Source organism: Blastococcus sp. SYSU DS0510, assembly GCF_054050835.1.
Map to the genome: position 1 here is coordinate 1 of NZ_JBJHAC010000014.1, position 57,671 is coordinate 57,671.

General features: G+C 74.7%; 50 protein-coding genes and 1 pseudogene (1 of these 51 running past the window's edge). 18 read left to right on the plus strand and 33 right to left on the minus strand.

The window, feature by feature from the left end:
• Window positions 1-117 precede the first annotated feature (117 nt).
• Genes ACI79P_RS12640 through ACI79P_RS12650 form a run of 3 tightly spaced genes read right to left on the minus strand, consistent with a single transcriptional unit; the run spans window position 118 to window position 2,229 of the window.
• Window positions 118-273, minus strand: coding sequence for a hypothetical protein (locus tag ACI79P_RS12640; protein ID WP_456581403.1), 156 nt, complete (start codon window positions 271-273; stop codon window positions 118-120).
• A gap of 56 nt (window positions 274-329) precedes the next feature.
• The gene (locus ACI79P_RS12645; RefSeq protein WP_456581404.1) at window positions 330-1,793 is read right to left on the minus strand and encodes a protein adenylyltransferase SelO; all 1,464 of its coding nucleotides are present in this window, start codon (window positions 1,791-1,793) and stop codon (window positions 330-332) included.
• Between the two features lie 43 nt (window positions 1,794-1,836).
• Window positions 1,837-2,229 carry a WhiB family transcriptional regulator gene (locus ACI79P_RS12650; RefSeq protein WP_456581405.1) on the minus strand — a complete coding sequence of 131 codons (393 nt, stop codon included), beginning with the start codon at window positions 2,227-2,229 and terminating at the stop codon, window positions 1,837-1,839.
• Between the two features lie 196 nt (window positions 2,230-2,425).
• Here ACI79P_RS12650 and ACI79P_RS12655 point away from each other — a divergent pair, with 196 nt between their 5' ends.
• Window positions 2,426-3,274, plus strand: a complete 849-nt coding sequence (locus ACI79P_RS12655; RefSeq protein ID WP_456581406.1) for a mechanosensitive ion channel family protein — start codon at window positions 2,426-2,428, stop codon at window positions 3,272-3,274.
• Here the strand turns inward: ACI79P_RS12655 and ACI79P_RS12660 are convergent, their stop codons facing one another.
• The 5 genes from ACI79P_RS12660 to ACI79P_RS12680 all read right to left on the minus strand — a co-directional run bounded on the left by ACI79P_RS12660 (window position 3,275) and on the right by ACI79P_RS12680 (window position 10,026).
• Entirely contained in the window at window positions 3,275-5,134 is a 1,860-nt protein-coding gene (locus ACI79P_RS12660; RefSeq protein WP_456581407.1) for a helicase-related protein, read from the minus strand. It lies immediately after the preceding gene.
• A gap of 113 nt (window positions 5,135-5,247) precedes the next feature.
• Window positions 5,248-6,504, minus strand: a complete 1,257-nt coding sequence (locus ACI79P_RS12665) for a DUF222 domain-containing protein (protein WP_456581408.1) — start codon at window positions 6,502-6,504, stop codon at window positions 5,248-5,250.
• Window positions 6,505-6,669: 165 nt separating this feature from the next.
• A complete protein-coding gene (locus ACI79P_RS12670) occupies window positions 6,670-8,865 on the minus strand; it encodes an MMPL family transporter (protein WP_456581409.1) in 2,196 nt (731 codons plus the stop codon).
• A 6-nt stretch (window positions 8,866-8,871) separates the two neighbouring features.
• A complete protein-coding gene (locus tag ACI79P_RS12675) occupies window positions 8,872-9,471 on the minus strand; it encodes a TetR/AcrR family transcriptional regulator (RefSeq protein ID WP_456581410.1) in 600 nt (199 codons plus the stop codon).
• An 84-nt stretch (window positions 9,472-9,555) separates the two neighbouring features.
• Window positions 9,556-10,026, minus strand: coding sequence for a heme-degrading domain-containing protein (locus tag ACI79P_RS12680; RefSeq protein WP_456581411.1), 471 nt, complete (start codon window positions 10,024-10,026; stop codon window positions 9,556-9,558).
• An 89-nt stretch (window positions 10,027-10,115) separates the two neighbouring features.
• Between ACI79P_RS12680 and ACI79P_RS12685 the strand changes: the two genes are divergently transcribed.
• On the plus strand, window positions 10,116-11,186 hold the full coding sequence (locus ACI79P_RS12685; protein WP_456581412.1) for a YihY/virulence factor BrkB family protein: 1,071 nt from the start codon (window positions 10,116-10,118) through the stop codon (window positions 11,184-11,186).
• 62 nt (window positions 11,187-11,248) lie between these two features.
• On the opposite strand, the gene ACI79P_RS12690 is transcribed toward ACI79P_RS12685, so the two are convergent.
• The 3 genes and pseudogenes from ACI79P_RS12690 to ACI79P_RS12700 all read right to left on the minus strand — a co-directional run bounded on the left by ACI79P_RS12690 (window position 11,249) and on the right by ACI79P_RS12700 (window position 13,684).
• Window positions 11,249-11,929 (minus strand): DUF2252 family protein, encoded by a 681-nt coding sequence (locus ACI79P_RS12690; RefSeq protein ID WP_456581413.1) that lies wholly within the window; start codon window positions 11,927-11,929, stop codon window positions 11,249-11,251.
• 173 nt (window positions 11,930-12,102) lie between these two features.
• Window positions 12,103-12,756: pseudogene (locus ACI79P_RS12695) on the minus strand (DUF2252 family protein); the annotation flags it as partial.
• 61 nt (window positions 12,757-12,817) lie between these two features.
• Entirely contained in the window at window positions 12,818-13,684 is an 867-nt protein-coding gene (locus ACI79P_RS12700; RefSeq protein ID WP_456581414.1) for a siderophore-interacting protein, read from the minus strand.
• 285 nt (window positions 13,685-13,969) lie between these two features.
• Here ACI79P_RS12700 and ACI79P_RS12705 point away from each other — a divergent pair, with 285 nt between their 5' ends.
• The 3 genes from ACI79P_RS12705 (at window position 13,970) to ACI79P_RS12715 (ending at window position 16,740) form a co-directional block, all read left to right on the plus strand.
• A complete protein-coding gene (locus tag ACI79P_RS12705) occupies window positions 13,970-14,806 on the plus strand; it encodes an acyl-CoA thioesterase (RefSeq protein ID WP_456581415.1) in 837 nt (278 codons plus the stop codon).
• A gap of 115 nt (window positions 14,807-14,921) precedes the next feature.
• A complete protein-coding gene (locus ACI79P_RS12710; RefSeq protein ID WP_456581416.1) occupies window positions 14,922-15,950 on the plus strand; it encodes an ATP-dependent 6-phosphofructokinase in 1,029 nt (342 codons plus the stop codon).
• Between the two features lie 40 nt (window positions 15,951-15,990).
• A complete protein-coding gene (locus ACI79P_RS12715) occupies window positions 15,991-16,740 on the plus strand; it encodes an alpha/beta hydrolase family protein (RefSeq protein WP_456581417.1) in 750 nt (249 codons plus the stop codon).
• A 4-nt stretch (window positions 16,741-16,744) separates the two neighbouring features.
• On the opposite strand, the gene ACI79P_RS12720 is transcribed toward ACI79P_RS12715, so the two are convergent.
• Window positions 16,745-17,605 (minus strand): polysaccharide deacetylase family protein, encoded by an 861-nt coding sequence (locus tag ACI79P_RS12720; protein ID WP_456581418.1) that lies wholly within the window; start codon window positions 17,603-17,605, stop codon window positions 16,745-16,747.
• Window positions 17,606-17,721: 116 nt separating this feature from the next.
• Here ACI79P_RS12720 and ACI79P_RS12725 point away from each other — a divergent pair, with 116 nt between their 5' ends.
• The 3 genes from ACI79P_RS12725 to ACI79P_RS12735 all read left to right on the plus strand — a co-directional run bounded on the left by ACI79P_RS12725 (window position 17,722) and on the right by ACI79P_RS12735 (window position 21,146).
• On the plus strand, window positions 17,722-18,555 hold the full coding sequence (locus tag ACI79P_RS12725; RefSeq protein WP_456581419.1) for a TSUP family transporter: 834 nt from the start codon (window positions 17,722-17,724) through the stop codon (window positions 18,553-18,555).
• Window positions 18,556-18,641: 86 nt separating this feature from the next.
• Window positions 18,642-20,141 (plus strand): class I adenylate-forming enzyme family protein, encoded by a 1,500-nt coding sequence (locus ACI79P_RS12730; protein WP_456581420.1) that lies wholly within the window; start codon window positions 18,642-18,644, stop codon window positions 20,139-20,141.
• A gap of 24 nt (window positions 20,142-20,165) precedes the next feature.
• Window positions 20,166-21,146 (plus strand): phosphotriesterase family protein, encoded by a 981-nt coding sequence (locus ACI79P_RS12735; protein ID WP_456581421.1) that lies wholly within the window; start codon window positions 20,166-20,168, stop codon window positions 21,144-21,146.
• 10 nt (window positions 21,147-21,156) lie between these two features.
• Here ACI79P_RS12735 and ACI79P_RS12740 read toward each other — a convergent pair whose 3' ends face one another.
• The 4 genes from ACI79P_RS12740 to ACI79P_RS12755 are packed head-to-tail and all read right to left on the minus strand — an operon-like array spanning window position 21,157 to window position 24,969.
• Window positions 21,157-21,759 carry a LutC/YkgG family protein gene (locus tag ACI79P_RS12740; RefSeq protein ID WP_456581422.1) on the minus strand — a complete coding sequence of 201 codons (603 nt, stop codon included), beginning with the start codon at window positions 21,757-21,759 and terminating at the stop codon, window positions 21,157-21,159.
• Window positions 21,756-23,216 (minus strand): LutB/LldF family L-lactate oxidation iron-sulfur protein, encoded by a 1,461-nt coding sequence (locus ACI79P_RS12745; protein WP_456581423.1) that lies wholly within the window; start codon window positions 23,214-23,216, stop codon window positions 21,756-21,758. The genes ACI79P_RS12740 and ACI79P_RS12745 overlap by 4 nt, the downstream gene beginning before the upstream one ends.
• Window positions 23,213-23,956, minus strand: a complete 744-nt coding sequence (locus ACI79P_RS12750; RefSeq protein ID WP_456581424.1) for a (Fe-S)-binding protein — start codon at window positions 23,954-23,956, stop codon at window positions 23,213-23,215. Before ACI79P_RS12750 ends, ACI79P_RS12745 begins: the two co-directional genes overlap by 4 nt.
• A complete protein-coding gene (locus ACI79P_RS12755) occupies window positions 23,953-24,969 on the minus strand; it encodes a LacI family DNA-binding transcriptional regulator (protein ID WP_456581425.1) in 1,017 nt (338 codons plus the stop codon). Before ACI79P_RS12755 ends, ACI79P_RS12750 begins: the two co-directional genes overlap by 4 nt.
• 141 nt (window positions 24,970-25,110) lie before the next feature.
• Between ACI79P_RS12755 and rhaI the strand changes: the two genes are divergently transcribed.
• The 3 genes from rhaI to ACI79P_RS12770 all read left to right on the plus strand — a co-directional run bounded on the left by rhaI (window position 25,111) and on the right by ACI79P_RS12770 (window position 29,880).
• On the plus strand, window positions 25,111-26,283 hold the full coding sequence (rhaI, locus tag ACI79P_RS12760) for an L-rhamnose isomerase (protein ID WP_456581426.1): 1,173 nt from the start codon (window positions 25,111-25,113) through the stop codon (window positions 26,281-26,283).
• Between the two features lie 94 nt (window positions 26,284-26,377).
• Entirely contained in the window at window positions 26,378-28,414 is a 2,037-nt protein-coding gene (locus tag ACI79P_RS12765; RefSeq protein WP_456581427.1) for a bifunctional aldolase/short-chain dehydrogenase, read from the plus strand.
• A complete protein-coding gene (locus ACI79P_RS12770) occupies window positions 28,411-29,880 on the plus strand; it encodes a rhamnulokinase (protein ID WP_456581428.1) in 1,470 nt (489 codons plus the stop codon). The genes ACI79P_RS12765 and ACI79P_RS12770 overlap by 4 nt, the downstream gene beginning before the upstream one ends.
• A 7-nt stretch (window positions 29,881-29,887) precedes the next feature.
• Here ACI79P_RS12770 and galK read toward each other — a convergent pair whose 3' ends face one another.
• The 11 genes from galK to ACI79P_RS12825 all read right to left on the minus strand — a co-directional run bounded on the left by galK (window position 29,888) and on the right by ACI79P_RS12825 (window position 41,524).
• Window positions 29,888-31,048 carry a galactokinase gene (gene galK / locus ACI79P_RS12775; protein WP_456581429.1) on the minus strand — a complete coding sequence of 387 codons (1,161 nt, stop codon included), beginning with the start codon at window positions 31,046-31,048 and terminating at the stop codon, window positions 29,888-29,890.
• Window positions 31,045-32,055, minus strand: a complete 1,011-nt coding sequence (locus tag ACI79P_RS12780; protein WP_456581430.1) for a UDP-glucose--hexose-1-phosphate uridylyltransferase — start codon at window positions 32,053-32,055, stop codon at window positions 31,045-31,047. Before ACI79P_RS12780 ends, galK begins: the two co-directional genes overlap by 4 nt.
• Before the next feature lie 4 nt (window positions 32,056-32,059).
• Window positions 32,060-33,268, minus strand: coding sequence for a glycoside hydrolase family 1 protein (locus tag ACI79P_RS12785; RefSeq protein WP_456581431.1), 1,209 nt, complete (start codon window positions 33,266-33,268; stop codon window positions 32,060-32,062).
• Window positions 33,265-34,920: an FAD-dependent monooxygenase gene (locus ACI79P_RS12790; RefSeq protein ID WP_456581432.1), complete on the minus strand. Its 1,656-nt coding sequence runs from the start codon at window positions 34,918-34,920 to the stop codon at window positions 33,265-33,267. The genes ACI79P_RS12785 and ACI79P_RS12790 overlap by 4 nt, the downstream gene beginning before the upstream one ends.
• A 175-nt stretch (window positions 34,921-35,095) precedes the next feature.
• Window positions 35,096-36,349, minus strand: a complete 1,254-nt coding sequence (locus ACI79P_RS12795; protein WP_456581433.1) for a DUF3500 domain-containing protein — start codon at window positions 36,347-36,349, stop codon at window positions 35,096-35,098.
• Complete coding sequence (locus ACI79P_RS12800; protein ID WP_456581434.1) at window positions 36,346-37,197, minus strand: fumarylacetoacetate hydrolase family protein; 852 nt, start codon at window positions 37,195-37,197, stop codon at window positions 36,346-36,348. The genes ACI79P_RS12795 and ACI79P_RS12800 overlap by 4 nt, the downstream gene beginning before the upstream one ends.
• Window positions 37,194-38,024 carry an alpha/beta hydrolase fold domain-containing protein gene (locus tag ACI79P_RS12805; protein WP_456581435.1) on the minus strand — a complete coding sequence of 277 codons (831 nt, stop codon included), beginning with the start codon at window positions 38,022-38,024 and terminating at the stop codon, window positions 37,194-37,196. The genes ACI79P_RS12800 and ACI79P_RS12805 overlap by 4 nt, the downstream gene beginning before the upstream one ends.
• A gap of 83 nt (window positions 38,025-38,107) precedes the next feature.
• Entirely contained in the window at window positions 38,108-38,668 is a 561-nt protein-coding gene (locus tag ACI79P_RS12810; protein WP_456581436.1) for a quercetin 2,3-dioxygenase, read from the minus strand.
• 106 nt (window positions 38,669-38,774) lie between these two features.
• Window positions 38,775-39,548, minus strand: coding sequence for an SDR family NAD(P)-dependent oxidoreductase (locus ACI79P_RS12815; RefSeq protein WP_456581437.1), 774 nt, complete (start codon window positions 39,546-39,548; stop codon window positions 38,775-38,777).
• 62 nt (window positions 39,549-39,610) lie between these two features.
• Window positions 39,611-40,576, minus strand: a complete 966-nt coding sequence (locus ACI79P_RS12820; RefSeq protein ID WP_456581438.1) for an alpha/beta hydrolase — start codon at window positions 40,574-40,576, stop codon at window positions 39,611-39,613.
• A gap of 135 nt (window positions 40,577-40,711) precedes the next feature.
• Entirely contained in the window at window positions 40,712-41,524 is an 813-nt protein-coding gene (locus ACI79P_RS12825; RefSeq protein ID WP_456581439.1) for an IclR family transcriptional regulator, read from the minus strand.
• Window positions 41,525-41,706: 182 nt separating this feature from the next.
• On the opposite strand from ACI79P_RS12825, the gene ACI79P_RS12830 reads away from it, so the two are divergent.
• A complete protein-coding gene (locus tag ACI79P_RS12830; protein WP_456581440.1) occupies window positions 41,707-43,263 on the plus strand; it encodes an ABC transporter substrate-binding protein in 1,557 nt (518 codons plus the stop codon).
• Between the two features lie 271 nt (window positions 43,264-43,534).
• Here the strand turns inward: ACI79P_RS12830 and ACI79P_RS12835 are convergent, their stop codons facing one another.
• Window positions 43,535-44,194, minus strand: coding sequence for a DsbA family oxidoreductase (locus ACI79P_RS12835; RefSeq protein ID WP_456581441.1), 660 nt, complete (start codon window positions 44,192-44,194; stop codon window positions 43,535-43,537).
• Between the two features lie 138 nt (window positions 44,195-44,332).
• Between ACI79P_RS12835 and pepN the strand changes: the two genes are divergently transcribed.
• Window positions 44,333-46,882, plus strand: coding sequence for an aminopeptidase N (gene pepN, locus ACI79P_RS12840; RefSeq protein WP_456581442.1), 2,550 nt, complete (start codon window positions 44,333-44,335; stop codon window positions 46,880-46,882).
• Between the two features lie 110 nt (window positions 46,883-46,992).
• On the opposite strand, the gene ACI79P_RS12845 is transcribed toward pepN, so the two are convergent.
• From ACI79P_RS12845 to ACI79P_RS12855, 3 genes are read right to left on the minus strand one after another with little or no spacing between them, the layout of a single operon-like run.
• Complete coding sequence (locus tag ACI79P_RS12845; RefSeq protein WP_456581443.1) at window positions 46,993-47,457, minus strand: DUF5130 family protein; 465 nt, start codon at window positions 47,455-47,457, stop codon at window positions 46,993-46,995.
• 54 nt (window positions 47,458-47,511) lie between these two features.
• Window positions 47,512-47,916, minus strand: coding sequence for an aa3-type cytochrome oxidase subunit CtaJ (gene ctaJ, locus ACI79P_RS12850; RefSeq protein WP_456581444.1), 405 nt, complete (start codon window positions 47,914-47,916; stop codon window positions 47,512-47,514).
• A 30-nt stretch (window positions 47,917-47,946) separates the two neighbouring features.
• On the minus strand, window positions 47,947-49,380 hold the full coding sequence (locus ACI79P_RS12855) for an amidase (protein WP_456581445.1): 1,434 nt from the start codon (window positions 49,378-49,380) through the stop codon (window positions 47,947-47,949).
• Window positions 49,381-49,452: 72 nt separating this feature from the next.
• Here ACI79P_RS12855 and kynU point away from each other — a divergent pair, with 72 nt between their 5' ends.
• Window positions 49,453-50,718 carry a kynureninase gene (gene kynU / locus ACI79P_RS12860; protein WP_456581446.1) on the plus strand — a complete coding sequence of 422 codons (1,266 nt, stop codon included), beginning with the start codon at window positions 49,453-49,455 and terminating at the stop codon, window positions 50,716-50,718.
• Here kynU and ACI79P_RS12865 read toward each other — a convergent pair.
• A complete protein-coding gene (locus ACI79P_RS12865; protein ID WP_456581447.1) occupies window positions 50,715-51,602 on the minus strand; it encodes an SCO6745 family protein in 888 nt (295 codons plus the stop codon). The genes kynU and ACI79P_RS12865 overlap by 4 nt on opposite strands.
• 74 nt (window positions 51,603-51,676) lie before the next feature.
• Complete coding sequence (locus ACI79P_RS12870; protein WP_456581448.1) at window positions 51,677-52,204, minus strand: HNH endonuclease; 528 nt, start codon at window positions 52,202-52,204, stop codon at window positions 51,677-51,679.
• Window positions 52,205-52,424: 220 nt separating this feature from the next.
• Between ACI79P_RS12870 and ACI79P_RS12875 the strand changes: the two genes are divergently transcribed.
• From ACI79P_RS12875 to ACI79P_RS12890, 4 genes are all read left to right on the plus strand, one after another.
• Window positions 52,425-54,509, plus strand: a complete 2,085-nt coding sequence (locus tag ACI79P_RS12875) for a prolyl oligopeptidase family serine peptidase (protein ID WP_456581449.1) — start codon at window positions 52,425-52,427, stop codon at window positions 54,507-54,509.
• 152 nt (window positions 54,510-54,661) lie between these two features.
• Window positions 54,662-55,972 carry an MFS transporter gene (locus ACI79P_RS12880; RefSeq protein WP_456581450.1) on the plus strand — a complete coding sequence of 437 codons (1,311 nt, stop codon included), beginning with the start codon at window positions 54,662-54,664 and terminating at the stop codon, window positions 55,970-55,972.
• On the plus strand, window positions 55,969-56,367 hold the full coding sequence (locus ACI79P_RS12885) for a globin (protein WP_456581451.1): 399 nt from the start codon (window positions 55,969-55,971) through the stop codon (window positions 56,365-56,367). The genes ACI79P_RS12880 and ACI79P_RS12885 overlap by 4 nt, the downstream gene beginning before the upstream one ends.
• A gap of 129 nt (window positions 56,368-56,496) precedes the next feature.
• Window positions 56,497-57,671 carry the 5' portion of a glycoside hydrolase family 13 protein gene (locus ACI79P_RS12890; protein ID WP_456581452.1) on the plus strand. Its footprint extends 412 nt past the window's final position, so the window shows 1,175 of its 1,587 coding nt (coding positions 1-1,175); the start codon lies at window positions 56,497-56,499; the stop codon falls past the right edge of the window.

Here is a 57,671-nt window from a genome sequence, read left to right on the forward strand (position 1 = left end):
CCGAGCCAACCCCGACCGTCAACGCGACCGCCTGATCACCCAGCTCCGCGCCCTCGGCTACCGCGTCACCCTCGACCCCGTGGCATAGATCCGTAGGCCAGCTGCGGTCGATTTACTTCACAGCAGCCGGTCGAGGTCGTCCGGCCCGGGGGCGGTGCCGCCGGAATCGGGCAGGGGTGAGGCGTCGGGGACGTCGTCGTCGGGGGGCTCCGGGGCCACCGGCCCCTCGGCGTAGAGGGTGTCGGGGTCCCGGGGGTCCATCTCGCGCGGCACGGACGGCGACTACCCGGCGGCGGCGCGGTGAACCCGCCCGGCCCCGCGGTGACCGCTCAGGTGCCGCAGAAGGTGCGGTACGCCCCGAAGTCCTGCGGCGCGGGCCCCGCGTAGCGCTCCAGGCCGGCCCGCTCGTCGAAGGGCTGGGTCACGGCCTCCAGCAGCCGCCGGAGCGGCGCGAGGTCGCCCTCGGTCGCCTCCTCGAGGGCCTCCTCGACGAGGTGGTTCCGCGGGATGTAGACCGGGTTGACGCCGTCCATGCCGTCGGCGTCGGGGTGCAGCGCCCGCCAGCGCGCCAGCCAGCCGTCGATGCCGGCCAGGTCGAGGAAGAGCAGGCGCACGCGCTCGACGTCGCCCCGGGCCGCCGCGCCGAGCCCGCGGAACAGCGAGGTGAGGTCGACGTGGTCGCGGGCGAGCAGGGCCAGCAGCTCCTCGGCCAGCTCGCGCACCACGGCGTCGTCGGTCCCGTCGGGCAGCCCGAGCTTCGCGCGCATGCCGGCGGTCCAGGCCGCCTCGTACCGCGGGGCGAACTGGCGCAGCGACCCGACGGCGAGCGCGACCGCCTGCTCCTGGTCCTCCGACAGCAGCGGCAGGAGCGCCTCGGCCAGCCGGGCGAGGTTCCACTCCGCGACCACCGGCTGGTTGCCGTAGGCGTAGCGCCCGGAGTGGTCGATGGAGCTGTAGACGGTGGCCGGGTCGTACGCGTCGAGGAAGGCGCACGGGCCGTAGTCGATCGTCTCGCCGGAGATGGTGGTGTTGTCGGTGTTCATGACGCCGTGCACGAAGCCGACCAGCATCCAGCGGGCCACCAGCGCGGCCTGGGCGGCGACGACGGCGTCGAACAGGGCCAGGTAGGGCTGGTCGGCCTCCGCCGCCTGCGGGTGGTGCCGGGCGATGGCGTGGTCGGCCAGGCGGCGGAGCAGGTCGACGTCGCCGGTGACGGTGGCGTACTGGAAGCTGCCCACCCGCAGGTGGCTGCTGGCCACGCGGGCGAGGACGGCGCCGGGCAGCAGCGTCTCGCGGCGCACGGCGCGGCCGGTCGCGACCACGGCGAGGGCCCGCGTCGTGGGGATGCCGAGGGCGTGCATCGCCTCGCTGACCACGTACTCGCGCAGCATCGGGCCGATCGCGGCGAGGCCGTCGCCGCCGCGGGCGAAGGGCGTGCGGCCCGAGCCCTTGAGGTGCAGGTCGCGCGGGGCGCCGTCCGGGCCGGTGAGCTCGCCGAGCAGCAGGGCGCGCCCGTCGCCGAGCCGCGGGGTGAACCCGCCGAACTGGTGCCCGGCGTAGGCCTGCGCGACCGGGGTGGCGCCGTCGGGGACGAGGGTGCCGGCCAGCAGGCGGACGCCGTCGGGGGAGCGCAGGGTCGCGGCGTCCAGACCCAGTTCCGTGGCCAGCGGCTCGTTGAGGAGCAGCAGCCGGGGATCGGGGGTCTCCTCGGCGTGCCAGGGCACCGACATCTCCGGGAACTCGCGCGCGAAACGGTCGTCCAGGACAACGGTCCGTGCCGGTGCGGAGGTCACGCCCCCCAGGGTACGAGCGAACCCGAGGGTCGGCCGGGGACGATCAGGCGCTGATGGTCTCGCGGCGCTGCAGGCGGACCCGGCGGCGCTCGCGCTCGGAGAGGCCGCCCCAGATGCCGAAGCGCTCGTCGTTGGCGAGGGCGAACTCGAGGCACTCGGCGCGCACGGGGCAGCCGGTGCACACCCGCTTGGCGTCGCGGGTGGAGCCGCCCTTCTCCGGGAAGAACGCCTCGGGGTCGGTCTCGGCGCAGAGGGCGTCCAGCCGCCACGCCTCGGGGGAGGCCGCCTCGGCCGGCCAGGCCGGGGCGGTGAAGGCGTCGAAACCGGCGTCGAAACCGGTGTCGCAGCCGGTGTCGAAACCGGCGTCGGCGGGGCCGAAGTCCTGGGCGGCGGAGCCGGGAACCAGGGTGAGCACGGGGCGGGAGAAGGAAGACACGGGAAGCTCCTCGGAGGATGTGGTGCAGGCGGGGTGACGGACCGGTACGGCCTGCTTGCTACCTGTGACGTTACGGAGCCGGGGCCGCGTCGGCACTGGCAGAATCCACACGGAACCGGCTCGTCCGATTGGCAGGTCTGCGGCCGCGCGTGGACGTCGGGCGGCGGGATCCCCGGAGGCTGCCTAGCCTCCGGAGGTGGCCGGAGCGCACCTGACCAACCCGTGGACGGCGGCCGAGGACCCCGTCGACGCCGTCGTCACCGACCCGATCACCTGGCAGCAGGGCGTCCAGGCCCTGGTCGTGCTCGTCCTGGGCATCGTCCTGGCGATCGTCGTGCGCCGCGGTCTGGTGCGCGCCATCGACCGGGAGGGCAGCCGCCACGTCGGCCTGGTCGTGGGCCGCTTCGCGAGCGTGGTGATCGGCGCCGTCGCGGCCGTCTACGCCCTCGACCTGCTGGGGGTGAGCATCGGCCCGCTGGTGGGCGCCCTGGGTGTGGGCGGGATCGCGATCGCCTTCGCCGCGCAGGACATCCTGCAGAACTTCATCGCCGGCGTCCTGCTGCAGGTGCGCCGTCCGTTCCGGGTGGGGGAACAGATCGGCAGCGGCGACCACGAGGGCGTCGTGGAGGACGTCAACCTGCGCACCACGGTGCTCAACACCTACGACGGTCTGGTGGTGTACCTGCCGAACGCCGAGGTGCTCAAGCAGCCGATCGTCAACTACACCCGGACGCCGCTGAGCCGCACCTCGCTGACGGTCGGCCTGCCCTACGACGTCGACCTCGACCGGGCGCGGCAGGTGCTGCTCGCCGCCTGCCTGGAGACCGACGAGGTGCAGGCCAGCCCGCCACCGGAGGTGTGGGTGGAGGAGTTCGCGGACTCCTCGATCAACGTCGCGGTCCGCTACTGGCACGCGGCGGACATCGCCAGCCGGTGGCGGGTGCGCAGCGCGGTCGCCATCTCGGTCAAGACGGCGCTGGACGCCGCCGGGATCTCCATCCCCTTCCCGCAGCGGGTGCTCTGGTTCCCCGAGGGCCCCGGCTGATCAGCTGCGGCGGGAGCGGCCCCGCGGACCGCCCTGCCGCCCGCCGAGCGCTCGGCCGGCCGCCCGCCCCGCCGTCCGCCGACCACCGCCGACGGGCCGGCGCTCGCGCTCGCTCTCGCGCCGGCCGGCCGGGGCGCTGCAGGGCCGGCAGGTGGTGAACCAGGGAGCGATCGCGTGACCGCACTCGACGCACTTGCCGGAGCGACCCAGCGCGATGGCATCGGGGAGCAGCTCGGTGATCATCTCCGCGCACTCCTCCTCGACCCACGCGGCGTCCTCGCTGTCCAGGCCGGCGACGCCGGGGAACTGGCGCAGCAGGGTCTGGGCGTCGCGGGCGGCTGCTGCCGCCTGCTCGTACTCCTCGACGGTGCCCCCGCGCGGGACGTCGGGCAGCACGGTCTCCGGCGGGACCGGGAGACCGACGGCGTGCTGCAGGGCGGCCCGGGCGAGCACCAGCCAGCGGGTGCGGCGCGGCGGGTTGTAGTCGATCGCGAGGTTGACCAGCCGCCACACGGTGTTCAGGTCGCCGGCCGCGCCCAGGGGGCCGCGCAGCAGCGGCAGCAGGGCGTGCACCCGGAGGACGAGGCTCGTGACGTCGTCGGCGGTCATCGCCTGGTCGCGGGTCGCGGCCCGGGCCCACGCCATCCAGCGGGTCAGCGCCTCGGGGAGGTCGACCGCCTCGAAGGCGCCGAGGTCCTCCAGCTCGGGGCGCAGCCGGGGGGCGCGCTTGGGCAGGTCGCTCATCTCGTCGCCGCGGGCGACCGCGGCGCCGGCGCCGACCAGCGCCGCCAGCGGTTTGAGCCCGCTGACGCCGATCAGGATCCCGGCGGCGCCGTGGCCGGTGAGGCCGTAGCGCCCGGCCCGCCCGGCGATCTGGGCGGCCTCCCAGGTGCGCAGCGGCCGCATCTCCTGGCCGTCGAACTTGGTGGTCTCGGCGAAGAGCACGGTGCTGGCCGGGACGTTGATGCCGTGGCCGATGACGTCGGTGGTGACCAGGACGTCGAGCTCACCGCTGGTGAACCGCTCGATGACCTCCCGCCGGGTGGCCGGAGGCAGCGCGCCGTAGAGGACGCCCACCTTGCCGGGGCGGTGCTGGTCGAGTTCGGCGGCGACCGCGTAGACGGCCTTGCGGGAGAAGGCGACGACCAGGGTCTGCGGCCGGACGTTCGCCGGCCGCACCGGCGCCCGGAGGACGTCCAGCCGCGACAGCCGCTTGTGGTTGACCACCTCGACGTGCTCGGCGTCGGAGACCAGCGGCTTGAGCACGAGGTAGGCCTCGGCGGCGGAGATGAGGTGCATCTGGCGGTATTCGCCGGTGAGCAGGAGCCGCGCCCAGTGGTGCCCGCGGTCAGGGTCGGTGACCCAGTGGGCCTCGTCGAGGACCAGCATCTCGCCGCGGTCGGGGGCCTTCTCCACGGTGCAGCAGACGATGGGCGCGAAGGGGTCGATCTCCTCCTCGCCGGTCGACAGACCCACGGTGCCCTCGGGCAGCTGGGCGGAGAGCTTCGCGTAGGCCTCGTGCGCCAGCTGGCGGAGCGGTGCGGCGTAGACGCCCGACCCGGTCGCGGCCAGCGCCTGGAGGGACTCGTAGGTCTTGCCGGAGTTGGTCGGGCCGAGGTGGAAGACGACCTCCTCCGGCCGGGTGGCGCGGGCTGGCAGCTCCGGTGCGGCGCCCTCGACCCAGCTCTGCTGGGCGAGCTTCTCCTCGCGGGCGGCGGCGCGGTCGGTCTCGCGGGTGGCGGCGCTGTCGGTCTCGCGGGTGGCGCGGGTGGCGTCGTCGGTGCCGCGCGCGGCGGCCGAGCGGCTGGCGGAACGGTTCCGTCGGCGGGCGGGCGCGGGCTGGGGGTGGTGCTCGGGCAAGCGTGATCCTCGAAGTGCTCGGGGGCAGGTGCGCGCCTCTGCCGAGCCGCGTCGTCTCCAGAGCCAACACCGGACGGTGCCGAAGCATGCCCGCGGGGTCGGGAGCGGACCGCTCACCCCGTCCGTGACCGTTCGGGCGCTGTCGTGATGCGGGGGAGGATCAGGATCTCGGTGCCGTCGGGCCGGTAGGTGCGCCATCGGCCGTCGGGTTGTCGTTCGACGCGGAAGCCGTGGTGCACCTTGGTGTGGTGGCGTTCGCAGAGCAGGGCTGAGTTCTCCAGCGAGGTGTTCCCGCCGTCGGCCCAGTGCACGATGTGGTGGACGTCGCACCAGTGGGTGGGGGCGTGGCAGCCGGTGAAGACGCAGTGCCCGTCGCGGGCGTCCACGGCCTTGCGCAGGTGGGCGGGGACGACGCGGTGGGCGCGGCCGACGTCGAGGGGCTGGCCTTCGGGGCCGATGACGATGCGGGTGATGCCGCCGTCGCAGGCCAGCCAGCGGGCCCGGGCGGCGGAGATGGTGGCCCCGAAGCCGAGGGTGGCCGCGCCGGGGCCGGTGGCGGGGTCGATGAGGTCCTCCAGGTCGACCCGGACCACCACCTGGGGTTTGTGGGTGCGCAGCACCGGCAGGGTGCCCGCGGCCAGGGCGTTGTCGGCGAGCTGGACCAGGGCGTCGCCCTGCTGCTGGGCGCGGGTGCGCATGTCCCCGGCGGGCCGGTCGGCCTGCACGATGGATTCCACGGCGGCCTGCACCTTCTCCCCGCCCACGGCGTCCAGTTCGCCGCGGAAGGAGACCGACCCGTCGGCGTGCTTGACGAAGGTGAGGGAGCGTCCCTCGGTGGGATCGGGCTCGGGGCCGTCGGGGTCCAGCCGGGCCAGGTAGTGGGCCACCACCTGGCGCAGTTCGGCGTGCGGGCGGGTGGCGGCGACCTCCGCGAGCGCCGCGTCCACCCCGGCCAGGTCCACACCCTGGGCCTGGGCGGCGGCCAGGTTGGCCGGCGCGGCCACCGGGGCGAGCTCGGCCAGCGCCTCGGAGGTCACCGCCCCCGCACGAGCTGCTTCGGCCAGGGCGGGCAGCTGCTCCAGTGCCCGCCCGGAATGCACCAGCCGGGATGCGGCGGCGGACGAGTACCGGGCGTGCCCGCGCAGCCAGGAGGCCATCGTCTTCTGCCCGTCGTGCTCAGCGGCGCCGGTGAGCTCGCACTGCCGCACCGTGCGGGCGAGCTCGGTGGTCAGCCGGTTGCCGGCCACCAGCAGCGGGGCCAGCCGTTCGATCAGCTGCGGCCCGAACGCGCCCTCGAGCCGCTCGCCGGCCAGGTCGTCCAGCGCGGCGACCAACCGGTCCACCGCATCGGCCGCACCTGTCGAACACATGTACGAATACTACCGCCGGCCGACGACATCCGCAGCCCGAAAGCGCAGGCCAGGGGCCTGTCCACAGATGTCCCGGCAGGCTTGACGCGGCCGGATGACCACCTGTCGAACGGCGAACGGCCCGCCTGCACGGGCAGGCGGGCCGTCCACGAGGGGCGGCGCGGCTCAGCGCGGAGCGGCGCCGACCGTCTCCCGGTCGCGCGCGGGCTCCGACTTCTCCAGCGCGGCCCCCTCGACGTCGAGCACCGGCAGCCACTGCAGCCAGCGCGGCAGCCACCAGGCCCGGTGGCCCAGCAGCGCGAGCGCGGCGGGGACCAGCACCATGCGGACGACGAAGGCGTCGAACAAGATGCCCGCTGCGAGGGCGAACGCGATCGACTTGATCGTGGGCTCACCCGCGGGCACGAACCCGGCGAAGACCGAGAACATGATCAGCGCCGCGGCGACGACGACCGGCGCGGCCTGGCGGAACCCGGTGCGGATGGCCTCCAGCGGCGCGGCGCCGTGGCTGTGCGCCTCGTGCATCCGGGACACCAGGAAGATCTGGTAGTCCATCGCCAGCCCGAACAGGATGCCGATCACCAGGATCGGCGTCAGGCTGATCAGCGGCCCGGTCACCTCCAGGGCGACCAGGTCGGCCAGCCAGCCCCACTGGAACACCGCGACGGCGGCGCCGAGCGACGCACCGACGGTGAGCACGAAGCCCAGCACGCCGACCAGGGGCACCAGGAGCGAGCGGAAGACCAGGACGAGCAGCACCAGCGCCAGGCCGACGACCAGGAGCAGGTAGACCGGCAGGGCCTCGTTGAGGCTGTCGGCCACGTCGACGCTCACCGCGGTGGCGCCGGTGACGGAGGCCTCGACCCCCTCCAGGTCGGCGAGCTCGGCGCGCAGGTCCTCGACGAGCTGCTCGGTCTCGGCGGTGGCCGGCCCCGACGCCGGGATGACGTTGAGCAGGGCCGCGGTCCCGTCGGCGTTCGGCGTGGGCGGGGTCACCAGGGCGACGTCCTCCACGCCGGCGACCGTGGCGCCGGCTGCGGCGGCGGCCTCGGGCGCGCCCTCGCCCTCGAAGAGGATGGTCAGCGGGCCGAGGAAGCCCTCGCCGAAGCCCTCCGTCAACAGCTGATCGGCCCGCGCCGCCGTGGAGTCCTCGGCCGGCTCCTGCACCAGCGTCGTCCGCATGGAGAAGAACGGGATGGCGATCACGCCGAGCACCACCACCGCCAGCAGCAGTGAGACCACGCGGTGGCGGGTCACCGTGGCGACCCAGCCGGCGAGGAAACCGCGGCCACCGGCGTCCGCGGGCGTCATCCAGGGGAAGGCGTCGGTGTCCATGACGGCCCGGTGCCGGCGGGGGAGCGCCCGGCGGCCGAGGAAGCTCAGCGCCGCGGGCACGAGGGTGATCGCCACGAGCACCGCGACGACGATCGTCGCCGCGGCGGCGATGCCCATCTGGGTGAGGAAGGGGATGCCCACGACGGAGAGCCCGAGGAGCGCGATGACCACGGTCAGCCCCGCGGTGACCACCGCCGACCCGGCGGTGCCCACGGCGGTGGCGATCGCGGTCCCGACGGTGGAGCCGTGCCGCAGCTCCTGCCGGAACCGGGTCACGATGAACAGCGCGTAGTCGATGCCGACCGCGAGGCCCAGCATCGCCGCGAGGATCGGGGTGGTGGAGGAGAGCTCGGCGAAGCCGGTGGCGATGGTCACGCCGAGGACGCCGATGCCGACGCCGACGACGGCCGTCAGCAGGTTCATGCCGGCGGTGACGAGGGAGCCGTAGGTGACGGCCAGGACGACGAGCGCGACGACGACGCCGATGACCTCCGCGGGGCCGCCGACGTGCGGCGGCTCCTGGATCGCCTGGCCGGTCACCTCGACGGTGAGCGCGCCGTCACCGGCCTCCTCGACCGTCTCCAGGAGCGCGTCCCGCTGCTCGGGGGCGACCTCGCCGAGCCCGCTGTCGAAGGTCACCGAGCTGTAGGCGGTGGTCTGGTCGGCGTTCACCGTGGGCGCCGCGGGGTCCAGCGGGTTGCTCGCCCCCGCGACCCCGGGCAGCCCGCCCAGCTCGGCGACCAGCTGCCCGACGGCGGTCGCGTTCTCCGGCGTGGTCAGCGTCTCGCCCTCGGGCGCGGCGATCACCACCCGGGCCGACGCGCCCCCGGCGGCACCGAACTCCTCGCCGATCCGCTCGAGGGCGGTGGTCGACTCCTGGCCGGGGATGTTGAAGGCGTCGGAGGTCTCACCGGCGAGGGTGGCCGCGCCCGCGGCGCCGGCGACCAGCACCACCAGCCAGACCAGGATCACCGGGAGCCGGCGCCGGTGCGCGAGCGCACCCAGCCGGGACAGCACAACAGCCATGGGGGATCAGGCCTCCACCTGGTGGGGAACGGGAAGGGCGGCGCCGGGCAGGCGGTGCCCGAGCGCGTCGAAGCAGGTGGCGACGATCCAGGGCCGCCACCGGGTGACGTCGTCCTCCTGATGGGCAGTCAGGCTCAGCACCGCCAGCGCGGTCAGCGCGCCCAGCACCCGGATCGCCCGCTCGGAGGTGGGCGCCCCGGGGTCGACGCCGAACGCCTGCAGGGCGGCCGCGCCGGCGGCCTCGACCTCGGAGGCCGCGCAGTCCTGCTCGCCCTGGGTGATGGGGGCCAGGAGGAGCGCGACCACCCCGGGGTGGGCCAGGGCCACGTCGACGAGCACCTCGAGGGCGCGCCGGTCGCGCTCCGGCCCGGGCGGCAGCTCGCCGACGGCGGTGAGCACGCGCTGCCCGAGGACGCCGGCCTGGGCCAGCACCGCTCGGTACAGCGTCTCCTTGCTGGCGTAGTGGTGCAGCAGCCCCGCCTTGGAGAGGCCGACCGCGTCCGCGACGTCCTGGACCGACGTCTTGGCGAAGCCGCGGCGCGCGAAGAGGGCGGCGGCCTGGTCGAGGATGCCCTCGTCGATCTGCTGCCGGAACGGACGTGCCACGTCGCACAGGCTACGGGCTACCGACCGATCCGGTAGGGGGACCGACCGGATCGGTCGGTGCCGTTGGCCACACCGGGCCGGGGGTCAGCGGCCCAGGTGCTCGGCCAGCACGGTCGTCACCATCCGGTGGTCCGCCAGCTGGGGCAGGCCGGAGACGGCGACGACGCCCACGGGGCCGACGTCCCGCACGAGCAGCGGGAAGGCGCCGCCGTGCGCGGCGTAGAGCTGCGGGTCCAGCCCGAACTCCGCCTCGAAGGTCGTGCCGCGCTCGATGCTGTCCTGGCGGACGTGCAGGGAGCTGTGCCCGAACCGGTGCACGACCCGGGACTTCCGCTCGATCCAGGAGGCGTTGTCGGGCGTGGCGCCGGGGAGCGCGACGGAGAAGAGCCGCTGGCCGTTGCGCACGATCTCGATGGCGACCGGCGCGGCGTCGCGGCGCGCGGCGGCGACCAGCGCGCAGCCGAGCACCCAGGCGTCCTCGTGGGTGAAGGAGGTGAGCTGGAGCTCCTGCTCCTCCGCGGCGAGCTCGGCGACGGTGGGGAACGGCTGCGTCATGGGTCCTTCCTACCCGGCCGCCGGCTCCACGTCCCGGCGCGTGCGCGGACCGGTTCCGGGTAGCCGTGCGTCGAGGGAGGGGTGCACGCATGGCTGTCGCCGCACGGTTCGACGCGTTCCAGAGCAGGCATCCCGCGGTCGGCTTCCCGCTCGCGGTGGTCTACAAGTTCGTCGACGACCGCGGGCCGCACCTGGCCGCGCTGATCACCTACTACGGGTTCGTCTCGCTGTTCCCGCTGCTGCTGGTGCTGACCTCGGTCCTCGGCTTCCTGCTGCAGGACGACCCGGAGCTCCAGCAGCGGATCCTGGAATCGGCGCTCTCGGACTTCCCCCTGCTGGGCCCGGCGCTCGTCGAGAACATCGGCACGTTCCGGGGCAGCGGGGTGGCGCTGGTCATCGGCATCGTGGGCAGCCTGTACGGCGGCCTGGGCGTCATGCAGGCGGCGCAGGCGGCGCTCAACCGGATCTACGCCGTCCCCCGCTTCGCCCAGCCCAACCCGCTGCTCTCGCGGCTGCGCAGCCTGCTGCTGGTGCTGGTCCTCGGCGTGGGGGCGGTGGCGTCGACGGCGCTGACCGCCGGCGTCACCACGTCCTCGGACGTCCTCCCGCTACCGGGACCGCTGGTGACGGTGCTGGGGACGCTGGCCGGCCTGGCGATCAACGTGGGCATCTTCCTGGTGCTGTACCAGGTGCTCACCGCCCGCCGGCTGGACTGGCGCAACGTCGCGGTGGGCGCCGGGATCGCCGCGGTGCTCTGGGAGCTCCTGCACGTGCTGGGCACCTACTACTTCGGCACGTACGTGACGCGGGTCAGCGACGTGTACGGCGTCTTCGGGGTGATCCTCGGCCTGGTCGTCTGGATCTACCTGCAGGCGCTCGTGGTCGTCCTGGCCGCGGAGATCAACGTCGTCCGGCACCGGCGGCTCTACCCGCGGTCGCTGCTGACCCCCTTCACCGACGACGTCGAGCTGACCCGGGCAGACGTCCGTGCCTACACCGGCTACGCGCGCAGCGAGCGGTACAAGGGCTTCCAGCGGGTGGAGGCATCCTTCCGCAAGGACGCCCCGCCGGGGCCGGGTGACGTGGAGGGCTTCCCTCGGGAGGTCCCGGGGGAGCTCTCCGACGCGGAGGGGGAGGCCGGCGCCCGCCCGCCGGGGTAGCAGGCGCGCCGAGGCCGGCACCCTCCCGCGGTCGTGCGGTGCCAGCGACCGGCGAAGCCGGCTCAGCGGTAGACGACGTCCACGCTGCGGAAGGCGCCGAGCGCGTGGTCGGCGGTGAAGTAGCCGTGGTCCCGGCGCACCCGGTCGGCCGCCTCCTCGGCGAACCGCAGCACGTCGTCGACGAAGAGGTCGCGGTTGCCGATCGCGTCGAGGATCGCGGGCTCGACGTCGTAGTCGACGTTCCCGGTCTCGTCGGACATCGCGTGGGTGTGCGCCAGCACCCGGCCGCAGATGCCGGCGTACTGCTTCCACTCCCGCGGCGACAGGGAGCCCAGGCCGATGTCGTCCCGGTACGGCGCCCGCTCGCGCACCATGAAGCTCTCGCCGTCGATGTCGACGCTGCCGTAGAAGACGTCCCCGCTGACCAGGTGCACCCGCTGGGCGTGCCGGATCCGGTCGGCCTGGCCGTCCACCTCGTAGCCGGACGGCGGCACCAGCCCGGAGAGCGCCGAGCGGCGGGCGCGCTTGAACTCCAGCAGCAGGTCGTCGGTCCCGTCGTCGCGGACGCCGGCGATCAGCACGTAGTAGCGGGGCAGCCCCAGCGAGGCGGTGCCGGCGCCGCGCCGCTCGGCGACGTCCTTGACCCGCATCCCGCCGGCCCGCTCGGGCACCGGCACCTCGTTGCCGGCCACGAACCGGTCGACGATCCCCTGGAACTCGGCCCGGCGGCTGCTGACCGGCACCAGCTCCTCGTCAGTCCGGAACCCGCTCCGGGTCTCCTCCAGCAGGCCGGCCAGCCAGTCGGCGCGGCTGGTCCCCAGCGCGCCCGCGATCGCTCCGCGATCAGCGGCGGCGCGTTGTCCATCCGCAGCTGCTCGGTCTCCTCCCGCCCGTCGGCGGCGTAGGAGGCGATGCCGGCCGCGTAGCCGCGCAGGAACCGCTCGGCGATGGCGCGCTGCTTCTTCCGGCCGTACCCGGACTTCTCCGCCGCCCCGAGCAGGAAGCCGACCGTGCCGCGCTTCAGGTCCCAGGTGAAGGGGGCGTAGTAGGCGTCGTCGAAGTCGTTCACGCCGAAGATCGGCACGTTGTCCGAGCTGGGCATCACCCCGAAGTTGCCGGGGTGCACGTCGCCGAGGGCGAGCACCGTGGGCAGCCGGGCGTCCTCGCCGACCAGGTCGAGGAAGAAGTGGAAGACCGAGCCGGCGAGCTTGTCGAACTTCGCGCGCGCCTCCAGGTCACCGGTGGCGATCCGCGTCTCGTGGTCCTCGCGCACGGTCTCGCGCACGTGCACCCGCCGGTCGTTGCCGGTGAGCATGCGGGGGATGAGCACCATCTCGCCGGCCGCCCGGGCCTCGGCGAGCCGGCGGAACGCCTCGACCCGGGAGCTGATCTGCCGGCGGCCCGCCCCGGGGCGCTCGGTCTCGTGGAGCGCCGCCGGGCGTTCCGCGTCCTGCAACGCGGCGACCAGCTGGTCCTTGGCCATCCGGCTCCGCCCCGGGATGCCGCGCTCGCGGGCCAGGCGCAGGAGCTGGTCTCGGGTGGCGGTCGTCAGCTGGGTGTCGGAGGGCATGCACCCGGCCTACCCGCCGGCGCCCGGGCCAGGCACGACGATCGTGTGACGGATCCCGAGGTCAGCGGGGCGCCGTGGCGTCCTCGGCCTCGAGGGCTGCGTTCCACTCGCGCTTGCCCGACTGCCAGCGGTCCTCGGTGTCGCCCCGCCGCCAGTACCCGGAGATCGACGTCCACTCCGGGTCGAGCCCCCGCCCGGCGCGCAGGTGCCGGCGCAGCTCCCGGACGGCGTGGGCCTCGCCGTGCACGAAGACGTGCCCGCTGCCGGCCGGCAGCGGCTCCGCCCGGACGGCGTCGACCAGGAGCGTGCCCGGCTCGGCGCCGTCGCGGTGCAGCCAGCGCAGCTCGACGCCCGGGCCGACGACGAGGTCGTCCTGCTCCTCCTCGGCGCCGGCCACCTCCACGAACACGAGCGCGCGGGCCTCCGCGGGGAGCCGGTCGAGGGTCGCGGCGATCGCCGGCAGCGCGCTCTCGTCCCCGGCGAGCAGGTGCCAGTCGGCGTCCGGCCGGGGGGCGTAGGCGCCACCCGGGCCCATGAACTGGATGCGGTCGCCGGAACGCGCCGCCGCGGCCCAGGGGCCGGCGAGCCCCTCGTCGCCGTGGTGCACGAAGTCGATGGTCAGCTCACCGGCGACCGCGTCCCAGGCCCGCACGGTGTAGGTGCGGGTCACCGGCCACTGGTCGGCGGGCAGCTCGGCGCGCACCTGCTCGACGTCGTAGGGGATGGCGTAGGAGGCGTCCGCCGGCGGGAACAGCAGCTTGACGTAGCGGTCGGTGTACTCCCCGTCCGGGAAGCCGGCCAGGCCCTCGCCGCCGAGCACCACGCGGATCATGTGCGGCGTGATCCAGGAGGTCCGGAGGACCTCGCCGATCCGCGGGGTCCGCCTGCGGGGCGGTCGCCCGTCGTCGTTCCGCCGTGGCTCGCTCATCGCTGCTCCGCTCCCGGCCGCGCCGGGCGACCGCAGTACCGACCGTGCCGCCGCCCCCGGGACGCGGGGAGCGCGGGTGCTGTGCGCGCGGTGCCGTCCGGTGCCGTCCGGGTCCGTCCGGACGGCGGTCGGCGCGCGTGGACGACGCTACAGAGGCCGATGATCACCGCCGGCGGTCGGCCCGGGGGCAGCCGTACAGGTCGAGGGCGCCGAGGGCCGGGTTCCGGACGGGGACGGGCATGGAGGGCGAGCTCAGCGACGCGGCCCTGCGGCTATGTTCCCCGGGTGGGAACTGCAACCACCGGCACCGCGGCGCACCGCTCGGACGCCGGGTCGACCGTGCTGGACGTGCTGGCGCTGGAGGAGATTGACCGGGACCTCTACCGGAGCACGCTGCTGTTCACCGATCCCTTCCCGCTCTACGGCGGTCAGGTGGCGGCGCAGGCGCTGTACGCGGCCGGGCGCACGGTGGCGGCGGACCGTCTCCCGCACTCGCTGCACGGCTACTTCCTGCGCAGCGGGGACGCCGCCCGGCCGACCGTCTTCCGCGTCGACCGGGACCGCGACGGCGGCTCGTTCTCGGCCCGGCGGGTCGTCGCCATCCAGGGCGGCGAGGTCGTCTTCAGCATGGCGGCGTCCTTCCAGGTCCCGGGCCCGGGGCCGGACCTGCAGGTCCAGGAGGTCCCCGCCGTCGACCCGCCGGACGGATCGCCGGTCTTCGAGCTGCCCCGGCTGTTCTCCGTGGAGGGCCGGCGGCCGCCGCAGCCCTTCCCCGACGCGCACTGGCCCACCCGCTTCTGGGCACGGTCCACGGTGCCGCTGCCCGAGGACCGGCTGGTGCACGCCTGCGTGCTCGCCTACCTGTCCGACATCGGCACCGGCCTGTCGGCGCTCCCCGACGACGAGGCCGCCCCGGGCCCGAGCCTGGACCACGCGGTGTGGTTCCACCGGCACGCCCCGCTGGACGACTGGGTGCTCATGGACATGGTCCCGCGCACCGTGGCCGGCGGGCGCGGCTGGTACACCGGGTCGATCACCACGGCCGACGGCGTGCTGGCGGCGAGCTTCGCGCAGGAGGCGCTCTTCCGGCCCGGCCGGAACCCTTTCCGCCCGGACCGGTGACCGTCGGTCACGCCCTCGCTCCGGGACCGCGCGGACTGCGCGTCGACCCGCGGTCGTCTAGACGTCATGACGTACGGTCGGGTGGACCCGGCCCACGAGCGCGAGGAGCCAGCCGGTGCGCATCGGAATCCTGACCGGGGGCGGGGACTGCCCCGGCCTCAACGCCGTCATCCGCTCGGTGGTCCGCACCGCGGGTGCCCACTACGGCAGCGAGGTGGTCGGCTTCCGCGACGGCTGGCGCGGCCTCCTGGAGAACCGGTACACGCCGCTGGACGTGGCGGCGGTCGACGGCCTGCTCACCCGCGGTGGCACGACGCTGGGCTCGGCCCGGGTCGCGCCGGAGAAGCTGCACGCGGGCATCGACGAGATGAAGTGCACGCTCGACGAGCACGGCATCGACGTCCTCATCCCGATCGGCGGCGAGGGCACGCTCACCGCGGCGCACCTGCTGTCGGAGGCGGGTGTCCCGGTGGTCGGCATCCCCAAGACGATCGACAACGACATCGACGGCACCGACCTCACCTTCGGGTTCGACACGGCCGTCAGCATCGCGACCGAGCTCATCGACCGGCTGCACACGACGGCCGAGTCCCACCAGCGGGTGCTCCTGGTGGAGGTGATGGGTCGGCACGCCGGGTGGATCGCGCTGCACGCCGGCCTGGCCGCCGGCGCGCACCTCACCCTGGTGCCCGAGGAGCCGTTCGACGTCGACGAGGTCGTCCGCCTGGTGTGCGAGCGGTTCGCCCGTGGCGACTCCCACGTCATCGGCGTCGTCGCCGAGGGCGCGGAGCCGCTGCCGGGACAGATGGCCTTCCGGCGCGGCGGCGTCGACGAGTTCGGCCACCGCCGGTTCACCGGCGTCACCCAGCAGCTGGGCGAGGAGCTGGAGCGGCGCACCGGCAAGGAGGTGCGGGCGACCGTCCTGGGTCACGTGCAGCGCGGGGGGACGCCGACCTCGTTCGACCGGGTGCTGGCCACCCGCTTCGGCCTCCACGCCACGATCGCCGCGCACGAGGGGCACACGGGTCAGATGGTGGCGCTCCGGGGGACGGAGATCGACCTGGTCCCGCTCGCGCGGGCGGTCGCCCGGCTGAAGACGGTGACGCCGCAGCGGCTCGCCGAGATCCGGGCCTTCACCGGCTGAGCGGCTGGCCGGCGCCGGCCGGCCCGGCCCATCCTCGGGCGTGCCCCCGCACCCCGCCCCCGAGGACCGGTCGGTGCTCACCCGGCCGTCGGCGCCCCCCGACGACGTCCTCCGGTACGGCCCGGCCGCGGAGCAGGTCGCGGATGTCCGCCTCGCGGCAGCCGCCCCAAGCGACCGCCCGCTGCTCGTGGTGGTGCACGGCGGCTTCTGGCGCCCGGCCTACGACCGGGCGCACCTGGGGGCGATGACCGAGGCGCTGGCGCAGGCCGGCTGGCGGACGGTGGCCCCCGAGTACCGCCGCGTCCCCGGCCGCCCCGGCCTGGCGGTGGCGGACGTCCACGCGGCCCTGCAGGCGGTCGCCGGGCGGCCGGACCTCACCGGCGGCCGGCAGGTGCTGCTGGCCGGGCACTCGGCCGGCGGGCACCTCGCGTTGCACGCGGCCGCGACCGCCGCCGCCCCACCCGCCGGCGTGCTCGCCCTGGCGCCCGTCGCGGACCTGCGGCTGGGGCAGGCCCTCGGCCTCGACGGCGACGCGGTGGCGGCCTTCCTCGGGGAGGACGCCGACCGGCGCCCCGACCTGGACCCCGCGCGGCTGCCGGGGCCGGCCACCCCGGTGCGGATCGTGCACGGGACCGGGGACGGCGTCGTGCCGCCCGAGCTGAGCCGGTCCTACGTCCGGGCCCACCCCGCGGCCGGGCTCCACCTCGTCCCCTGCGGCCACTTCGCCCTGATCGACCCCCGCAGCGACGCCTGGCCGGAGGTGCTGGGCGCCCTGGACGCCCTGAGCTGACCGCTCAGAACGCGTCGAGCCGGGCCAGGAGCGTCGGGCCGTCCCAGGTCGGCGGAGGCATGATCCGCCGGATGGTCAGCAGGGGATGGGCCGGGTCCTGCGGGTCGGCGAGCTGGAACGCGGCCCGGTAGCCCGCCGCCGCGACCCGGGGCAGCGCCTCCGGGGACCACATGCCGTGGGGGTAGGCCATGGTCTCCACCGGGTGGCCGAGGATGCCGGCCAGCTCCTCCCGCGGCCGGTCGAGCTGGACCACCCACTGGTCGCCGCTGAGCCGGTCGACCCGCTGGTGGTCCCAGCTGTGCGCACCGATGGTCATGCCCGCCGCATCGAGCTCGCGCAGCTGGTCGGCGCTCAGCCAGTTCGGCTTGCCCAGGACGACGGTCATCGGGAAGAACGCGGCCGGGAAGCCGAGCTCCCGCAGCAGGGGGAGGGCCACCGAGTGGTGGGTCGCCGAGCCGTCGTCGAACGTCAGCAGCACCGGCCGGTCGGGCAGGGGCGCGCCGAACTGCAGGTGGTCCAGCAGCTCCGGCACGCCGATCGGGGTCCGCCCGCCGTCGCGGAGCGCCTGCAGCTGGGCCCGGAAGATCCCCGGCGGCGTGATCATCGTGCGGGCGTACGCGCTGTCCTCGGCACGGAACTCGCGCAGCTGGTGGAAGCAGAGCACCGGCACGGTGGAGCGGGCCAGCACCTCTGCCGCCGTCGCCGGGGTCGGCGGGGCGCTGGTCGGCGCGGGCTCGGTGGTGGGGGAGGGGGCCGTCGTGCGGGGGCGGGAGGTCCGCGGGGCGACCGCGGGCTCCGCGGTCGGGCTCGAGCAGGCGCTGAGCAGGGCCGTCCCGGCCGCGGCGAGGAGGGTCCGTCTGCGCACGTCCCCACCCTCGCCGCCCGGGTCGCCCGGGGCAAGCACCCCGGGCGCGGGGTGCCCGGGCCGGGGTCCTACCGTTCTCGGGGGCGTGCCCGGGCCGGGCTCGCGACGAGGAGGTCGTGGCGGCGGTGGGGGACGTGCTCCCGGTCGACCTGCTGCCCGAGGGCATCTCCGGCGGCGTGCTGCTGCTCCTGCTGGTCGCCGCGCTGACCGCCGGGTGGATCGATGCCGTCGTCGGCGGTGGCGGGCTGGTGCAGCTGCCGGCGCTGCTGCTCGTGCCGGGGATCAGCCCGGTCGAGGCGCTGGCCACCAACAAGCTGGCGTCGATCTTCGGCACCACGACCAGCGCCGTCACCTTCCAGCGCCGGGTCCGCCCCGACCTGCGCACCGCCCTGCCGATGGCCCTGGTGGCGCTGGCCGGGAGCTTCGCGGGGGCGTCGGTGGCCGCGGCGCTGCCGGCGGCGGTGTTCAAGCCGGTCATCGTCGTGGCGCTGGTCGCCATCGCCGCCTTCACCCTGCTGCGCCCCTCGCTCGGGGAGGTGACGGCGCTGCGCCATTCCGGCCGGCGACACCACGGGGTGGCCGCGGCACTCGGTGTCGCCATCGGCTTCTACGACGGCATCCTCGGCCCCGGGACCGGGTCGTTCCTCGTGTTCGCCATGGTGTCGCTGCTCGGGTACGACTTCCTGCACGCCAGCGCCAAGGCGAAGATCGTCAACGTCGCCACCAACCTGGGTGCGCTGCTCTTCTTCGCCCCGATCGGCGCGGTCTTCTGGGGTCTGGGCATCCTCATGGGTGCGGCCAACATGCTCGGCGGCTACCTCGGCTCCCGCACGGCGACCACCCGGGGGAGCGGGTTCATCCGCGTGGTCTTCCTCGTGGTGGTCACGGCGCTCATCGGCCGGCTCGGCTGGGACGTGTGGGAGGAGAACCTGAGGCCGCTGCTCGGCTGAGCCGTGGCGCCGCCGGTGGACACCGCGGGCGGCCGCCGACAGACTGCCGGGACCACGCATTCGTCGAGGTCAGCGGGAGGTCGCGGATGCCCAGCCCCTTCGACCGCAGCGGCACGGAGGTCGGGCCGGACGGCATCCGGCGCTACCCCGGCCTGCCGCGGAACCTGGTGCACCTGCTCCGCGCCGCCGTCGACGCCCATCCCGACGCCGAGGCGCTGGTCGAGCTCGGGGGAGAGCGGCTGACCTACCGGCAGCTGTGGGAGCGCGCGGCCCGGGTGGCCGGCGGGCTGCGGGCGGCGGGCGTGGGCCCGGGCGACCGGGTCGCCAACCGCCTCGGCAACGGCAACGACTGGGTGCTCGTCTTCTGGGGGACGCTGCTCGCCGGGGCCGTCGTCGTCCCGGTCAACACCCGGTTCGCCGAGCCCGAGGTCCGCTACGTCGTCGAGGACTCCGGCGCGACCCTGGTCGTCGAGCCGGGCACGCCGCTGCCCGACGGCGAGCCGCTGGTGGTCGACGACCAGGCGCACACCGACCTGGCCGGCATCTTCTACACCAGCGGCACCACCGGCTTCCCCAAGGGTGCGATGACCACCCACGAGAACTTCCTGTCCAACGTCGAGACCTGCCTGCGCTGCCTGGGGCTGCCCCGCGACGAGCGGCTCTCGACCCTGATCTCGGTGCCGCTCTTCCACGTCACCGGCTGCAACTCCCAGCTCCTGGTCGTCACCGCGGTCGCCGGGCGGGCGGTGGTCATGCCCGCGTTCGAGGTGGGCGCGTTCCTCCGCGCGATCGAGGAGGAGCGCATCTCGGTGCTGACGACGGTGCCGGCGATCTACTGGCTGGCGCTGCAGCAGCCGGGATTCGCCGACGTCGACACCTCCTCGGTGCGGGCGGTCAGCTACGGGGGCGCGCCGATCGCCCCCGACCTCGTGCACCGGATCAAGGCGGCGTTCCCGACGGCTCGGGTCGGCAACGGCTTCGGGCTGACCGAGACCTCCTCGGTCTCGACCTACCTGCCCGACGAGTACGCGGCCGAGCACGCTGACTCGGTCGGGTTCGCCGCGCCCGTCGTCGACCTGCGGGTGGACGACCCGGACCCGGCCACCGGCGTCGGCGAGCTGCTGATCCGCGGCCCCAACGTGGTGGCCGGCTACTGGCGCAAGCCCGAGCAGACCGCGGAGACCTTCGTCGACGGGTGGCTGCGCAGCGGCGACCTGGCCCGCATCGACGACGAGGGCCTGGTCTTCGTCGTCGACCGCAAGAAGGACATGATCAACCGCGGCGGCGAGAACGTGTACTGCGTCGAGGTCGAGAACGCCCTGGCCGCCCACCCCGCCGTCGGCGAGGTCGCGGTCGTCGGGGTGCCCGACCCGATGATGGGCGAGAAGGTCGGCGCCGTCGTCGTCCCGCTGCCCGGACGCGAGGTGGACCGCGACGACCTGCTGGCCTTCGCCCGGGAGCGGCTCGCCGACTTCAAGGTGCCGCAGTTCGTCGCCGTGCGCACCGATCCGCTGCCGCGCAACCCCGGCGGCAAGGTGCTCAAGCCGCCGCTGCGCGAGCAGACCGACTGGCAGACCGCCCGCTAGAACCGACCCCCTGGAGGCCCCGCAGTGCCCACCGTCGAGACCGTCCGTGGCCCGATCGACACCGCCGACCTCGGTGCGACCCTCATGCACGAGCACGTGTTCGTGCTCTCCACCGAGCATGTGCAGAACTACGGCACCGGCGACTGGTGGGACGAGGACGAGCGGGTCGCCGACGCGGTGAGCCAGCTCGACGAGCTCAAGGCGCTCGGCATCGACACGATCGTCGACCCGACCGTGTGGGGGCTGGGGCGCTACATCCCGCGGGTGCAGCGGGTCGCCGAGCAGACCGACGTCAACATCGTCGTGGCCACCGGGCTCTACACCTACGACGAGATCCCGCACCAGTACGAGCACCGCGGCCCCGGCCTGGCGTTGGACCTGCCGACCGACCCGATGGTCGACGACTTCACCCGCGACATCCGCGACGGCATCGCCGACACGGGGGTGAAGGCGGCGTTCCTCAAGTGCGTCATCGAGGCGAAGGGCCTCACGCCCGGCGTGGAGCGGACCGTGCGCGCCGTCGCGGCGACGCACAGGGAGACCGGCGCGCCGATCACCGTGCACACGTCCTCGCACAACGAGGCCGGACGGCTCGCGGTGCAGGTGTTCGGCGAGGAGGGCGTCGACCTCACCAAGGTCGTGATCGGGCACGCCGGTGACAGCAACGACCTGGACTACCTCAGCGAGCTCGCCGAGGCCGGCTGCCTGCTCGGCATGGACCGGTTCGGCCTGGACATCTACAACCCGACGTCCTCGCGGGTGGACACGATCGTGGCGCTCGCCGAGCGCGGCTACGCCGACCGAATGGTGCTGGCGCACGACGCCAGCTGCTTCATCGACTACTTCCCCGACCCGGCGGCCCGGGCCGCCTTCCGGCAGGTCCAGCCGAACTGGAACTACACGCACATCAGCAAGGACGTGCTGCCGATGCTGCGCGAGCGGGGGATGACCGAGGAGCAGATCCGGCAGATGCTGGTCGACACCCCGCGGCGCTACTTCGAGTAACCCGGACGGCTCACACCACGAGGACGACGACCAGGGTGCGGGGACCGTGCACGCCCTCCACCCGCTGGAGCTCGATGTCGCTGGTGGCCGACGGCCCGCTGATCATCGTCAGGGGCGCGGTCGGGTCCAGGCGGGCCAGCCCCTCGGGGACCCCGCCCACCACCTGCTCGGCGGTGACCACGCAGACGAGGACGTCGGGCAGCAGGGAGAGCGCCCGCCGGCCGCACGCGGGGGAGCCGTCCAGCACCAGGGTGCCGGTCTCGGCGACGGCCACGGCCACCCCCGTGACGCTCGCGGCGAACTCCGCGAGCGCCACGGCGGGGCGGTCGTCGTCCTCGGTGGCCCTGGCCGGCCGCCATTCCTGCGGCAGTCCCGGGGCGACGACGACCGGCGTCTGTCCGGCCAGCGCCCCGGTGACGGTGGCGCCCACCTCGGCGGGAGCGCAGCGGACGACCGTGGCGCGGTAGTCCTCCAGGCGGTCGGTGAGGACGTCGAGGAGCTCGGCCCGCGGGCGCGCGTCGGTGGTGCGGTAGCCGCGCGGGACGGCGACCTCGGCGCGCTCCTCGCCCAGGGCCGTGCGGATGCGCCGCAGCACCTCGTCACGGGCGCTCATCCGCCGTGCTCCCGGGCCCAGGCCTGGGTGAAGGTCTCGCTCGGCGGGGTCGGGAGATCGCGCGACCGCGTCCAGCGCGACGCCGGCGGGGGGAGCGCGGCGGGCAGCGTGGGCCTCCCGCGGGCGAGGAACCGGCCGAGGCCGGCGGCCCGCTGCGCCAGCCGCCACAGGCGAGGGTGGGACATCGCCGTCGACAACGCACGGAAGGCGAGGGCCTCGGGGGTGCGGCGCTGCCGGGCCTCCACGTGCTCGGCGCGCAGGTGCACGAGGATCGAGGGGATGTCGATCGCCACCGGGCAGACGTCGTAGCAGGCGCCGCAGAGCGACGAGGCGTACGGCAGCGAGGCGTTGTCCTCGACCCCGGTCAGCTGCGGGGAGAGCACCGCCCCGATCGGGCCCGGGTAGACCGAGCCGTAGGCGTGCCCGCCGGCCCGCTCGTACACGGGGCAGACGTTGAGGCACGCCGAGCAGCGGATGCAGTGCAGCGCCGCGCGGCCGGCCTCGTCGGCGAGCACCGCCGTCCGGCCGTTGTCGACCAGCACCAGGTGGAACTCCTGCGGGCCGTCGCCCGGGCTCACCCCGGTCCACAGCGAGGTGTAGGGGTTCATCCGCTCGCCGGTGGAGCTACGCGGGAGCAGCTGCAGGAAGACCTCGAGGTCGCGCCAGGTCGGCACCACCTTCTCGATGCCCATGACGGTGATCAGGGTCTGCGGCAGGGTGAGGCACATCCTGCCGTTGCCCTCGGACTCGACGACGGCGAGCGTGCCGGTCTCCGCCACGGCGAAGTTCGCGCCGCTGATCGCCACCCGGGCGCGCAGGAATCGCTCCCGCAGGTGCGCCCGGGCGGCCATCGCGAGCCGGCGGGGGTCGTCGGTCAGCCCGGGGTCGACGCCGGGCATGGTGCGCAGGAAGATCTCGCGGATCTCGGCCCGGTTCTTGTGGATCGCCGGCACCAGGATGTGGGAGGGCGTGTCCTCGCCCAGCTGGACGATCAGCTCGGCGAGGTCGGTCTCGTGCGCCGCGATGCCGGCGGCCTGCAGCGCCTCGTTGAGGCCGATCTCCTGGGTGGCCATCGACTTCACCTTCACCACCTCGTCGGCCCCGGTCGCCTGCACCAGGCCGGTGACGATGCGGTTGGCCTCGGCGGCGTCCCGGGCCCAGTGCACCGTGCCGCCACGGGCGGTGACCTGCTCCTCGAGTGCCAGCAGGTGCTCGTCGAGGCGCGCCATCGTGGCCGCCTTGATCGCGGCCCCCGCCTGGCGGAGGCCCTCCCAGTCGGGCACCTCGCCGACGACGGCGGCGCGCTTGCCGCGGATCGTGGCGGTCGCGTGACCGAGGTTGGCCCGCAGCTGCCCGTCGCGCAGCGACTCCCGGGCGGCGTCGGGGAAGGAGCGGTCACCGCGCAGGTGCCCCACGCCGCGGGGCGCGGTCGGTATGCCGAGGAAGACGGCGGTCACCGGGCCACCGCCTGCTCGGTGGAGGCCAGGATCTCGGCGAGGTGGACCGTCCGGGTACCCGATCGCAGCCGGGAGAGGCCGCCACCGATGTGCATCAGGCAGGAGGCGTCACCGGCGGTGCAGACCTCGGCGCCCGTCGACAGCACGTTTGCCATCTTGTCGGTGAGCATCGCCGTGGACGTCTCCGCGTTCTTGACCGCGAACGTCCCGCCGAAGCCGCAGCACTGGTCGGCGGCCGGTAGCTCGACCAGCTCCAGCCCGCGGACGGCGCGGAGCAGCCGCAGCGGCCGGTCGCCGACCCGCAGCATCCGCAGCGAGTGGCACGTCGGGTGGTAGGTGACCCGGTGCGGGTAGTAGGCGCCCACGTCGGTGACCCCGAGGACGTCGACGAGGAACTGCGACAGCTCGTGGGTGCGCTCCGCCAGGACGGCGGCGTCGTCGGCGAGCGCGTGCTCCCCGGCCCGGCGGGCGACCGCGGCCTGCTGGTGGTGGATGGAGGCGACGCAGGACCCCGACGGCGCGACGATCGCCTCCGCGCCGGCGAAGGCCCGCACGTGGTTGGCGACGATCGGCACCGCCTCGCGCCGGTAGCCGGTGTTGACGTGCATCTGCCCGCAGCAGCTCTGGCCCGGCGGGACGACGACCTCGTGGCCCAGGCGCTCGAGCAGGCGGGCGGTGGCCATGGCGACCTGCGGCACCATCGTGTCGACCAGGCAGGTGGCGAAGAGCGCGACCTTCATGACGCCCCTTCTCGACGGACCATGCTGGACTCGCGCACCACCAGCACCGGTTCGAACACCGGTTGCTCGTGCACGTGGCCCTCGTGCCCCTCGTCCAGCAGCAGCTGGGCGGCCCGCCGGCCGAGTGCGTGCCGGGGCTTGCTGACCGAGGTCAGCGGCACCGCCGCCGCGGCCGCGAAGTCGATGTCGTCGTACCCGACGATGGCGAAGTCGTGCGGCACCCGCACCCCGTGGCGGACCATCTCCTGCAGCACCCCGAGGGCGATGAGGTCGTTGGCGCAGACCGCGGCCGTCGGCCGGCGAGCGGCGGGGATGCCGATGACCCGGGCGGCGGCCTCCCGGCCCCCGGCGACGGTCAGTTCGTCGGGGGACAGGACGGTCAGCTCGGAGCCGGGCGCCTCCTCGATGGCGGCGGCCACGCCGGCGTGCCTCTCCTGCACCTGGGGGAGGCCGGAGGCGCCCCCGATGAAGGCGATCCGCCGGTGGCCGCGTTCGAGCAGGTGCTCGGCGGCCAGCCGGCCACCGAGGACGTCGTCGGTCGCGACCGCGCACTGGTCGGCGTCGGGTGCCCGGCGGTCCAGCAGCACGACCGGGACCCCGCGTCGGCGGAGGGCGGCGATGTCGTCGTTCAGCTCTGCGGTGGGCGTGATCAGGACACCGCTGACGCGCTGCTCGGCGAGGACGGCGAGGTGGGCGCTCTCCCGCTCCGGGCGGTCGTCGGTGTTGCACAGGATCAGCGACAGCCCGGCGGCGTCCACGACCTCCTCGACGCCGCGGGCGACGTCGGTGAAGAAGGGGTTGGCGATGTCGAGGACGACCAGCCCGACGCTCCGGCTGGACCCGGCGCGCAGCTGACGGGCGGACTCGTTGCGCACGAAGCCCAGCTCCGCGATGGCGTCGAGGACCCGCGTGCGGGTGCCCGGGGAGACGGTCTCCGGCCGGTTCAGGACGTTGCTGACCGTGCCGACGGACACGCCGGCGCGGCCGGCGACGTCGCGGATGCTGGTCGTCACCGCGCCTCCTCTCGTGCGTTCTGAATCGTCTCAGCCCGAGAACTTGCCGGGCTTTGACACCGTAGCAGCGCCGTGCGTAGGGTGCGTCACATCGCGGTATGAATCGATTCATTCGCCGCCCGTCCCAGTGGGAGCACCTCCGTGGACCAGGCCCTGCGATCCCGGGCGCTCACGGCGCTCGCCGAGCAGACCATCGAGCTGCCCTCCTGGGCGTTCGGCAACTCCGGCACCCGCTTCAAGGTCTTCGGCCAGCCGGGCGTCGCCCGCGACCCGTTCGAGAAGCTCGAGGACGCCGCCCAGGTGCACCGCCACACCGGCGTCGCGCCGCGGGTGTCGCTGCACATCCCGTGGGACCTCGTCGACGACTACGGCAAGCTCGCCGCCCACGCCCGCGACCTGGGCGTCCGGATCGGCGCCATCAACTCCAACCTCTTCCAGGACGACGAGTACAAGCTCGGCTCGCTCACCCACGCCGACCCCGTGGTCCGGCGCCGGGCGATCGACCACCACGCGCGGTGCATCGACGTCATGCGGCTGACCGGCTCCACCGACCTGAAGATCTGGCTGCCCGACGGCACCAACTACCCGGGCCAGGACGACCTGCGCTCCCGGCAGGAGCGGCTGGCCGACTCCCTGCGGCAGATCTACTCGATGCTGGACGCCGAGCACCGCATCCTGCTCGAGTACAAATTCTTCGAGCCCTACTTCTACGCGATGGACATCCCGGACTGGGGCACCTCGCTGCTGCACTGCCTGGAGCTGGGGGAGCAGGCGACCGTCGTCCTCGACACCGGCCACCACGCCCCGGGCACCAACATCGAGTTCATCGTCATGCAGCTGCTGCGGGTGGGCCGGCTGGGCGCCTTCGACTTCAACTCGCGCAACTACGCCGACGACGACCTGATCGTCGGCTCGGCCGACCCGTTCCAGCTGTTCCGGATCATGAACGAGATCGTCGCCCAGGGCGCGCACCTGCCGGAGTCGGGCGTCAACTTCATGCTCGACCAGTGCCACAACCTGGAGAAGAAGATCCCCGGGCAGATCCGCTCGGTGATGAACGTCCAGGAGGCGACGGCGAAGGCGCTGCTGGTCGACCGCGAGGCCCTGGCGGCGGCGCAGCGGGCCGGTGAGGTCCTCGACGCCCACTCGGCCCTGATGGACGCCTTCAGCACCGACGTCCGCCCCCTGCTCGGCGACCTGCGCGAGTCGCAGGGTCTGGACGCCGACCCGTACGCAGCCTTCGCCCGCAGTGGCTACCAGCAGCGCATCGAGCGCGAGCGCGTCGGCGGCCGGCAGGCCGGCTGGGGCGCCTGAAAGGACCCGGCCGCCCCCCGCGACACGCTGCGCGCGCCGCGGGCCCCTGCGGCCGGGCCGTTCCAGCACGTCACCATCGAGAGGACTTCACGACATGACGAACCCCGTGGTCTCGGACCTCATCGCGCGCAGCAACCGGCTGGGTGCCGACCCTCGGAACACCAACTACGCGGGCGGCAACACCTCCGCCAAGGGCACCGAGACCGATCCGGTCACCGGGCAGCCGGTCGAGCTCCTCTGGGTCAAGGGCTCCGGCGGCGACCTCGGCACGCTGACGGAGGCGGGCCTGGCCGTGCTGCGGCTGGACCGGCTGCGCTCGCTGGTCGACGTCTACCCGGGCGTCGACCGCGAGGACGAGATGGTCGCCGCCTTCGACTTCTGCCTGCACGGCCGGGGCGGCGCCGCGCCGTCGATCGACACGGCGATGCACGGCCTGGTCGACGCCGCGCACGTCGACCACCTGCATCCCGACTCCGGCATCGCCCTGGCGACGGCGGCCGACGGCGAGGCGCTGACCCGCGAGTGCTTCGGCGACCGCGTCGTCTGGGTGCCGTGGCGGCGTCCCGGCTTCCAGCTGGGCCTGGACATCGCCGCCATCAAGGAGAAGAACCCGCAGGCGATCGGCTGCATCCTCGGCGGCCACGGCGTCACCGCGTGGGGCGCCACCAGCGAGGAGGCCGAGGCGCACTCGCTGGACATCATCCGCACCGCGGAGCGCTTCCTGGCCGAGCGCGGGTCGGCCGAGCCCTTCGGCGCCGTCGTCCCCGGGTTCGAGCCGCTACCCGAGACCGAGCGCCGGGCGAAGGCCGCGGCGCTGGCGCCGGTGATCCGCGGTCTGGCGTCGACCGACCGGCCGCAGGTCGGCCACTTCACCGACTCCGACGTGGTCCTGGAGTTCCTGTCGCGCGAGAAGCTGGCGCCCCTGGCGGCGCTGGGCACCTCGTGCCCGGACCACTTCCTCCGGACGAAGGTGCGGCCGATGGTCGTCGACCTCCCGGCGTCCGCCCCGGTGCAGGACGTCGTCGCGCGGCTGAGGGAGCTGCACGAGGAGTACCGCGCGGAGTACGCCGCCTACTACTCCCGGCACGCCACCGCGGACAGCCCGGCGATGCGCGGTGCGGACCCGGCGATCGTGCTGGTGCCCGGCGTCGGCATGTTCAGCTTCGGGGCGAACAAGCAGACCGCACGGGTGGCCGGTGAGTTCTACGTCAACGCGATCAACGTGATGCGCGGTGCCGAGGCCGTCAGCAGCTACGCGCCGATCGACGAGAGCGAGAAGTTCCGCATCGAGTACTGGGCGCTGGAGGAGGCGAAGCTCCAGCGGATGCCGAAGCCCAAGCCCTTGGCCGCCCGGGTCGCGCTGGTCACCGGCGCCGCGAGCGGGATCGGCAAGGCCATCGCCGAGCGGCTGGCCGCGGAGGGCGCGTGCGTCGTCGTCGCCGACCTGGACCTGCAGAAGGCGACCGACGCCGCCGCCGGCATCGGGAACTCCGACGTCGCGATCGGCGTCGCCGCCGACGTCAGCGACGCCGAGGCGGTGGCCGCCGCGTTCCGCGAGGCGGTGCTCGCCTTCGGCGGGGTGGACCTGGTGGTGAACAACGCCGGGCTGTCGATCTCCAAGCCGCTGCTGGAGACCACCGAGGCCGACTGGGACCTCCAGCACGACGTCATGGCCAAGGGCAGCTTCCTCGTCTCACGCGAGGCGGCCCGGATCATGATCGAGCAGGGGATGGGCGGCGACGTCGTCTACATCTCCAGCAAGAACGCGGTCTTCGCCGGCCCGAGCAACATCGCCTACTCCTCGACCAAGGCCGACCAGGCGCACCAGGTCCGGCTGCTGGCCGCCGAGCTCGGCGAGCACCAGATCCGGGTCAACGGCATCAACCCCGACGGCGTGGTCCGCGGGTCCGGCATCTTCGCCGGCGGCTGGGGCGCCAAGCGCGCCGCCGTGTACGGGGTGCCCGAGGAGGAGCTGGGCCAGTTCTACGCCCAGCGCACCCTGCTCAAGCGCGAGGTGCTGCCCGAGCACGTGGCCGACGCCGTCTTCGCCCTGACCGGCGGGGAGCTCTCCCGGACGACGGGCCTGCACGTGCCGGTCGACTCCGGCGTGGCCGCCGCGTTCCTGCGGTGACCGACCGGGAGCTGACCTTCGCCGCCGTCGACCTCGGGGCGTCCAGCGGCCGGGTGATGGCGGCGACGGTCGGCCCCGACCGGCTGGGCCTCACCGAGGTGCACCGCTTCCCCAACCGGCCGGTGCGCACGTCGGGGACGCTGCACTGGGACGTCCTGGGGCTGTACGCCGGCGTGCTCGACGGGCTGCGGGCCACCGGCCGGGAGGTCGGGCGGCTGGACGGGGTGGGGATCGACAGCTGGGCGGTCGACGTCGGGCTGCTCGACGCCGACGGCGCGCTGCTGGGCAACCCGGTGCACTACCGGGACGCCCGGCACGCCACCGCCGTGCCCGCCGTGCACCGGGCCGTCCCGCCCGAGGAGCTGTACCGGGTCACCGGCCTGCAGCACCTGCCGTTCAACACGGTCTTCCAGCTCGCCGCCGCCCAGGGCACCGCGCAGTTCGCCGCGGCCCGCACGGCGCTGCTGGTGCCCGACCTGCTGGCGTACTGGCTCACCGGTGCCGTGGGCGCGGAGGTCACCAACGCCTCCACCACGGGGCTGCTGGACGCCACCACCCGCGGGTGGGCCTGGGGCGTCATCGACCGGCTCGGGCTGGACCGCGGGCTGCTCCCGCCGCTGCGGCAGCCGGGGGAGCGGCTGGGCGAGCTCACCCCCGAGGTGCTGATCGAGACGGGGCTGACCGGCCCGGTGCCGGTGACCGCGGTCGGCTCCCACGACACCGCCTCCGCCGTCGTCGGGGTGCCGGCGGGGTCCGAGCGGTTCGCCTACGTCTCCTGCGGCACCTGGTCGCTGGTCGGGGTGGAGCTGGACGCGCCGGTGCTCACCGAGGAGAGCCGGGCTGCGGGGTTCACCAACGAGCTCGGCGTCGACGGCACCGTGCGGTACCTGCGCAACGTCATGGGGCTGTGGCTGCTGCAGGAGTCGCTGCGGACCTGGGCGGCGGCCGGCCTGCCCGCCGACCTGCCCGACCTCCTCGCTGCGGCGGCGCGCGTTCCGGCGTTCACCGCCGTCGTGGACCCGGACGACGGACGCTTCCTGCCGCCGGGGGACATGCCGGCCCGCATCGCCCAGGTGTGCGCCGAGACCAGGCAGACGCCGCCGCAGAGCCAGGCCGAGATCGTCCGCTGCATCCTCGACAGCCTGGCGCTGGCCTACCGCCGCACCGTCCGCCGCGCGGCGGAGCTGTCCGGCCGCGACGTCGAGGTCGTGCACCTGGTCGGGGGCGGCGCCCGGAACGCGCTGCTGTGCCAGCTCACCGCGGACGCCTGCGGGCTGCTCGTGGTCGCCGGCCCGGTGGAGGCCGCCGCGCTGGGCAACGCCCTGGTCCAGGCGCGGGCCGCCGGCGTGGTGGCCGGCGGGCTGCCGGAACTCCGGTCGCTGCTGCGGGCGACCCAGGAGGTGCGGACCTACCGGCCGGCGGGGACGGGCGACGCCTGGGCGGCGGCCGAGCGCCGCCTGGGCTGAGCCCGGTTCAGCCGGCCGGCGGCCAGACCACCCGGGCGCCGTCCGAGGGGACGCAGACGGTGGCCTCGCCGGCGCGCCCGGTGGCCGAGCGGTAGGCGGCCGTGATGGCCGCGGCCGCCCCGGCGGCCTGCTCCGCGTCGGCCAGCGCCACGGCGCAGCCGCCGAACCCGGCGCCGGTCAGCCGGGCGCCGAGGACGCCGGGCGTGGCCTCGGCGAGCTCCACCAGGGTGTCGAGCTCGGGGATGCTCACCTCGTAGTCGTCGCGCAGGGAGGCGTGCGAGCGGCCCATCAGCTCGCCGAACGCGGCCGCGTCCCCGAGCCGCAGCGCGGCGGCACCGGCCAGCACCCGGCCGTTCTCGCCCACCACGTGCCGGGCCCGGCGCAGCTGCACGTCACCGAGCAGGTGGGCGTGCTCGGCGAGCAGGGCGGGGGAGACGTCGCGCAGCGCGCTCAGCCCGGGTTCCACGGCGCGGAGCGCCGCGACGGCGGCCTCGCACTCCGCCCGGCGGTCGTTGTAGGCCGACCCGGCCAGGGTGCGGGGGACGGCGCTGTCGAGGACCAGGATCGCGGTGCCGGCGGGGACGGGGACGGTCTCGGCCGCCAGCGAGCGGCAGTCGATCAGCACCGCGGAACCCGCGGCGCCGCAGGCGATGGCCAGCTGGTCCATGATCCCGCTGCGCACGCCGATGACCTCGTGCTCCACCCGCTGCCCCAGGCGGGCCAGCCGCTGCGGCGGCAGCTGCTCCCCGGCCAGGGCGAGCAGCGCCACCAGGACGCCGAGCTCCAGGGACGCCGACGACGACAGCCCGGCCCCGAGCGGCAGGTCGCTGTCGACGACGAGATCGGCCCCGGGGACGTCGTGCCCCTCGTCCTGCAGCACGGCGGCGGCCCCGGCCACGTAGCGGGACCAGCCCGGCCCCTCGTGCGGGCGCAGGTCGGCCAGCAGGCGCTCATCGGTCTCGCCCATGCGCACGGCGGTGGTCCGCAGCCGGCCGTCCGCGCGCCGGCGGGCCGCCACGACGGTGCCGCGGTCGAGCGCGGCCGGGAGCACGAACCCGTCGTTGTAGTCGGTGTGCTCGCCGATCAGGTTCACCCGGCCCGGCGAGCGGACGACGAGGTCGGGGTTCCCGCCGACCGTGCGGGCGAAGGTCGCGCGGACCCCGGTCACGCCGACGCCTCGCGCAGCCGCGCGGCCGCGGTCTCCGGAGTGATGTCCCGCTGGGGCTGCGCCAGCATCTCGTAGCCGACCATGAACTTCCGCACCGTGGCCGAGCGCAGCAGCGGCGGGTAGAAGTGCCCGTGCAGGTGCCACCCCGGGTGGGTGCCGCCGTCGGTGGGGCGCTGGTGCAGCCCCATCGTGTAGGGGAACGGCACGCCGAACAGCGCGTCGTACCGGCGGGAGAGCCGCCGGAGCGCGGCGGCGAGCGCGTCCCGCCGGGCCCCGTCGAGGTCGGGCACGGCGCCGCAGTGGCCCCGCGGCAGCACCAGGGTCTCGAACGGCCAGACCGCCCAGAAGGGCACCAGCACCGTGACGTGCTCGTCCCGGAACACGATGCGCTCCCCGTCCGCCTCCTCGACCGCCAGGTAGTCGCACAGCAGGCAGCTCCCGGCCGCGGCGGCGGCGTCCTGGGCGGCGAGCTCGCGGACCGCCTCGGTGGGCAGCCGCTCCTCCGCCCAGATCTGGCCGTGCGGATGCGGGTTGCTGGCACCCATCGCCGCGCCGCGGTTCTCGAACACCTGCACCCAGCTCACCCAGTCGAGCCCGCCGAGCTCGGTGTACTGGTCGGCCCAGGTGTCCACGACCGCGCGGACCTCCTCGACCGGCAGCCGCCCGAGCGGGAGGTCGTGCCGCGGTGAGTAGCAGACCACCCGGCAGACGCCCCGCTCGCTCTCGGCGACCAGCAGACCGTCCCGATCCGACACCGCGGGCGCGGCGTCCGGGGTCAGCGCGGCGAAGTCGTTGTCGAAGACGAACGTCGCGTCGTAGGCCGGGGTGCGGTGCCCTCCGGCGCGCTCGTTGCCCGGGCAGAGGTAGCACTGCGGGTCGTACGCGGGCAGATCGGGCACCCGCGCGTCCTCCACCTGGCCCTGCCACGGCCGAGCCGTGCGGTGCGGTGAGACGAGCACCCACTCGCCGGTGAGCCGGTTTAGCCGCCGGTGCGTCGAGTCGAACACGCGATCAGGATGCCGTGAGGCCGTTGCGGCGGGCCACGCCCCCCAGCCACGCGAGACTCGGCTTCGGGGTCCGGGCGAAGGTCTGCCGGTCGACGGCCACGAGGCCGAAGGTCGGCGCGTAGCCCAGCATCCACTCGAAGTTGTCCAGCAGGCTCCAGTGCACGTAGCCGCGGACGTCGGCGCCGTCGGCGATCGCGGCCGCCAGGCTGCGCAGCGCCTCGTCGGTGAACGCGATGCGGTCGGCGTCGTCGGCGGTGGCGATGCCGTTCTCGGTGACCAGCAGCGGAAGGCCCGGCAGCACCTCGGCCGCCCGCCGCACCGCGGCGCCGAGCGCCTGCGGCCGGCGCTCCATCCCGTGCGCGAGCGTCTGCAGCTCCGGCGCCGGGGCGATCAGCCCGTCGGGGCCGAAGCGGGCCGCGGTGTAGATCTGCAGCCCGAGCCAGTCGTCGCCCGCCGCCGCGGCGAGGAACTGGTCCTCGAAGGCGGCGCGCTCCTCGCGCATCAGCTCCTCGCCGCCGTCCTCGGCGATGTGCTCGCGCCCGACGAGGGTCATGCCCGCGGGCGGGGAGCCTGCGGCGCGCAGCGCCTCCATGCTGCGGCGGTGCAGTTCCAGCAGCGCGTCGGCGACCCCCTGGTCGGGGCGGGGCAGGCCCTTGATCTGCTCACCGCGACGAGCCATCGCGCCCATCACCGGCTGGGCGGCCATGAGGTTGGGCTCGTTGATCGTGGCGACGTAGCCGGCGTCGCGCAGGGCCGGGGCCACGTACTCGGTGAACCGTGCGATCCGGTCACCGGTCCGGGCACCCGTCCAGCCGCCGTCGTGCATCAGCCAGCGCGGCATCGTGAAGTGCACGAGCGTGACGATGGGGGTCAGCCCGCGGTCGCGGCAGCCGTCGATCATGCGCCGGTAGTGGTCGAGGTTCGCGCGGGAGAACTCGCCCTCCGCGGGCTCGATCCGGCTCCACTCGAGGCTGAACCGGTAGGTGTTCAGCCCGGCGCCGGCCACCAGGTCGAGGTCCTCGGCCCAGCGGTGCCAGGAGTCGCAGGCGTCGCCGCTGGGCTCGGCGAAGGGGGAGTGCTCGGCGTGCTCGAGCTCCCAGTGGTCGTTGTTGACGTTGCCGCCCTCGACCTGGTGCGCGGCGGTGGCGGTGCCCCAGAGGAAGCCCTCGGGGAAGGTGCCGGCGGGCGGGTGGGCGAGCGGCTCGGCGGTCATCGGCTGATCTCCTCGAGGGGCGGCGGAAGGGGGAGGACGGGGGCCGGGGCGTGCCCGAGGACGGTGCGGAGCACGTGCCGTGGCTCGTCGACGCGGGTGCCGCGCCAGGCCACGTGCTGATCGGGGCGCACCAGCACCAGGTCCGCCGCGCAGCGGGCCCGCAGCTCCGGGACGCCGGTCAGGTCCACGACCTCCAGCGGGATGCCCAGGTCTGCGGCGGCCGAGGTCAGCCCGCTGACGGGGGCGTCCCCGGCCAGCCGCAGCAGGGTCAGCCCGGTGTCCAGGGCGTCGTACACCGACCTCCCGTCGGGCAGCCACGCGTGGGGGAGACGGGCGCCGGGGTGGGCCGACCGCGTGTAGGTCTCCAGCGTCGGCGGGGGCACGTGCGCGCCGTCCGGGACGACGACGGGCGAGCCGGCGTAGTCGTAACCGAGGACGAGGCCGAGGCTGTGGAACTCGCTGTCCTTCACCTCCAGGCGGCGGGCCAGGTCGGCGCGCAGCAGCCGGCCGGCCGTGCCCTCGTCGTCCAGGTCGGCGTCGGCGAACGCCGGCGCGAGGAAGGACTCCTGCTCGCCGGCGGCCCGGATGGTCCGCAGCGCCACGGGGCGCCGTTCGGCCTCGTAGCTGTCGAGCAGCGCGGGGCCCGCCCAGCCCTGCAGCACGGCGGCGAGCTTCCAGCCCAGGTTCACCGCGTCGCCGACGCAGGTGTTGAAGCCGTGACCGCCCCACGGCGGGTTGAGGTGTGCGGCGTCGCCCACGAGGAAGACCCGCTCACCGCGGTAGCGGTCCACCAGGAGCATCCGCGCCGACCACGGGTCGGTGGCCAGCACCTCGACGTCGATCTCGGCGCCCGCGAGCGCCTGGACGAGGGCCACCGGGTCGACCTCGTCGGACCGGCCGTCGACGCCCTGCACGATCGCCCACCAGGTTCCGTCGAGGTCCAGCCTGCCCATGAGGCCGCCGCGTTCGGCGCCGATCACCCAGTAGTGGATGCCGAGGGCGCACAGCTCTCGCTCCTCCAGCGCCCGGCTGCGGAAGGTGATGCTCAGGTTGGGGAGGGTGCCGGAGGAGCCCTCGTACCGGGCGCCGATCGCCTTGCGGCTGATCCCACCGCTGCCGTCGCAGCCGAGCAGGTAGTCCGCGGACACGCGGTGCGGCGCACCACCCGGGTCCTCGACGACCGTGCGGACCCCGGCAGGTCCGTCCAGCACGGAGGCGACCCGCCAGCCGGTCAGCAGCGTCACGCTCGGCAGGGCGGCCGCCGCCTCGCGGAGGACCTCCTCCACCAGCGGCTGGGGAGCCTGCTGCCCGGCCTCGGCCGCCAGCTCCCGCCGTCCCTCCCACAGCCCGAAGGCCTCGGGGAAGCGGGTGATCTCGTGGCCGAACAGGCCGGTGACGAAGACGACGTCCTGGGCGTGCGCCACCGGCAGCGGTGCCAGCGAGCGCAGCCGGTCGGCGATGCCCCAGCGCCGCAGGTGCTCCATCGTGCGCGCGCTCGTCGTCTTGGCCCGGGGCCGGAGCGGGTCGAGCACGGTCCGCGGTTCGACGACGAGGACCTCGACTCCGCGGCGGCCGAGCTCGAGGGCGGCGGCCAGGCCGCTGGGCCCGCCGCCGGCGATCAGCACCGGGACGTGGTCGGGCACGCTCGTCATGGGTTCTCCTGTCGGGGGGCACCGCTCGCCGGGCGAGCGGACGTGCAGAGGTGTGCGCGGCCGGTCGCCGGGGGCGTTCCGGGGCTCCTCGCCGCCCGTCCAGCATCGGTGGCGGGGGTCACGTCCCCGTAGCCCATTGCCATTGGGCGGCAGTGCGGAACCGGCAGGTCCGCTGTCACCCGGCCGCGGGCCGCTCCAGCCACTGCCGCACCCAGGCGCGGCCGTAGTCGTTGCCGTGCGGGGTTCGCAGCACGGTGTGGACGTGGAAGGGCTGCGGGGTGTCGTAGTCCAGGAAGACGCCGCAGTGGTGGTCGAGCTCGGCGATCAGCACCGGCGACTGGAGGCGGTAGTAGAAGACGTCGCCGGGCGCGGAACCGCCGATCCAGGCGAACCAGGTCTCGTCGAGGTGCTCCTCGACCTCGCGCATCCGGGCCCGCCGGGGGCCCTCGGGCAGCAGCCGGAGGAACGCCTCGGCGATCCGGAGGGCGACCGCCTGCGCGTCGGCCGGCGTCTCGGCCACCCGCACGCCCTCGAACGGGATGACGCGGTTGTCCTGGAAGGCGCCGGCGAGGTGGCGCTCGTCACCCGGGTGCACCCGGCCCGGCGGCATGGCCGGGTCGACCATCCGCTCGTAGACGGTGGCCGCCCGGCGCTGGTCCTCGGGCAACGCGGCCATCAGCTCGGTGCCGAGGGCGATCCGGTCGGCGAACACGCCGGACAGGCCGGCGTGCGGGCCCTCGTCGATCTCGTCGGGCTCGGCGCCCAGGAACACCGGGGAGACGACCATCCGGCCCTCGACGACGAGGCAGTTGACCGCGCAGTGGTGGCCGAACAGCTGCCAGCCCCACGGAGCGCGCGGGTCGGGGTCGCCGTAGAGGGCGATGTTGTAGCTGAACTCGTTCAGCACGGTCTCCAGGTCGACGACCTCGCCGAGGAACCCGTTGATCAGCATCATCGCGTGCGCGAGCTCGTACCCATCGGGGGAGAGCGAGGCGGCCACCAGGGCGAGCGCCTTCGCGCGGACGGCCTCGGGCTGCAGGTCCAGCCGCAGCCCGGTGTCGAACTGCATGAACTCCGGGTTGGCCCAGGTCTGCCACTCGACGGCGTCGACGGCGAAGGAGATGCGCTCCCGCCCGTCGTCGTCTAGGACGGCGAGCAGGTCGTGGGCCGCGGCGACCATGGCCTCGACCGGCGCCTCCTCACCGGGCTCGGCCGGGGTCAGCTCGTACAGCTCGTCCCGCAGCGTCCCGTCCTCGGTGACGCCGCGGAACTCGTTCCGGTAGAGCGGGGTCCACCCCTCGACCAGGCCGCCGGTGAACGTGCCCGGGGTCCGGGCGTGCTCGCGGTAGGCGTAGGGGTCTATCCCGCGGACCCCGGCCAGCCGCGGGTGGTCTTGCGAGAAGAGGTACCGGCGGAACTCGCCGCTCACCGGGCGCTCCGGACGTCGTTGCCGACGATCGGGTTGCGCAGGACGCCGAGACGCTCGACCTCGACCTCGACGACGTCGCCGGGCCGCAGCAGCCACGGCGGCGTCCGCCCGTAGCCCACCCCGGCCGGCGTGCCCGTGGCCAGCAGGTCACCGGGGCGCACGGTGAAGGTCCGGGAGACGAGCGAGAGGGTGTCGCCGACGGTGTAGACCATCTCGTCGGTGCTGGCGTCCTGGACGGTCTCGCCGTTGACGCGGGTGCGCACCCGCAGTCCGTCGCGCAGGTCGCCGACCTCGGCGGCGGGGACGATCGGCCCGAGCGGGCCGGACCGGTCGCCGTTCTTGCCGAGGATCCACTGGCTGGTGAGCTTCTGGGCCCTGCGCGAGGTGAGGTCGTTGAACGTCGAGTAGCCGACCACGGCGGCCAGCGCCTCCTCCGGGGTGGCGTCCACCAGGGCGGACCCGACGTACGCCATGACCTCGCCCTCCCAGTCGAGCCCGTCCTCGTCGGAGGGGACGGGCACCTCGGCGCCGCCGACGGTGAGCGACTGCGTCCACCGGGCGAACAGCGTGGGGTACGGCGGCACGCCGTCGCCGGCGAAGGAGCCCTCGGCGACGTGCTTGAGGTAGTTCAGCCCGATGCAGACCACCCGGGCGCCCGGCAGCACGGGCGGTACGAAGTCCACCCCCGCGGCCGGGACCCTCTCCCCGCCGGGCTCCCGGGAGAGGTGGCCCGCGGCGTCGGCCCAGAACTCCTCGAGCCCCGCCACGACGGTGACGTGCGCGCCGTCGTCCGACAGCGACGCGACCTCGACCGGCCCGCCGTCCCGGCGGATGCCGACGATCCTCATGACTGCTCTCCTCGGTGGATCAGGTGCCGCCGCAGGAACGCGGCGGTGCGGTCCACGGCGTCGGCCGCGGCGTCGGGGGCGCCGAGCCACATGTGGTCGGCGCCGGGGTAGGTGTGCAGCTCCACGTCGGTCCCGGCGGTGGCCAGGGCGTCGCGGAGCCGCTCGCTCTGCACGCACGGGACGAACCGGTCGTCCCGGCCGTGGAGCAGCAGGAACGGCGGTGCGGTGGGGGAGACGTGCGCGAGCGGGCTCGCCAGGGCGGCGAGCTCGGGCACGTCGGGGGCCGGGGCTCCCAGCAGCTGCGCCTCACGGGTCGTCGGGTCGGCCGGGTCGCCGCCGGTGTCGGTGGCGACCGTGGCGACGTCGCTCGGGGCGTACCAGGCGACGACCGCGGCCACCCGGCTCGAGGGGCCGGGCACGCCGACGTCCCCCTCCAGCCCTGCGTCGGAGACCAGGCCCAGCAGCTCGGCCAGGTGCCCGCCGGCCGACTCGCCCCAGGCGGCGATCCGGTCCGGGTCGATCCCCAGCTCGCCGGCGCGGGCGCGCAGCCAGCGGACGGCGGCCTTCGCGTCGTGCAGCTGCGCCGGGAACGTCGCCTCACCGGAGAGCCGGTAGTCGACGCTCGCGACGGCGATCCCGGCGAGCGCCAGCCGCGTGAACGGGGACCGCTCCCGGTACATCGGGCCGGCGCCGTGCCGGCTGCCCAGCCGCCAGCCGCCGCCGTGCAGGAAGACGACGACCGGAACCGGGTCCGCTCCGGCCGGCAGGTGGAGGTCCAGCTCGAGCGGCCGGGTGCCGGGCCACCCGGCGTAGGGGACGCCGGGCACGACCCGGGTGCCCTCCGGCCCGGGGTGGGCCGGAGGGATCGGAAGGGCGTGCGCCGGGGGTGGCAGGGGCAGGGGTGGGGGAGTCACTCCGCCGTCGTGGGCCACGAGTAGTCCGGCATGAACTGCATGTTGTGCTGCTGCGCGGCCGCCTGCATGCGCGGGAAGTCGGGGATGAACGGCGGCTGGTCCTTGGTGGCGTGGTCGGTCGGCGTCCCCATGTGCTGGAAGAACCGCTCGAAGCCGCCGGAGAGCGTGCCCATCATCCGGGCGTCCTCGACGATCTGGTACGCGTGCGCGAAGCCGGCCGGCACGTAGCCGAAGTCGCCGGGGGCCAGCAGGGACGACTGCTTCTGCCCCTCGGCGTCCTCGTAGAAGAGCCGCACCTTGCCCTCGAGCACGTAGAACGTCTCGTGGGTCTCGTTGTGCGAGTGGGTCGGGATGACGTCACCGGCCGGGGAGTCGGCGGTGACGATGCCGAACTGGTTCTCGGTCTCGTCGCCCGACAGCAGCACGGTGAACAGGTCGCGGAAGAGCATGGCGGTCTCGCCCTCGCCCTTGCGGAGCACGTACGGGACGGGCTTGCCAGGGAGGGCGCCCTTCCACTGCGGGCCCTGGGACGGGTCGATCAGGTACTCGAAGCTCATGGGTACTCCCGGCTCGGTCGACGATGACGCGTCGAGCATCCGTGACGGACGTCACCGCACCCCAGACCTCTGCCATTGGCCGGAACGTTCGTCCGTCGGCACATCGCTACAGCGTGGTCATCCCGCCGTCGACGGCGAACGTGCCACCGGTCGCGAACGCGGACTCGTCGCCGGCGAGGAACACGTAGACGCCCTCCAGGTCCGACGGCGTGCCCGCACGACGCATCGGGATGCGGCCCACGATCGCGGCGCGGGCGGCCGGGTCCTCGGCGATGGCCGACACGAGCCCGGTCTCGGTGTACGGGGGGATCACCGTGTTGACCCGGATCCCCCTGTCCGCGTAGGCGGCGGCGACCGTGCGGCCGAGCCCGTGCATGCCTGCCTTGGACGAGGCGTACGCGGTGAACTCCGCGCCCTCGCCCCGTACCCCGGTCGGGCTGCCGCTGAGGATGATCGAGCCGCCGCCGATGCGGAGCATGCCGCGGACGGCGTGCTTGATCGTCAGGAAGGCCCCGGTCAGGTTCACGTCGTGGGTCCGTCGCCAGGCGTCGAGGTCGAGGTCGGCGACCTCGGCGTCCTGGCCGAACAGCTGGACCCCGGCGTTGACGACGACCACGTCGGGGGTCCAGCCCTCCGCGGCCAGCCCCGCCCAGCCGGCCTCGACGCTCCCTTCGTCGGAGACGTCCATGTGCACCGCGCGACCACCCGTCGCCGCAGCGGCCGCCTCAGCCCCGGCGGCGTCGCGGTCGGCGTACGCGACGCGCGCGCCCTCGGCGCGGAAACGGTGGGCGACGGCAAGCCCGATGCCTGCGGCCGCGCCGGTGACCAGCGCGGTCCGCCCGCGAAGCCGGCCGCGATCGGCGGTGGTGGTTCTGCTCATGCTTCCTCCGATGGATGGGTGGGGGCCGCTGGACCGGGCGGTCGGTCGCTCGTCGCGGACGATCAGCGGGGCAGCCCGTGGTCGCCCGTGACCGTGCGAGCCATGAGATCGAGGACGCGGTCGACCGCTTCGACGCCCGCGTGCAGGTTGAGGAAGCCGTGCAGCATGCCGGGCACCAGGACCTGGCGGACGTCGACGCCCGCGCGGGCGAGCTGGCCCGCGAACACCTCGGCGGAGGCGCGGAGGTCGTCGTACTCGCTGTTGAGCAGCAGGACAGGGCAGAGCCCCTCCAGGACCGCGTTGCCCGGCATCGCGTAGCCGTCGGCCGTGCTCGCCGGGCCGCCGAGGTAGTTCTCGGTGATGCCCCGACGCGTCTCGGGCAGGAACCGCAGCAGCAGCGGGATCTCGTCGAGCAGGGGAGCCAGGGACGCCGACGCCGGCGGCACCACTGCGTGCAACGTCGTGTACGCGAGCAGCAAGGTGGCGGGAACCCAGCCGTCCTCGTCCCGGAGTTTCAGCGCGGCGCCGGTTGCGAGGTTGCCCCCGGCGCTCGCCCCGCCGAGCGAGACGCGCCCGGCGTCGACCCCGAGGTCGGCCGCGTTCTCCCGCACCCAGCGGACGGCGGCCACCACGTCGTCGTGCGGGACCGGGTAGGTGACGCCGCCCACGCACAGCCGGTAGTCCACGCTGACCACGACTGCGCCGGCTCGGGCGCAGACCTGCCGCGCGGTCCAGTCGGCCTCGGGCATGTCCAGGTCGCCCATCCGGAATGCGCCCCCGTGCAGCCAGACCAGGCACGGCAGACGCGAACCCCGGCCGGCGGGCGTGTAGATGCGGACGGGGACGGGGCCGTGCGGGCCAGGAGCGCTGTCGCTGCGCACGTCGACCTGCGGAGGAGCCGGCGCATCCGTGAGGGACATGAAGGCGTCCAGCCGGGCGCGCGTCACGGGATCGGCCAGGCCGGCCTCGAAGGACTCGATGCCCTCGAGCAGGTGGAACCTCGACGCGACGGCGGGGTGGACGGGCACGCGGCACTCCTCGCTGCAGGCGATGATCAGGCGGCACGCGGCGGGGTCGACGTGGCTCCCGCCGCGGGCCGCTCGGACGAGCCTGCACATCCGTGCCGCAGGTCACAGCGCTCCTGCCATTGAGCGGCACGTTCGTCAGGCGGGGGGAGCGCCGATCGACCGGCGGGCGCCGAGGCCACGGGAGATGGCGCGCGCGGCAGTGCGCACCGCGGGACCCAGGAGCCGCGGTTCGGCGTGCTCCTGCGGGACGACGACCGAGAGCGCGGCCGCGATGCGCTCGTCGGCGCCGAAGATCGGGGCGGCGACGCTCACCAGCGGCTCGGGTGTTCGCCTGCGGAAGGTGGCCAGCCCGTCACGGCGGATCTCGGCGAGGGTGCGCCGCAGCGCGGCGGGCGAGACGGGCAGGTTCTCCGGCTGGTGCATCAACGGCTGTGCCAGGACCGATTCCTGGAACGCGGACTCGGCGAAGCCGAGCAGCACCAGCCCGACGCCGGTGGAGTGCAGCGGGAGCCGGCCGCCCACGCGGTACAGGATCGGGATCGCCTGGTGGGCGGAGAGCCGCTCGACCAGCAGCGCGTCGGTGCCCTCGCGGACCGCCAGGAGCACGTGCTGGCGCGTCACCTCCTCGAGGTCGCCCATGAACGGCAGGGCCACCCGCTGCAGCCCCTGCGCGCGAGGCGCGAGCGAGGCCACCTCCCACAACCGGACGCCGATGGTGAACCGCCCGTCGTCGCCGCGCTCCAGGGCGCCCCAGGCCTGCAGCCGCCCCGCCAGTCGCAGGGTCGAGCTGGTCGGGATGCCGCTGCGCCGGCTGAGCTCGCCCAGGGTCATCGACCGGTGGCCGGCGTCGAACGCCGCGAGCAGCGCGAGGGCCCGGTCGACCACCGGATCGCCCTGCGGCGGGCGGCGGCCGCGCACCCGGACGGGATCGGGAGACGCATCGGTCACGATTCGGTCACCTGCCGTTCACGGTGAGGTGCGCGCCACAGTTGTTTTCCATTGACCGGCATTGTGCCTGACGTCTCACCGGAGCCACGCCCATCGTTGCCGCCAAGCCGAGCGGACGCTCCGGCCGGGCCGACGGATCGGCCGCTCGAACCCTCCGTTCACGCACGAAGGAGCCACGGACCATGAATCGATTCACGACTCGGCGCGGCAAGGCGGTGATCGCGGTCGCGGCCGTGGCGTCGCTCGCCGCCTGCGGCGGTGGCGGAGGGGGCGGGGGCGGCGGCGCCAGCCAGAGCGGCAGCGACACGCTCGCCATCGGGCTGGACGCCGACGCCGCGCCCACCGGCTACGACCCGCTGGCCTACCAGCAGCGGCAGTCCGAGTTCTTCTCGCCGCTGTACGACTCGCTGTTCGTCAGCAGCCCGGACGGCGGCATCGAGGGCAGCCTGGTCGCCGAGTTCTCGAACAACGAGGACGACACGCAGACCACCCTCACGCTGCGCGACGACGTCACCTTCGACGACGGGTCGACGCTGGACGCGGAGCTGGTCAAGGCCAACCTCGATCGGCGCACGAACCCCGAGCTGCCCAGCTACGGCTCCCTCGCCGAGGGCGAGGCCGCCGAGATCGTGGACGTGACCGCCCAGGACCCGCAGACGGTCGTGATCACGTGGGCCAAGCCGCAGGCCACGCCGGAGGCCAACCTGTACGACAGCGTCGGCATGATCGTGGGCCCGGAGGGCCTGGCCGACCCGGCCGCGCTGGAGACCCAGCCCGACGGCTCGGGCCCCTACGAGCTGGCCGAGAGCGGGACCACGCGCGCGAGCCAGTACACCCTCGAGAAGAACGAGGACCACTGGAACGCCGACGCCTGGGCCTTCGACACGATCGTCTACCGGGTGATCACCGACCAGCAGGCGTTGGCGAACGCCGTCATCTCGGGCCAGGTCGACGTCGCCGGTCAGCTCAAGGGGAACGCGATCGAGCAGGTCGAGGCCCAGCAGAGCATCGTCAGCATCGGCGGCAGCGTCGTCGGCATGCCGGTGCTGGACAAGACCGGCGCGGTGAACCCGGCCTTCGGCAGCGTGGAGGTGCGGCAGGCGATCATGCACGCCGTCGACCGCGAGTCGCTGGTCGAGGACCTGCACCCCGGCGCGCGACCGACGGTCCAGCTGTTCCCCGAGGAGACCCCGGGCTTCGACCCGGCGCTGGACGAGGAGTTCGCCTACGACCCGGAGCGCGCCAAGGAGCTGCTGGCCGAGGCCGGCTACCCGGACGGCTTCGAGTTCAACGCCACGGTGCTCGGTCAGCCCGACGAGGACCAGGTCGTCATCCAGAGCCAGCTGGCGGAGGTCGGCATCACGATGAACTTCGTGACGGCCACCTCCACCGACCAGGTCTTCGCGGCGGTGCGCACCGACCCGGTGATCTGGGGTGGGTTCGCCGTCGGTGGCCAGCCGGAGGGATTCGTCGCCGGGGCCATGTACGGCGGCTTCATGAACTACCAGAAGGCCGAGGAGCCGGCCATCGCGCAGCCCATGGGCGCCGCGCTCGGCAGCACCGGTGAGGCCCAGGCCCAGGCGCGGACGGACCTCAACCGAGCCATCGCGGAGAAGGCCTGGTTCATCGGGGTGTACGAGGACCTCACCTACTACGGCTACAACGCCGACAAGGTGGCCGAGCCCTCCTTCGCCGGTGCGAACAACTGGCTCGTGATCTCCTCGATCCAGCCGGCCTGACCCTCGGGCCTCGGATCGGCCGGGGGGGGGGGGGGGGGGGGGGGGGGGGGGGGGCGCCGGGGGGCGGGCGGGGGGGGGCGGGGGCGCCGGCGGGGGGGGGGGGGGCGGGGGGGGCGGCGGGGGGGGGGGGGGGGGGGGTTTTGGCGGGGGGGGGGGGGGGGGGGGGCCCCCCCCCCCCCCCCCCCCCCCCCCCCCACCCGTGACGTACTGGAACGGCCACCGAACCAGGGGCTCGTCCCGAGCGTGCGAGGGACGAGGGGGTCGGGGGTCCTTACCGGGTGAGCTCCAGGGCGTCGGCCGGGACCGAGTCCATGTCGGGACCGCTCAGCCGCGTGCGCTTGAGCTCCCAGAAGTCGGGCAGGTTGGCGAGCAGGACGGCGCCGTCGAAGGCCTTGCCGGCGTCCTCACCGGTGGGCACCTTGCTGATGACCGGGCCGAAGAACGCCACGCCGTCGATGTGCATGACCGGCGTCCCGACGTCCTCGCCGACCGGGTCCATGCCCGCGTGGTGGCTCTTCTCCAGGGCCTCGTCGTACTCGGTGGAGCTGGCGGCCTCGGCCAGCGACGCCGGCAGCCCGACCCGCTCCAGGGCCGGCGCGATGATCTCGCCCAGCTCGCGGCCCTCGTGGTGGCGGAGCGTGCCCATGGCCGTGTAGAGGTCGCCGAGCACCTCGTCGCCGTGCTGCTGCGCGGCGGCGATCGCGACCCGCACCGGGCCCCAGGCCTGCTCCATCATCTGCTGGTAGTCCTCGGGCAGGTCGCGCCCGCGGTTGAGCACCGCCAGGGACATGACGTGCCAGTGCAGGTCGATGTCGCGAACCTTGGCGGCTTCGCGCACCCAGCGGCTGGTCAGCCAGGCCCACGGGCACAGCGGGTCGAACCAGAAATCGACGCGGGCCTTCACCGGCGCACTCTGCACTGCCTCGGTCATCTCTGCTCCTCGCTGCGGTGGCCCGGGTCGCCGAGTGCCCGGACCGTCTGGGGTCAGGCAAGTCCCGGCGCGGTCCGGTTGTTCCCGGCCGGTGGACGGCGGGCGCCGGCGTCGTCCCCGCATGACAAGCTTCCCGGCGTGGCCGTACCCAACCTGACCCGCACCGACGCCGCCGCCCGCGCCGAGCTCCTGGACGTCCGGAGCTACGACATCTCCCTCGACGTCACCGACGGGGCCGGGCACCCCGGCGAGCACACGTTCCGGTCGACGACGACCGTCGAGTTCACCTGCCGCCGCCCGGGCGCGGAGACGTTCATCGACCTGGTCGCCGAGACGGTGCACTCGGCGACCCTGAACGGCACCGAGCTCGACGTGAGCACCTACACCGAGGAGGGCGGCCTGCCGCTGCCCGACCTCGCCGAGACCAACACGCTGGTGGTGACGGCGGACTGCCGCTACTCGAACACCGGCGAGGGCCTGCACCGCTTCCTCGACCCCGAGGACGGGCAGGTCTACCTCTACACCCAGTTCGAGCCGGCCGACGCCAAGCGGATGTTCACCTGCTTCGACCAGCCCGACCTCAAGGCGACGTTCACCGTGCACGTGACCGCGCCGTTCGACTGGCAGGTCATCTCCAACACCGGCGGCCGCACCATCGAGGCGGGCGAGGCCGGCTCCCAGCTGGCCCACTTCGCGCCCACCAAGCGCATCTCCACCTATCTGGTGGCGCTCATCGCCGGCCCGTACGCCAAGGTCACCGACCTGCACGAGGGCATCCCGCTCGGGCTCTACTGCCGGGCGTCGCTGGCCCGGTACCTGGACCCGGAGGAGATCTTCCGGGTGACCAAGCAGGGCTTCGACTTCTACCACCGGGTGTTCGACTACCCGTACCCGTTCGACAAGTACGACCAGCTCTTCGTGCCCGAGTTCAACGCCGGGGCCATGGAGAACGCCGGCGCGGTGACGTTCCTCGAGGACTACGTCTTCCGCTCGAAGGTGAGCCGGGCCCGCTACGAGCGCCGCGCGGAGACGATCCTGCACGAGCTCGGCCACATGTGGTTCGGCGACCTGGTGACCATGCGGTGGTGGGACGACCTGTGGCTCAACGAGTCCTTCGCCACCTACATCAGCACGCTGTGCCAGGCCGAGGCGACCGAATACACGACGGCGTGGACGACGTTCGCGAACACCGAGAAGGCCTGGGCCTACGCGCAGGACCAGCTGCCCTCGACCCACCCGATCGCCGCGGACATCCCCGACGTCGCCGCGGTCGAGGTCAACTTCGACGGCATCACCTACGCCAAGGGCGCCTCGGTGCTCAAGCAGCTGGTGGCCTACGTCGGCCGCGACGAGTTCCTCGCCGGCGTGCAGCGCTACTTCCGGCGGCACGAGTACGGCAACACCACATTGGCCGACCTGCTGGGCCCGCTGTCGGAGAGCTCGGGCCGCGACCTGTCCGAGTGGGCCGACCAGTGGCTGCGCACCAGCCAGGTCAACACGCTCCGGCCGGTCTTCGAGCTCAGCGACGACGGCCGCTACACGAGCTTCGCCATCGAGCAATCGGCGGTCGTCGAGCACCCGGTGCTGCGCAACCACCGGCTGGCCGTGGGCCTCTACAGCGAGGGCCCTGACGGGCTGACCCGCAGCCACCGCGTGGAGCTCGACGTCGCCGGCGCCCGCACCGACGTGCCCGAACTGGTCGGCCACCCGGCGGCAGACCTGGTGCTGGTCAACGACGACGACCTCACCTACGCCAAGATCCGGCTCGACGAGAAGTCGCTGGCCACGCTCCGCTCCCGGATCGGTGCGCTGCCGGACTCGCTGCCCCGCGCGCTGTGCTGGTCCGCGGCCTGGGACATGACCCGCGACGCCGAGCTGCCGGCCCGTGAGTGGGTCCAGCTCGTGCTGGCCGGCATCGGCGCCGAGACGGAGAGCAGCGTCATCCAGTCGCTGCTGGCCCGGGTGCAGAGCGCGCTCTCCTCGTTCGCCGACCCGGCGTGGGCGCCGACCGGCTGGGCACAGCTCGCCGACCACGCGCTGGCCGCGCTCGACGACGCCCCGGCCGGCAGCGACGAGCAGCTGCTGTGGTCCCGCACGCTGGCCAGCGCTGCCCGCACGGAGGAGCACGCGGCGGCGCTGCGCGGGCTGCTCGACGGCTCGCGCGTCCCCGAGGGCCTGGTCGTCGACGCCGACGCCCGCTGGGCGTTCCTGCACGGGCTGGTCGCCATCGGCGCGGCCGGGGACGCCGAGATCGACGCCGAGGCCGAGCGCGACGCCACCGCCACCGGCATCCGGCGGGCGGCCACGGCGCGGGCCCTGCGGCCGACGGCGGAGTCGAAGGAGGAGACCTGGCAGCGGGCCTTCACCGACGAGTCGATCCCGAACGCCGTCCACGAGGCGGTGCTGCAGGGGTTCTGGCACCCGGCCCAGCGGGAGCTCACCGCCGGGTACGTCGACCGCTACTTCGCCGACATCCGCCCGCTCTGGGACCGCCGGCCGGGCGAGATCGCCAAGAACGCCGTGCAGTACCTGTTCCCGCCGATCGTGGAGCCGCGCACCATCGCGGCGGCCGACGCCTGGCTCGCCGACGCCGAGCAGCCGCCCGCGCTGCGCCGGCTGGTGTTCGAGGGCCGGGACGGCATCGCCCGCGCCCTGCGCGCCCGGGAGCGGGACGCCGCCGCGGAGTAACCGCGCCGCAGACGACGAAGGGGCCGCACCCGACCAGGTGCGGCCCCTTCGTCCGGCCCCTTGCAGGGGCCCGCGGCGAGCTGGCGAGCCGTGGGGGCAGGTGTCCTTCTTCAGTGCGTGCGGAGCCCGGCAGGGTGCCCGGCCTGGTCGGACAGCTGGCGCAGCCCGTTGACGATGCCGCCGACCAGGTCGCCGTTGGCGAACGCGCTGGTCATGGAGAGCACCGCGAGGGCGCAGGCGCGGTCGGGCAGCCGGCGCGCGGCGCCGGCGCCGGTCACGACCTCCACCACGCGCTGGCCCGGTGAGACGGCGATGAGCACCGCGTCGGAGGGGTGGTCGCCCGAGCGGGCGTGCAGCTCCTCGGCGTGAGCGCGGGTCGGCGTGCGCAGCTCGCCGACGTAGAGGGTGAAGCGCAGCCCGGTCTCGCGGGAGGACATGGTCAGCGCCTCGTCCAGGCGGGCCAGCTCGCGGAAGCTGAACACCTCGTCGAGCCGGCCCTCGGCCGTGCGCGGGTGGAGGGTGTCGCCGACATCGGTGCCGGTGCGGGGGGCGTTGAGTTCGGGCGCGCGGGTCATCGCCGGCCTCCGGGGATGGTCGTCGGGACGTCGGGGAGAGTCATCAGGGCACCGTCACCAGGTCCCGCGGGCGCCGCCCAGCGGGCCCGCCGGCGGCGCGATGCGGGCAGCGGTGGCACCGCGGCTGTGCGAGCCGCCGGCACCGTCGCCGAGCGCGAGGCCGGCCCCGGACTCGGAGTCCAGCGCCCGCTCGCCCGGCTGCTCCGGGTACATCGACGACCCCAGCGCGGAGGTGCCGCTGCCCGGGACGGCAGCCGGGCCGTGCGCGGGCGCCGGGCCGTGGCCGCCACCGACGTGCGCGGGGTGCGGCTCGTACCAGACCGGGGCGTGGTTCCACGGCTGGCCGGGCTTGTACCGGGGACGCCGGTCGGCGCCGGGCCTGAGGGTCAGCAACGCCAGCACCAGCACGACGGCGAGCGGAATTCCGGCGTAGACGAGGAGGGTCTCGGCGACGGTCACGCCCGACAACTTACCGGGACGTCGCCGTCCTCATCGGCTGTCGGTCCAGACGGCGGGGCGCCGGTGCGCCCACGGCCGCACCTCCTCCAGCTGCGCCGAGAGGGAGACCAGCGTGGCCTCGTCGGCCGGACGGCCCACGAGCATGGTCCCGATCGGCAGGTCGTCGGCCGGCCAGTGCAGCGGGATGCTGACCGCCGGCTGCCCGGTGACGTTGAACAGCGCGGTGAAGGCGGCGTACCGCTTCTGCCGCTCGAAGTCCGGTCCGCCCTCGCCGTCCTCCCCGAACCAGCCGATCGGCCGGGGCGTCATGGTGAGCACCGGGGCGAGCAGCACGTCGTAGCCCGCGGTCGCGCGGAGGAACTGCCGGGAGAAGACGCGCAGGGCGAACATCGCCTGCATCGCGTCCCGGGCCGACAGGGCGAGTCCCCGCTCCTGCATCCAGCGGGTCAGCGGCGTGAGCAGCTCCTCTCGCCCGGCCGGGACCGGCAGCGTGGTGGCGCTCAGCGCCCAGACCCGCTCGAACGAGGGCAGCACCGCGGGGTCCAGCAGCCCGGTCGGGACGTCCTCGACGACGTGCCCCAGGCTCTCCAGCAGCCGGGCGGCGTCCTCGAACGCCTCGGCCACCTCCGGCTCGAGCTCCACGCCAGGCATGGCCGACTCGGTGTAGCGCCCGATGCGCAGGCGGCCGGGCTCCCGATCGGCCCAGCCGAGGAAGGTCTCGCCCGGCGGAAGCGGTGGGGCCCAGAACGGGTCGCCGATCTCGGGGCCGGCCATCGCGTCGAGCATCGCCGCCGCGTCCCGCACCGTGCGGGCCAGCGGGCCGCTGGTGCCCAGGCCGGTCACCTCGCTGCCGTAGGGCGCGTTGCTGATGCGGCCGCGGGTCGGCTTGATGCCGTACAGGCCGTTGATGCTGGCCGGGATGCGGACGGAGCCCCCGCCGTCGCTGCCCTGGGCGAAGGGCACGAACCCGGCGGCGACGGCGACGGCCGCTCCCCCGCTGGAGCCGCCGGCGAGCCGCGAGGTGTCCCACGGGGAGCGGGCCGGCCCGACGAGGGCGTTGTCGGTGTAGCAGGGGAAGCCGAACTCGGGGGTGTTCGTCTTGCCGACGCTGATCGTGCCCGCGGCCGCGAGCCGGGTGACCACCGCGTCGTCGACGGCGGGCACGAAGTCGGCCAGCGCGGCCGAGCCGAACGTCGTCCGCACCCCGGCCGTGTTGTGCAGGTCCTTGATCGCGGTGGGGACGCCGAGCAGGGGCGGCAGCTCCCCGCCCTCCCGCAGCCGGGCCTCCGCGGCCGCCGCACCGGCCAGCGCCCGCTCGGGGGTCACGGTGATGAAGGCACCGAGCCCGCTGTCGTGCGCGTCGATGCGGGAGAGGGCGTGCTGCACGAGCTCGGTCGGGCTGACCTCCTTCGCGCGGACGGCGGCGGCCTGCTCGAGGGCGGTGAGGTCGTGCAGCGCGGTCACGGGGCGACGCTAGCCCCCGCGCATCCGGCACGGGGCCGCGGCGGCCGGGTGGGCGCGGTGCACAGTGGCGGGGTGGAACCGACCCGGGCGCACGCCGAGCAGCTCGACGCCGCCGACCCGCTGGCGTCCTTCCGCGGCCGGTTCGCCGGCGCCGACGAGGAGGGCCCTGACCGGCTGCTCTACCTCGACGGCAACTCCCTCGGCCGGATGCCGCTGGCGACGCCGGCGGCGGTGGCCCGCGTGGTGGAGCAGGAGTGGGCGCGCGGGCTGGTCGGCTCGTGGGCGCAGTGGATCGGGGCCGCGACGCGGCTGGGCGACCAGCTCGGGGCGGGCGTCCTCGGGGCCGGCCCCGGTCAGGTGCTGGTCGGCGACTCCACCACGGTGAACCTCTACGAGCTGCTGGTCGCCGGCGCCGAGGCACGGCCGGGCCGCGACGTGCTCGTGTGCACCGCCGACGACTTCCCCACCGACCGCTACGTCGTCGCCGGCGTCGCGGCGGCGCGGGGCATGGCGGTGCGGGAGGTCGCGGCCGACATCGACGAGGGGCTGGACCCGGCCGTGCTCGCGGCCGCCCTGGACGAGCGGGTCGCCGTCGTCGTCCTCTCGCTGGTCGCCTACCGCTCCGGCGCGCTCGCCGACGTCGCGGCCGTCACCCGCGCGGTCCACGACGCCGGGGCGCTGGTGCTCTGGGACCTCTCCCACGCCGCCGGCGCCGTCCCCACCGACCTGGACGCCTCGGGCGCGGACCTCGCCGTCGGCTGCACCTACAAGTACCTCAACGGCGGTCCGGGGGCGCCGGCCTTCCTCTACGTCCGCCGCGACCTGCAGGAGCGGCTCCGGTCGCCGATCCAGGGCTGGTTCGGCCAGCGGGACCAGTTCGCGATGGGGCCGGAGTACGTGCCGGCCGACGGCATCGAGCGCTTCGGCACCGGGACGCCGCCGGTGCTCGGCATGGCCGCCGTCGAGGTGGGCGCGGCGCTGGTCGCCGAGGCCGGGATCGACCGCCTGGCCGCGAAGGGCCGGGCCATGACCGACCTCGTCGTGACCCTCGGCGACGCCTGGCTCGCACCGCACGGGGTGGCGCTGGCCTCCCCGCGGCAGGCGGCCCGCCGCGGCGCGCACGTCACCTTCACGCATCCGCGGGCGTGGCAGCTCACCCAGGCGCTGGTGGACCGCGGCGTGGTGCCGGACTTTCGCACCCCCGACCGGGTGCGCCTGGGACCGGCGCCGCTCTACACGCGCTTCGTCGACGTGTGGGACGCGATGGCCCGCTTCCGGGACGTGCTCGAGGACCGCTCGTACGAGGCCTTCCCCGCGGAGCGCGCCCGCGTGACCTAATGGGGCTGCACCTGGTCGATCCAGGAGGGCTCGGGGACGCCGATCGGGTTGCCGGCCGGCCAGTCCCCGGCGGCGACGACGGCGCCGCGGAGCGGCTCCAGCAGCTCGGCCAGGCGGGCGCAGCCGTCGTCCCCGAGCTCCCGCCACGGCCCGGCCGCCAGCCGGTCGGTGTCGGCCTCGACGGCCGCGACCGCCGCCCGCCCCTCCGCGGTGAGCTCGCCCCCGGCCAGCCAGCCGCGATCGGTCAGCGCCGCGGCGGCGCCGTCCCACGCCGCGTCGTCCCAGCCGCGCGCCTTCTGCAGCCACCCGCGGTCCGAGCGCCCGGCCGCGGCGGCGAGCACGTGCGCCTGCACGCCGTCGACCTCGCGCTGCACCAGCGCGACCGCGTGCCCGTCGCCCCGGTGCTCGCGCAGCGTGGTGAGGGCCTGCCACAGCACCAGGTGGGGCTCGCCGGGCACCTCCACCGCCGTGTTCGCGGCCGCCAGCGGGCGCCCCGGCAGGTCGACGGCGGCCGCGGCCGCCGCCGCCAGGTGCGCCGCCTCGAGCGACACCGCCGAGCCGATCCAGCCCTCCTCCAGCACCCGGCGCACGGCGGCGTCCACCCCGGCCAGGCGGGCCGCGAGCGCCGCCGCCGGGGTCGCGTCGGCCCACACCGCGGGCACCCGCCGGGCCACGAACGCCGGCGCGAAGTTGACGAAGACCGCCGTCACCACCTCCGGGCCGACGGCGCCCAGCGGGGCGGCGCGGCCCGCGAAGTAGCCGGACCAGAAGCCGCGCAGCCCCGCCTCGCCGAAGGCGGTCCGCGCCTCGTCTGCGAAGTAGGTGAGCGCGTGGAACGGCTCGGCGAGCGCCCAGAGCCGCCGCGCCGGGGAAAGTGACGTCACCGGAGCTCCGTTCCAGTCCGGCCCCCTGCAGGGCCCCGCCGCGAGCCTGCGAGGGGCGGGGGGCAGGGGTCCTTTCAGGCGCTGACGCTCTCCGGCACTCCGAGCCACTCGCGCCAGCGGGGGTCGACGGTGCGGTGGCCCAGGAGTCGCCAGGCCGCGCCGCTGGGCGTGCTCGGCGGGCGGGGCAGCTTCCAGCCGAGCTCGGCGAGCGACCGGTCGGCCTTGGTGTGGTTGCACCGGCGGCAGGCGGCGACGACGTTGTCCCAGGTGTGCGTGCCGCCGCGGCTGCGCGGCACCACGTGGTCGATGCTCGTGGCCGAGCCGCCGCAGTACACGCAGGTCTGCCCGTCGCGCGTGAAGACCGCCCGGCGCGACAGCGGCACCGACGCCGGGTACGGCACGCGGACGTAGCGGGTGAGCCGCACGACGACGGGGACGGACAGGCTCAGGGTCTCGGCGTGCACGACGTCGGCGGCGACGTCGACCGACTCCGCCTTCTCCGTCAGCACGAGCACGATCGCCCGCCGGCTGGAGACCACGCAGAGCGGCTCGTACGTCGCGTTCAGCAGCAGGGTGGCGCCCGTGGTGGCGCGCGCGGGCACGGGGACGAGCGGCGGGACGGGGTCGCGCCACGGGCCTGGGTGACCCGCCGACGTCGACCCGGGCGCGGAACGCGGCACGGATCACCTCCGGACGCCCCGGACCGCCGGGTGCTGCACGACCCGCGGGCAGCCCCATTCTGACCCGAGAACCGCCGTGCGGCGCACTGGGAATTCCCGCGGCGCCCCGGTCGTGTCCCTGGCGGCGACTAGCGTGCCCGGCATGCGCTACCCGGACGCCCCGCGCCTGGACCTGGTCGAGGAGCTCCACGGCCACCGCGTCGCCGATCCCTACCGCTGGCTGGAGGACCCCGCCGACCCCCGCACGCGGGAGTGGTCGGAGGAGCAGGACCGCCTGGCCGGCGAGGTGCTCTCCGCCCTCCCCGCCCGCGACCGGTTCGCCGCGCGGCTCGGGGAGCTCGTGCGGGCGGGCGCCGTCGGGGTGCCGGTGTGGCGCGGCGGGCGGGCCTTCTCGACCCGGCGCGACCCCGGTCAGGAGCACGCCGTCCTGCGGGTGCGCGAGGCAGACGGGACCGTGCGGGTGCTCGTCGACCCGATGGAGCTGGACCCGGAGGGGACGACGACGCTCGACGCGTGGTCACCCTCGTGGGAGGGCGACCGCCTCGCCTACCAGGTGAGCACCGGGGGCGACGAGGAGTCGAGGCTGTACGTCGTCGACGTCGCCACCGGGAAGGTCCTCGACGGGCCGGTCGACCGCTGCCGCTACTCCCCCGTCGGCTGGCTGCCGGGCGGCGAGGAGCTGTTCTACGTCCGCCGGCTCGCGCCCGACCAGGTGCCCGCGGGCGAGGAGCAGTTCCACCGCCGGGTCTGGCGCCACCGCGTCGGTGCCCCGGTGGAGGACGACGTGCTGGTCCACGGCGGCACCTTCGACCCACCCGCCCTGGACCCGACGAACTACTACGGCGTCCGCACCAGCGCCGACGGCCGGTGGCTGGTCGTCTCGGCGTCGGCCGGCACCGCCCCCCGCGACGACGTCTGGCTCGCCGACCTCTCCGGCGACGGCGCCCTGCAGGAGCTGCAGCGTGGCGTCGACGCCCAGACCGCGGCCTGGGTGGCCCGGGACGGGCGGCTCTGGCTGCTCAGCGACCGCGGCGCCCCGCGCTGGCGGCTGGCGGTCGCCGACCCGGAGGACCCGGCCACCTGGAGAGCGGAGGCGTGGACCGACGTCGTCCCGCAGCAGGAGGGCGCCGTGCTCTCCGACGCGGCGCTCGTCGACGCACCGGACGGCGCCCTGCGGGTGCTGGCCGTGCACGCCGTGGACGCCACCGACCGGCTCTCCCTGTGGGCGGGCGACGGGGGTGGCCGGATCACCGAGGTGGCGCCCCCCGGCCCGGGCAGCATCTCCGGGGTGAGCGCCCCGCCCGAGGGCGGCACCGCGGCCTGGGTCGGTTACACCGACTACGCGACGCCCCCATCGGTGCTGCGCTGGGACGCGGCGGTGCCGGAGCGGCTGGCGCCGTGGGAGAACGCCGACGTCGCCGGGGACGTGCCGCAGATGACCGTCGTCGAGACGCACGCGCGGTCGCAGGACGGCACGCCGGTGCACCTGTTCGTCCTCTCCGGCACCGGCGCGCCCGACCGGCCGCGCCCGGCCGTGCTGTACGGCTACGGCGGGTTCAACGTCTCGCTCACCCCGGCCTACACGGCGCAGGCGCTGGCCTGGGTCGCCGCGGGCGGGGTCTGGGTGGTGGCCAACCTGCGCGGCGGCTCGGAGCACGGCGAGGAGTGGCACCGCGCCGGCATGCGCGAGCGCAAGCAGAACGTGTTCGACGACTTCGCCGCCGCCGGGGAGCACCTCGTGGCCGAGGGGTGGACGACGCACGCGCAGCTCGCCGTGATGGGCGGGTCGAACGGCGGTCTGCTGGTCGGCGCCACGCTGACCCAGCGCCCCGACCTCGCGGCCGCCGTCGTCTGCAGCGCCCCGCTGCTGGACATGGTCCGCTACGAGCGCTTCGGCCTGGGGCGCACCTGGAACGACGAGTACGGCACCGCCGACGACCCGGAGCAGCTGGGCTGGCTGCTGGGCTACTCGCCGTACCACGCGGTGCGGGAGGGGACGGCCTACCCCGCGGTGCTGTTCACGACGTTCGAGTCCGACACCCGGGTCGACCCCCTGCACGGCCGGAAGCTGGCCGCCGCGCTGCAGCACGCGACGACGGCGGAGGCACCGGTGGTGCTGCGCCGTGAGACCTCGGTCGGGCACGGTGCCCGCGCGGTCAGCCGCACCGTGGGGCTCGCCGCCGACCAGCTGGCCTTCCTCGCCGCGCACACGGGGCTCACCGGTTGACCGGTCACCGTGTCACGGGGAGGACACGCGCAGTCGGCGGTGCAGACTCCGCCGCTCCCGCCTGAAATGATTCCGGTAATGACCGGATCACCGACCGTGCTGGCCGCCGACGGCGCGTCGCGCGCCGCCGACCGCGCCGGGCGGGGAGCACGGTGACCGCCGCCGCACCGGACGGTCGCGCCGAGGGCGGGACCGTCCGCCAGGCCACCTTCCGCGAGGTCTTCGCCGTCAGGGAGTTCCGGCCGCTGTTCGGCACCTACCTGCTCTCCGCCGCCGGCGACGAGCTGGCCCGGGTGGCGTTGACGGTGCTGGTCTACGACCGCACCTCCTCGCCCCTGCTCGCCGCGCTCACCTTCGCGATCAGCCACCTGCCCTGGTTGCTCGGCGGCCCGCTGCTCTCCGCGTTCGCCGACCGGCTCCCCCGCCACCGGGTGCTCATCGCCACCGACGTCGCCCGGGCGGTGCTGGTGGCCCTGATGGCGATCCCGGGCATGCCGCTGCCGGTCCTGCTGGCCCTGCTCTTCGTGGTGGGGTTGTGCGCGCCACCGTTCGAGTCGGCGCGCTCGGCGCTCATGGCGGACGTCCTCGACGGCGACCGGTACGCCGTCGCGACCTCGCTCACCGGCATCACGCTGCAGCTGGCCCAGGTGGGCGGCTTCCTGGCCGGTGGTGCGCTGGTCGCCGTCCTCAACCCGTCCGCCGCCCTGCTCATCGACTCCGCCACCTTCATCGTCTCCGCGATCTGGCTCTGGGCCCGGCTGCAGCCGCGGCCCGCCCCGGTGTCCGAGGGAGGTGGCAGCCCCGGATCGCTGTGGCGGGACACCGCGGAGGGCCTGCGCTTCATCCGGCGCAGCCCCCGCCTGCTCGCGATCGTCGGCGTGCTGTGGGTGACGACCGGCTTCGTCTACGCCTCCGAGGGCATCGCCGCGCCGCTGGTGGACTCCCTCGGCCAGGGCGCGACGGCGGTCGGCGTGCTGCTGGCGGCCAACCCGCTGGGCGTCACGATCGGCGGGCTGGTGATCGCCCGCCTCGTCCCGCCGGCGCGGCGCGAGCGGCTCGTCGTCCCGCTGGTGGCCTTCTCCCTCGGGCCGGTGCTCGTCGGCGGCGTGATCGCGGCGGTGATGGGGCCGGGCGCGGTGCCGTTCTGGGTCCTGGTCGGGATGCTGTTCCTCTCCGGGCTCGGCGCGGCCTGGTCGATCCCGCTCAACGTGGCCTTCGTCCAGGCGGTGCCCAGCGCCTACCGCGGGCGCGCGTTCGGCGTCGCCGCCAGCGGGCTGGCCGGCGTGCAGGGCATCGGTGCCCTCGCCGCGGGCCTGGCCGCCGAGGGGCTCCGGCCCGCCGTCGTGGTCGCGCTGTCCGGCGCGCTCGGAATGATCGCGGTCGCCCCGGCGCTGAGGGCCTATCGGCGGACGCGTAACCGGGCGGACGCCGCGATCGAGGCCGAGGGGGCATCCGGGGCATGAGCGAGTCGAGGCGGTCCCTGCCGTCGGCGCGGACCTTCTACGACGAGGTCGGGGGCGCGGAGACCTTCCGCCGGTTGGTGGAGCGGTTCTACGCCGCCGTCCGCACCGACCCCGTGCTGCAGCCGATGTACCCCCGGGACGACTGGGAGGGCGCCGAGGCGCGCCTGCGCGGCTTCCTCGAGCAGTACTGGGGCGGCCCGACCACCTACTCCGAGCAGCGCGGGCACCCCCGCCTGCGGATGCGCCACGCGCCGTTCGCCATCGGCCCGGTCGAGCGCGACGCCTGGCTCACCCACATGCGCGACGCCGTGGACTCCCTGGGGCTGCCGCCCGAGCAGGACGCGACGCTCTGGGGTTACCTGGAGATGGCGGCCCGGAGCATGCAGAACCGCTGAGCACGTCACCGTAGGCTTGCCGCGCCGCTCGGAGCGACGACGCACGAGCCGGCCCCGCGCCGCGCCGGTCCCCTCGCCGGGACCCGGGCGCGCACCTCACCCCCGCACGTACCCATCCAGAGGAGCCCGGTGAGCACCGAGCCGTCCCCCTTCCGCACGTCCGGCGCCGACTGGTGGCGCGAGGCGGTCTTCTACCAGGTCTACATCCGCAGCTTCGCCGACGGGAACGGCGACGGCGTCGGCGACCTGGCCGGCATCCGGTCGCGGCTGCCGTACCTGCGCGACCTCGGCGTCGACGCCCTCTGGATCACGCCGTTCTACCCCTCCCCCATGGCGGATCACGGCTACGACGTCGCCGACCCGCGGGACGTGGAGCCCGTCTTCGGCGACCTGGCGGAGTTCGACGCGATGCTGGCCGAGGCGCACGCGCTCGGCCTCCGGGTCACCGTGGACCTGGTGCCCAACCACAGCTCGCACGACCACGAGTGGTTCCAGGCGGCGCTGGCCGCCGGCCCCGGCTCCCCGGAGCGGGCGCGCTACCTGTTCCGCGAGGGGCGCGGACCGGACGGCAGCGAGCCGCCGAACAACTGGCCGTCGGTGTTCGGCGGCCCGGCGTGGACCCGGGTGCCCGACGGGCAGTGGTACCTGCACATCTTCGCCCCCGAGCAGCCGGACCTGAACTTCGCCAACCCCGAGGTCGTCGCCGACCTCGAGGAGACGATGCGGTTCTGGCTCGACCGCGGGGTGGACGGCTTCCGCATCGACGTCGCGCACGGCATGGCCAAGCCCGACGGGCTGCCCGACATGGTGCCGATGGACGACACCGGGCTGCTGGACGACCACGGTCCCGGTGACCACCGGTTCGACCAGGACGGCGTGCACGTCGTCCACCGCCGGATCCGGGCGGTGCTGGACGAGTACCCCGGCACCATGGCGGTCGGGGAGGTGTGGGTCTCCGACGACGACCGGCTCGCCCAGTACCTGCGGGAGGACGAGCTCCAGCTGGCCTTCAACTTCAAGCTCCTCACGGCCGACTGGACCCCCGAGGCCCTGCGCGACGCGATCACCCACTCCCTCGCCGCGGTGGAGGGCACCCCGGCGCCGGCCTGCTGGGTGCTGTCCAACCACGACCGGCCCCGGCACGTGACCCGCTACGGCGACGGCGAGCTCGGCACGCAGCGGGCCCGCGCGGCCGCGCTGCTGCAGCTGGCGCTCCCCGGTGCGGCGTACCTCTACAACGGCGACGAGCTGGGCATGCCCGACGTCGACCTGCCCGACGAGGTCCTGCAGGACCCCATCTGGTT

Coding starts and splice junctions, on each gene's coding strand:
- ACI79P_RS12700 (WP_456581414.1), bottom strand. CDS start 13,684: ATGAGCGAGCCACGGCGGAACGACGACGGGCGACCGCCCCGCAGGCGG.
- ACI79P_RS12845 (WP_456581443.1), bottom strand. CDS start 47,457: ATGACCCGCGCGCCCGAACTCAACGCCCCCCGCACCGGCACCGATGTC.
- ACI79P_RS12810 (WP_456581436.1), bottom strand. CDS start 38,668: ATGAGCTTCGAGTACCTGATCGACCCGTCCCAGGGCCCGCAGTGGAAG.
- ACI79P_RS12685 (WP_456581412.1), top strand. CDS start 10,116: ATGGCTGTCGCCGCACGGTTCGACGCGTTCCAGAGCAGGCATCCCGCG.
- ACI79P_RS12680 (WP_456581411.1), bottom strand. CDS start 10,026: ATGACGCAGCCGTTCCCCACCGTCGCCGAGCTCGCCGCGGAGGAGCAG.
- ACI79P_RS12830 (WP_456581440.1), top strand. CDS start 41,707: ATGAATCGATTCACGACTCGGCGCGGCAAGGCGGTGATCGCGGTCGCG.
- ACI79P_RS12815 (WP_456581437.1), bottom strand. CDS start 39,548: ATGAGCAGAACCACCACCGCCGATCGCGGCCGGCTTCGCGGGCGGACC.
- ACI79P_RS12785 (WP_456581431.1), bottom strand. CDS start 33,268: ATGACCGCCGAGCCGCTCGCCCACCCGCCCGCCGGCACCTTCCCCGAG.
- ACI79P_RS12790 (WP_456581432.1), bottom strand. CDS start 34,920: ATGACGAGCGTGCCCGACCACGTCCCGGTGCTGATCGCCGGCGGCGGG.
- ACI79P_RS12670 (WP_456581409.1), bottom strand. CDS start 8,865: ATGGCTGTTGTGCTGTCCCGGCTGGGTGCGCTCGCGCACCGGCGCCGG.
- ACI79P_RS12750 (WP_456581424.1), bottom strand. CDS start 23,956: ATGAAGGTCGCGCTCTTCGCCACCTGCCTGGTCGACACGATGGTGCCG.
- ACI79P_RS12730 (WP_456581420.1), top strand. CDS start 18,642: ATGCCCAGCCCCTTCGACCGCAGCGGCACGGAGGTCGGGCCGGACGGC.
- ACI79P_RS12885 (WP_456581451.1), top strand. CDS start 55,969: ATGAGCGAGTCGAGGCGGTCCCTGCCGTCGGCGCGGACCTTCTACGAC.
- ACI79P_RS12665 (WP_456581408.1), bottom strand. CDS start 6,504: ATGTGTTCGACAGGTGCGGCCGATGCGGTGGACCGGTTGGTCGCCGCG.
- ACI79P_RS12875 (WP_456581449.1), top strand. CDS start 52,425: ATGCGCTACCCGGACGCCCCGCGCCTGGACCTGGTCGAGGAGCTCCAC.
- ACI79P_RS12835 (WP_456581441.1), bottom strand. CDS start 44,194: ATGACCGAGGCAGTGCAGAGTGCGCCGGTGAAGGCCCGCGTCGATTTC.
- ACI79P_RS12765 (WP_456581427.1), top strand. CDS start 26,378: ATGACGAACCCCGTGGTCTCGGACCTCATCGCGCGCAGCAACCGGCTG.
- ACI79P_RS12740 (WP_456581422.1), bottom strand. CDS start 21,759: ATGAGCGCCCGTGACGAGGTGCTGCGGCGCATCCGCACGGCCCTGGGC.
- ACI79P_RS12800 (WP_456581434.1), bottom strand. CDS start 37,197: ATGAGGATCGTCGGCATCCGCCGGGACGGCGGGCCGGTCGAGGTCGCG.